Here is a 57,671-nt window from a genome sequence, read left to right as displayed (position 1 = left end):
TTTGCGCCGGCCAGAAGAAGGCAATCAAGGTTTGCCCTTCGTGCAGCCGTTTGGCTTCTTCTTCGGAAGGCTCGCGGACTTTAATCACTACCTCAGCGTCGCGCCAGAGCGCGTCGGCTCCGTCCACCACGGTAACGCCCGCATCGCGATAAGTGTCGTCATTAAAGCCCGCCGCCAGGCCAGCGCCGGTTTCTACTAAGCACTCGTGGCCCAGCTTTTGAATCTGCTTGGCGCTCTCAGGGGTTAGCGCAACACGCGCTTCCCCCCGGGCACTCTCTTTGGGTGCGCCTATTTTCACTCGTATTCTCCTTTTGTTGATTATTTTGCCGCGCCGCGCAGATAAACAGAACGCGCGGCTAAACGTGTCCAATACTTGTTATCATTACTGACCGCAGGCCTTCTTTCAATAGATTAGGGAAACCTAGAGCTGTTGACGTTTCCGCGACACGGCGCGCATCGAAGGTTACTCTGCACGATATAGCACCATCCCCGCGTGATAAAGCACGTCATCAACGAATTCACCGTCAGCGGTAAAACCGGTGTCGTCCCAGTAGTCGATGTGGTTACCAGCCACCTGATAGCGCCCTTGGTAAGCGCTTTCACGATCACCGCGGGCTTCATCGTAGCGGTTATTGGCTAGAAGCTCATGACGGATATAGCCGTCTTTAGTTACCCACATGCCAACATACGGGTGGTCTGCCATGGCGTCATTTCCTTCGTTTAGAATGATTTGAGCAGAGGTGGTCGCTGGAAAAATAGTGATAATGCCAGCGACCACCAGCGCCCGTGTCCAGTAAATAGGCAGCTTGGTTTCTTGCATGAATATCGCTCGCGCTAATGATGACGTTCGGCCAAAAGCTCGGACAGCACCTGACACGAAGCTAGTGACTCGCCGTAGGCCGTACGACGATATCGCTGGTGTCCACGTCATCGGGCTGGTTGATGGCATGCGCGATGGCGGAGGCAATGGCGTCGGGCTTGAGGGCAATCTGACGGAAGAGGTCGATCGCCTTGGCGGTTTCAGTGTCGGTGATGGTATTGGCCAGCTCTGATTCCACGACCCCTGGGTAGACACAGGTAACGCGGATCTTGTCGGTTTCCTGACGTAGCCCATCGGAGATAGCGCGCACCGCATATTTTGTGGCGCAGTAAACCGCGGCGGTGGGCATAACAGTGAGTCCGCCAATAGAGGAAATGTTGATCACCTGGCCGCTTTCCTGAGCCTGCATGGTGGGTAACACGGCTGCGATACCATTGAGCACACCGCGAATGTTGACATCAATCATGTGGTTCCACTCATCTACCTTAAGCGCTGCTAAAGGTGATAGCGGCATAACGCCTGCGTTGTTGATGATCACATCTATGCGGCCGTGGGTGTTGATCGCGAAATCCGCAAACGCCTGCATGTCTTTAAGGTCGGTGACATCCAGCGCCTGGAAATCCACGCTGCCGCCCTCTTCGCGAAGGGAGCGAGTCAATGCTTCCAACCGGTCAGTTCGGCGTGCGCCAATAATCAAACGGAGCCCTTGACCTGCAAGCCAGCGAGCAGTGGCTTCACCGATGCCGCTGCTGGCACCGGTCAATAAAACGACTTTGGAAAAAGGGGTTGATGAAGCAGTCATGGGGTAATCCTCTCGATGGTGGGTACCTGGAGAAGATTAAGATGTTAAGACGGGTGTCTATAGAGGCGATCCTATTGCATGTTTGCCTAATCCTATTGGCCGAGTTGGATAGGGGACGTTATTGGCGGCAAAAGATGTATATTACTCTTTTGTTGTCAGCAGTCCCTCTTACTCGCTCCCGTTGCCAGCCCCATGGTGGAGGTGTTTTACATGACAAGTGACTCACTGGTTCAAAGCAAGATCGTCGAGCGCTTGTATCAACTCGCCCCCCTCGAAGGCTATACCCAGTCGCTATTGGACGGCGTGCGCTTTATGCGCTCCAACCGCCCGCTGAACAATACCCCGGTTCTTTACGAGCCGAGTATCGTCATCATCTGCCAGGGTCGCAAGCTTGGCTATTTGGGTGACGAGGTATATATCTACGATGCACATCATTATTTGGTTCTGTCCGTGCCCCTGCCGTTCACCTCGGAAACGCAAGCCAGCGAGGCAGAGCCAATGCTGGGCATTGCGCTGCGCCTGGATGCAGCGGTTATTGCGGAGTTGGTGACCATGTTAGAAGCTTCAGGCGGACACACACGCGAGGCGCCGCGCGGTATGCTGTCTACCCCAATGGGAAAGCCGCTGGCAGAGGCAACACTACGTTTACTGGATGCGCTTAGCACGCCAAGGGATGCGTGCATTCTTGCCCCTTCTATTGCCCGGGAAATATGTTACCGGGTATTAACGGGTGAGCAGGGTGGCAGTGTTCGAACTGCCCTCTCCCACTATGGGCAATTTGGTAAAGTCGCTAAAGCGCTCAGCCGTATTCATACGCACTATGCCGATCCGCTGGAGGTAGCAAAATTAGCTAGTGAAGCTGGCATGAGTGCGCCCGCCTTTCACGTCCACTTCAAAGCCGTCACCCAGACCTCACCGATCCAGTACATTAAATCGACCCGCCTTCACCATGCGCGGCTGTTAATGATACGCGATGGACTGACGGCCGCAGCAGCGGCTAGTCGAGTCGGCTACGAGAGCCCATCCCAATTTAGTCGTGAATTTAAGCGCTTCTTTGGTCGCCCGCCGGCGGCAGAAGTACGCACCATGCGGGCAAGCCTTGCTTTGTTGCCGCCCACGCACTTGTTAGATATCGCTGTGCCACACTAGGGCCTGCGTCGCGACCACGATGAAGCATCAACAGGCCCCTCCCCTGCTCCGTTGAGCGGCTAAGCAACTGCGAACCTCAACAACAGCCGTCCTTGCGTCTGGCTGTCCAGTCTTCTGCGGGCTGACGCAGGCCGTGGCGCCCGCGGTAGTCTGGCGAGGTAGGCGGCGCCCAGCCCGTAAGCAGGTCGTCGTCGAGGGCGTAGATTTCAATGCCAATTGGGTGGCAGGTGGCAAGTAGGTCGTCATCGGTGGTATCACCACCCCATAGATCCACCGACAGGTCACCGCCTGGGCAGCAGGAAAGCGCACAGAGCAAATCAATCTCGGCAAACAGCTCCAGGTAATCCCCTGGCTGCGCCGGGCACGCCTTCATAAAGTACTGGCCCTGATCATTGAGGCCGGTGCATTGAAAAACATTGAGCACGTCGTGGATGTCGAACTCGGTGAGACCCCATGGCAATACGGCGCGGGTCAAATTGGAATGGCAGTGAAAGTCAAAATCCTCACCGGTAAGTAGCCGGTTGACGTAGGGGTCGCAGCGCGTGCCCAGCAGGTCGTGGACGCGACCGCCATCCTCGTCGACGCCATAGTCCGCTAATGTATCTGCAGTGATCGTTGCCATCGGCCGCAGATACGGCAACGTCGACCACAAGCGGTCGTGAGTGCTGACGTGGGAGCGCTGTAACTGGCGAGTGCGTGAGGCCCAAAAGCGCTCGCGGGGGTTGTGCCGTGACCACAGATTAAAGTCACCCACCTGCGCCCCCTGGCGGGTGCAGATACGCATCACGTGCCCAGCGGGCACCTCCCAGGCAAGGGCGTCGCGAATCGGCACTTCCAGGGAGGCCACCCGTCTGCGGCCGGAAGCCACAGCAAGGCGGTCATAAAAAGCATGATCAATATCCAACGGTGAGCCGGGGCTGGCCCGGTAGGCGGCTGCGCGATTAGCCATGGTCAGTTACTCCTGGAAAACGCCGGATGTCAGGTAGTACACCGGCCATTCTGGCGCCATAAATATTGTACAAAACTTTTACTATGGAAAAATGCACCAAAAGATAGTTATATGGTTTAATGATCTCTACAAAAGCATGAGCCTAAAGTCTTATTTACGCTCGTATTCAGCTCTTTAGCAGGCAAACGCAATGGATGACACTCATTCAGATTTTAGCCGTCATAATGACGAAGGAGCTCGGCTTTCCGAACTGCACTCCCTCGACATCCTGGATTCTCCCCGGGAAGAGTATTTTGACCGCTATACCCGCTTGGTATCCAAGGTTTTCAATACCCCGATCGCACTGATCTCGCTCGTTGACGAATATCGTCAGTGGAATAAATCGTCGGCAGGTACCGAAACGCGTGAGATCCCACTCGAATTTTCCATTTGTGTTCACGCCTTAAAACACGGCTACCTCGAAGTGTCTGATACGTTGGAAGATAGCTTCTTCCGTCACCATAAAGCCGTTACTTCATCCCCCCACATTCGTTTTTACGCTGGCGTTGTATTGCGCGGCCCGGGTGGGCAGCCCATTGGCACACTGTGTATCAGTGACACCCAACCGCGCGCGCTAAATGAAGTTGAACGCTCATGGCTAGTTGCTTTTGGCAATATCGTCGAAGAACAGATTCATCTCAAGGCACAACTGCTTGATGTACGTCACCAGGCGAGCCGCATCAATCAACGTGACGCAAGAACGGGCCTCCCCGACGAAACCTTGTTTGGGGAAACTCTCGACAACTTAATTCATCTAGCCAAATCAGAGTCGTACCACTTGGTTGTTTTGCACCTGCGGATGAACAATCTTGATGAAATCAGCCGACTCTACGGGCGTGAAAATCGCAACATCATTCTTAAATGCCTGGCAGATCGTCTCACCGCTCCTGACATCGGCATACTGGCAGCGGGTAATATGGACCTTGATCGCTTTTGCGCCGTCATCTCCATTTATTCGTTGCGCGAGCTCTTCAGCGTAATTAAACCGATTATTAATAAGCTTAATAATGCCATTGACCTAAATGGCCATACCATTCGGCCTAACATTGATGTGGGCATTAGCGTCTCCCCCCGATGACGGCATGAGTCCCAATGATTTGCTTGAAAGATCACGCGTGGCGCTTAAAGGGCCTAAAACCTACGAAAATATCCATATTTTTACGCGTCACACCGAAGAAAGTGCGTTACGTAGGCATTCCATTGAACAACGCCTTGAGTCAGCGTTATTAGGCAATAAACTGCATCAGCATTATCAACCGCTGGTTATGGCTGACGGCAGCGGTGTGACGGGGTTTGAAGCACTGGCTCGTTGGCAAGATAAAACCTTGGGCCGCGTGAGTCCCGGTGAATTTGTGCCCATTGCCGAAAAAAATGCCCGCCTGTCCCGATTACTCACCGATTGGTCGCTTAAGTGTCTTTGCGAAAAAGCTCATCACTGGCCGATTAAGCCGGGTGATACGCCACTAAAACTTGGGCTTAATATCCCCGCCAACCAGTTTTATCAGCGCAACTTTGTCCAGCATATTCTGCAAACCCTTGAGGAGCATGACTTAGCGCCCCAACGCCTGACGCTTGAGCTTACTGAGGAGAGCCTACTGACGGATATCGACCGAGCCATCTTGACCATGCGCGAGCTGCAAGACCACGGTATATCGCTCGCGCTGGATGACTTCGGTACCGGCTACTCGTCACTGAACTATCTCAAACGACTCCCGATCGACGTGCTCAAGATCGACAAAAGCTTTATCGATGACCTGCCCCTCGATGACAAAGCAGTCAACCTCGTCAACGGCATCATCCGCATTGCCCATGGTTTGGGCTTGAAGGTCATCGCCGAAGGCGTCGAGTACGATGCACAGCGAAAGATATTGCACGAGCTAGGCTGCGATGTGCTGCAGGGCTACCTGTTCAGTCGGCCGGTCAATGCCGAAGATGCGCTGGCTTTCCTACACACCTGGCCCCACCATTTACATTCGGCAGGCGGGTAAATAACGACAATGCCCCCATCCCATCACACCTTGGTCAACAGCATTATATCGAGGCCTGGGGGCACCTAGTTTTCTCACTTCATCGTAAAGCCTTTCTCAATCAGAAAATCGCGCATATGCGGGCGCAGTTTCTGATTGAACAGCGGCGTCAGATTCTGCGACCAGTTGGCATCCTTGTTACCCCCTTTGCGGGACTGGTAATAAGCGTGCATGGTGCTATCAAACGCGGCCACCTGGGTTTCATCATCGCGGTAGCTATCCACCTTCAATACCGCGTCAACCGGTAAACGGGGCTTGATATCAGGCTCGTGGGCGGGGTAGCCAATGCACATACCGAACACCGGATAGACATGCTTGGGCAGTTCTAAAAGCTCACTAACGGCCTGGGGATTATTGCGTATCCCGCCGATGTAGCAGATGCCGAGCCCTTCTGACTCCGCCGCAATCACCACGTTTTGCGCCATTAGCGAGACATCCACCGTCGCCACCAACAGCTGCTCGGTCATGCCGCTGACCACGTCTTCGCCCGTGCGTGCGGCGGCCTCCAGTGGCCGCTTCATGTCCGCGCAAAACACCAGGAACTCGCTGCAGCTCGCCACATATGGCTGACCGCCGGTTAGCTCCACCAGTTTTTCGAGCGATGAAGGATTCTTCACACGGATAACGCTGTAGGCTTGAATATGACTCGACGTGGCAGCGGCTTGCCCCGCCTTAATCAGCGTCTCGAGCAGACCTTCCGGTAGTTCGCGCGCTTCAAATTTACGTACTGAACGGTGAGACGTTAACAGTTTGATGACGTCGTTCATCGGGCACTCCGTCTAAAAAGATCTACCCACTATAAACAATTACCGACTTCACATGTATGAGCGAGCTATAAAAAATAGCAGGCTAACATTCACACCCTTAAGGCAAAACCCCTCGCCACGTTGCTAGCCAAAAGCATCGGTCAACGCAACGGGGCCTTCCGTCACTGATATTGGCGGCATGCTAAACTGGGCTTTATTAACTAATGCATGCGCCATTGCGCTAACGCGTCGACGTACTTAGGTTAAGTGCCTAGATGACGAGTCCTGCGTATTGCCCACCCATCAAGGAGCCCTATGCTGCGTATTTCCAACGCCGTGGAACTGGCCGACTGGGAGATTGAGCTGCACCCTATCCGCGCTCAAGGAGCTGGCGGCCAAAACGTCAACAAGGTCGCCTCCGCCATCCACCTGCGTTTCGATATTCGCCATTCGACGTTGCCGCCGTTCTATAAAGAACGCCTGCTGGCACTGACGGATCAGCGCATCACCCAAGAAGGTGTGATCATCATCAAAGCGCAGCGCTTTCGCACCCAAGAACATAACCGCGAGGATGCACTGGCGCGGCTGCGTGAGCTGATTCGCGAAGCGGTCAAGCAGCAAAAAACGCGCAAACCCACAAAATCCACCCGCTCTGCCAAGCGCAAGCGGGTGGATGCGAAAACTCGCAAAGGCAAAACCAAACACCTGCGTGGCAAAGTCACGCTGTGAGCCTGGCTCGCTAGTCGGCAACAAGGTACTCACCCTCCTGGCCAACCGATTTATCACAACGTTGCGCGGAGCCGACCGAGCGCTATACCAAGCCAAACACGATGGCCGCAACCGCTCGGTACTAGCCGAGGATTAACGGCGTTCTCCTCTCATGGTTGCGAGAAAACTTATACAACCGTTGACCATAAACCCCATAGCTTAATTGCCATTTGTACTGGAATCGACTAGCTTGAGTGTAGTATTGGGTGCGCTTAAAACTACCCTAGTGCTGGCTTACTCAAATGCCTCTAAAAAACACTGTCTGAGGCTCAGTTCACCTGGTGCGCTCCAATGTCAGCGCAGTCAGTCTGGGTTAACCAGCAAGGAGAACATCTAATGTCGATAACATCAGAAAAGCAATTACCCGAAGCCGTAGCCGCCTGGCGTGACCCTGAAATGGATTCGGTGAAAGGAACCGAGACCCCCAAGGATCCAAACAAGGGTTATATCGCCCTGCTTGGCTGGAGCGTTAATGCTATCAAGGCGGCGCAAAAGTTTGACCGCCGTTATGTCGTCGTTGCTCCGGAATGGGCTGCTGATTTCTGTACCGCCAACAACATACCTTTTATCCCATGGGACTTTATTCGTCTAAATGATCGATCCATGGAAATCGCCGAAAGGTTGAAAGCAGAAGGCGTTGATGTCGCTATCCCGCTGTTTGAAGAAACCGTCGAGTGGTCAGGTGCTATTAACTCTGTCCTTCTCGATAGTCCTCGCATGTACGGTCAGTCCATTCTGTTCCGTGATAAGGCTTTGATGAAGCGCCGTGCTCAGCTTGGCGGTATCCGCGTCGGGATCTTTGAGGAAGCACACGAGAAAGACGACATCGTTCGCTTCATGAAGCGCGTTAACCAGACGCTGCTTAAACTCGACGGTGACCCGGATGACCCGATTCACGTCAAAGCATTCGACAAGGCTGGTTGCCTTGGCCACCGGATGATCCGTACGTTAGAAGAAATCGAACACATTCCGGACGAAGAATATCCCCTGCTGATGGAAAGTCATCTGGATGGCTGGGAGTTTGCTGTTGAAGCCTGGATCCACGATGGCAAAATCCAGTTTCTCAACATTTCAGAATACGTAACCCTAGGCTACTCAGTGTTCGTGCCCGCTACAAAAGAACTCGAAAGCTGGCGCAATGCGATCACCAAACAAATCGAGCTGTTAATCAAAACCTTTGATATCAAGTTCGGCTTGATTCACCCCGAGTACTTCGTCACGGCTGATGGCGAAATGTACTTTGGTGAAGTGGCTTATCGTCCGCCCGGATTCAAGGCTTTTGAGCTGATCGAGCAAGCCTATGGCTTCAACGCCTACCAAGCGTCAATGCTGGTATTCGATCCGAAAAGCACGAAAGAAGAAGTAGCGGCATTCTTCCCCAAAGAAGTGGTCGATGCCAAAGGTTATGCGGGCTGCTTCGGCGTATACCCACGCCGTCGTGTTGTCAGCAAACTGGAAATGCCCAAAGAGTGCGTTGATCACCCCTATTTCGTGTCACACGAACTGGTCGCGCCAGCAGAAGAGACGGTTCCTGACCGGTCGGCCTTTGGTACGCATTGGGGTCTCATCTTCTTCTTTGGTGACGATCCCATCAAGATGCGCGATCTGCTAAAAGCCCAGGAGGATCTGGACTTCTACGTCTAGGTTTCGTCAACGCGTTACGTTTCTCTGTTGGAACGTGTATCAGCACCTGGAATACGCAAACGCCGGGTGCTGTTAATTGATACCTACATGTATCTCGTGCAAAAAGGGGCCGTTTTCTTTTGGAAACGGCCCCTTTAGCTACAATTTACAGTAAGAATAGCAGCCTTACTTGTTGGACGTACTGGTAGACTTATCGCTTTTATCAGCTTGCCGCTGATTTTTCTGCTGAGTATCTTCGAGATTTTCCTTACTCTGCTGCATGCTCTCTTCGACCTGCTCCTTGCCTTTCTGCATGTTTTCTTCGAGCTGCTTACGACCTACCTGCATACTCTCCATCGCTAGCTGCTGGCTTTCTTGCAGGAATTCCTGGCTCAAGGCGCTTATTTTTTGGGTGTCGTCCTTCAAACGATCACTCATTTCACGAACAGTTTGCTGCTGCTCTGCGGCTACCTTCTGAAAACTTTCGGCGTCCTTAACGTCAAGCCAGGAACGGGATTGGGCCAAACTCTTTTCAGCAAAAGCGCGAACAGCTTCGAACTGAGTTGAGAACAGCTTTTCATAATAATCTGTCGTGAGCGATCCATAGGCACGTACCGGCTCGACGGTCGATTTTTCAATCTGTTCCTTGGCGCGTTTCGTTGCTTGCTCCGCATTCTGATCACTGTCTTTCTTAGTCTTTTCAGCGCTCATCTGACACCTCCATGCCATGTAACAGAATAAATCGAAAATGCACTGACTCATGAACATTGCCCAGCAAACAGCTTGGCATCGTCTTCATCAGCGATGATCGGAAGTAAGTTGCGTTACATTGACACTCCAAGCACTTCTCTTTCGTAACGCCACTTTCAAACGATCCATTAAAGCCTAGTCCGTAACAGCCAATCGCTCTGTGCGGCTGCACACCCAAACGGGCTGATTGCAGAATCCCAGTTACATCTGCCACAGACGCTACTCTCTGCTGGCATTTTGAAGGGTGCTTCAGCAAAGCATCATGAAGAAATATCATGCGTATCAAGCTGCATAAAAACGCGGCGCTATTCATTAAGGAGGCTTCTATGCTGTGTTTTACCTATGGGTCGAATATGTCGACGCATCGTCTGGCGGCGCGGATTCCGGCGCGTTTAGTCACTACTGCCAAGCTGTCCGATTATCGTTTGGCCTTTCATCAGCACAGTAGCGACGGCTCGGGAAAGTGCGACATTGTGCCAGTGACCGACCAAGGGGCCGTTTACGGCGTGATTTGGGAGGTCGCGTCTCACCACAAGCCAACGCTGGATGGCTTTGAAAGCCTGGGGCACGCCTACGATGAAACCTGGTTAACCGTAACCGACCTCAACAATCATCAGCCGCTGGATGTTCAAGCATACGTAGGAAAGGTGACGGCGCCAGGGATACTGCCGTATAGCTGGTACAAGCAGCATGTGCTAGCTGGCGCACGCGAGCATCAGTTGCCGCCCGCCTACATCCGCGCGCTCGAAGGAATTAAAGCTTGGGATGACCCCGATGCCGAACGCCATGCCCGTGAAATGGCGATTCATACGCCCGAGCTTTCGTTAAATCGCCGAGGAGGTTGAGCGCTTGTTAACGGATACGCACTCGGGATGTGTTAAGCATAGCTAAGCCTTTGTCGACCTCGACACCCTTGGCAAGCTGGGGGCGGCGGGGTTAATTTATCTGGTCGGAGTGTGTATTCACGGTAGTATTCTGTTAAAAAAGTAATCGGTGATGGGCAATGAAAAGTTTGGTTTCCTCGCTTAGCAGGCCATATTACAAAAACGTTCATTACCTGACAGCCCCGCCGATGGCACCCGCTGCCTTCCTCACACTTCATAGGAGTCCACATGCCGGTCTATACCAATATCGAAGATCTCCGCCGTCATTATGTTCGACGTACCCCCAAGATGTTCTATGACTATGCTGAGTCAGGCAGCTGGACAGAGCAGACCTTTCGCGAAAACACCAGCGACTTCCAGCACATCCACCTCAAGCAGCGGGTGGCTGTTGATATGTCGGGGCGCACGACGCGCAGCCAGATGATTGGGGAAGACGTGTCCATGCCAGTGGCTCTGGCACCGGTGGGACTGACCGGCATGCAATCGGCCGATGGGGAAATCAAAGCGGCTCGGGCGGCGGAGAAATTCGGTGTTCCGTACACGCTTTCTACCATGTCGATCTGTTCGCTTGAAGATGTAGCCGAGCACACCACCAAGCCCTTCTGGTTCCAGGTCTACACGCTTAAGGATGACGACTTTATGCGTCGGCTGTTCGAGCGTGCCAAGGCGGTCAATTGCTCCGCAATTGTGGTCACGGTGGATCTACAGGTGCTTGGACAACGCCACAAAGATATTAAGAACGGACTGTCAGCGCCCCCCAAACTAACCCCTCGCTCAATCGCCAACATGGCCACCAAGATCCCCTGGGGGCTCGAAATGTTGCGCACCAAGCGGCGCTCATTCGGCAATATCGTCGGCCATGCTAAAGGGGTGACGGATCCTTCGTCGTTATCCACTTGGACGTCGGAAGCATTTGATGTCTCGCTGGACTGGAAGCGTATTGCCCAGTTCAAGGAGTGGTGGGGTGGCAAGCTGATCGTCAAGGGCATCATGGCGCCCGAGGACGCACGGCGTGCCGTTGAGATCGGCGCGGACGCAATCATCGTCTCCAACCACGGCGGACGCCAGCTGGACGGTGCGGTCAGCTCCATCCGCATGCTGCCGGCCATCATGGATGCTGTCGGCGATGACGTGGAAGTGCATCTCGATTCAGGGATTCGTTCGGGGCAGGATGTGCTCAAGGCGCTGGCGCTGGGCGCCAAGGGCACCTATATCGGCCGGGCCTATACCTATGGGCTGGGCGCTGCGGGTGAAGCTGGCGTCACGCGAGCGCTCGAGATTATCCATAAGGAACTGGATACCACCATGGCACTCTGTGGAGAAACGGATACCCGCAACCTGGGCGAGCACAATCTGTATGTGCCTCAGGGCTTTGGCGACCCCACCGTCAAGCTTTGAAGCCAAGCGGGCAGCCCCAAAGCTGCTCGCTCACCTGCCCTGTTTTCTGCTGATTACCAACTCTGGTACGTGAGAAGCGCCTAACTAAAGGCTAGGCGCGCCAGCTCAGCATTTCACAGCAGGGGAATCGTGACGCCACCGATCAACCAGACTAGCGCTATAACCACCAGAACCCGCAGCACCTTATCGGTCCTTGAGGCACCACCATGATCATGGTCGTGATGAGCATGATGATGGGCGTGCTGCTTCTTACTCTGACGCCAAAACCAGACCAGTACCGCTGTCATGGCCAGGAAAACAATATTCAGTACGCTTTGGTAGTTCCATTTAAAAAACTCCCGCTCGCTCATCGCCATCTGACCGCTGAAGTCCGGCAACAGGCCAAGTAGGGCCAAGCTGTAGTGCATGATCAAGGCGGCACAGACAATGCCGACCAACATCAACGCGAGGATATACAGCGCCATTTTCCAGCCATAGTAGGAAGCGTTGATTCTCAGAACCGGCAGCACGACCAGGTCGGAAAAGATAAAGGCCATAACGCCGGCGAAACTCACGCCCTGAGCAAACAGAACGGCGGCAAGCGGGATGTTGCCCATAGAACCAATGAAAGTGAAGAAAGCCGCTAGCGGCCCCACCAGCGTTTGTGCCAGTACCGCAAGAAAGCCTGGGTTAGCGGCATTTTCCCCGCCCGACCCGATAAAAAGGGCTTCAAAGAAGCTCTGGGGCACCATGGCGGAAATAATCCCAGCGATAGTGAAACCGATCAGCACATCCTTCCAGACCATCTGCCATTCCATCATGTAGGTCTGGCCGATCTGCTGCCATCCTGCCTTGCTGGTTAGTTTCTCTTTCCAGTTTTTGCCGGCGCCGTCGCCATCCGAATCGCCATCAACCATTTTCCTGCGGGCCTGAGCTTCCAGTCGGCGTGGACGGGTAATACGGACCAGCAACCAGGTCAACAGGATCAGCAGAATGCCGCCAACGTACTCCCCGACGACGAACTGCCACCCTAGAAAAACGGCGATCACCATGCCCAGCTCAATGACCAGGTTGGTGGAAGCCAGCATAAACGCCAGCGACGGGGCGAGGCCGGCCCCTTTGTTGAAAATCGCCCGGGTGGAGGCAAGCGCCGAGAAACTACAGGAGCTGGAAATAAAGCCAAAAAAGGTGCCTAGCGCAATGCTACGCGGCCCATCCGTACCCATGGCCTGCTGCATTTTCTTGCGAGTAACCAGCACCTGGATCAGGCTGCTGATGATATAGCCCAGAACAAACGCCCACAGGGCCATCCAAAAAAAACCAAGACTAGTGGTTGCGGCCTCATGCCAGAGAGTTACAAAATTGTTCAAATCATTGCTCCTATCCGCTTGGTGCTCCCATAACGACCTTGGTGGCAGAAACTACGTCCATTTCTTACTCACCGCAGACGCCGATCAATCTTTTAACCATAGCCTATCGCACACCCTACAAATCAACGGTAGCGACGCGAACATTAGTGTGTCCTGTACAATAGCAAGACGCCTCACTACGTATCAGCGTCTGCTCTGGGCCCGCCTCTGCATTATCATGGCGGGCCCAGATGTTTGATAAGGAGTTATCGAATATTGAACACAACAATTGCGCAACCGCTGATCGCACTGTGTCGGTTTCTACCCACACTGGCGTTGGGGCTGATCGGTGGCGGCATTGCCTACTGGCTGAGAATGCCGCTGCCCTGGCTGCTCGGCGCCATGATAACCACCACCGCCGCGAGCCTGATGGGCTTGCGGTTGCGTTCGCCGGGGCGGGGCCGCAAAGGGGTGTTGGTAGTGATTGGGGTGATGCTGGGCTCGGCGTTTACCGCGGATATGTCCGGCGATCTGCTGGCGTGGCTGACCAGTCTCGCCATCATGCTGCTAGCCACGGCGGTGATGATGCTGTTTTCGGTATGGTTTTCCCGACGGGTCGCGCACCATTCCATGGATACTGCCCTCTATGCGGGCGTGCCCGGTGGCGTTTCGGCGGTTACCGGCATGGCCTTGGACTCTAACGCCGACCTGCGCGTGGTGGGCATGACCCATGCGGTGCGCATTTTGATCCTGTTGGCGGCCATTCCACCGCTGTTAAGCGGGATTGGTCATGTCAGCCTGCAACCCACCGGCATGAGTCTGGATCAATGGTTATGGCTGCCCAGCCCCAAGGATGCGGCGTGGCTTGCGGGTGCCGGTCTGCTTGGCGCCTGGCTAGGGCAGCGGCTACACCTGCCCAACGCGCTATTGTTCGGGCCTGCCCTGATCTCAACGGGCCTTCATCTTTCGGGGCTGACCCACGCCTCGCTTCCCCCCAGCCTTATCGCCATGGCCCAGGTGGTGATAGGTGTCTCGGTAGGTGTGCGTTTCGCCGGTACCTCACTGGCCGAGGTACGACACACGTTGATCATGGCCACCCTGCAAGCCGTCATACTGCTACTCATCGCCATTGTGGCAGCGTGGGGCATACACGCCTTGACCGGCGTCTCGTTAGCGGCGGCGCTGCTCGCTTATATGCCTGGCGGCGCCCCCGAACTGAGCCTCGTGGCCCTTTCATTGGGTATAGACCCGGCCTTCGTCACTTCGCACCACCTTCTGCGCATCACGGTACTGATCCTGGTATTGCCGCTGTTGTTGCATTATCTAAAGCGGGTGCATGTATAACCAAGACTCACCATGCCGGATTTAATTAAAAACTACTGTTTTTTATACGCATTAATGGCAACAACTCATTTTTCTAAGCATGCCAATTAACGGGTATCGGCGTCTTCGGCAACAGGTTCGACGGGTTCACCATTTTCGTCCAGTAGTTGCTGGTCATAAGCTGCCTGAAGGCCGGTGTCTTCCACATGCTCCGCCTCGGGCTGCGGCTCTTCATCATCGGTCAGATAGTCGATATGGCCGGGGTATAGCGGCGAGATTACCGCCGTCAGGATGCCGATCACCGTAAAGATCGCGAACGCATCCGCGTATCCAACGCTTTCGACCAGCCCGCCGATCACCGGCGAGCCCACCGCCTGCCCAAGCGCGCAGGCCATGAACGGCAGCACCGGCCCCATCGATATGCGCCCCGGCAGCAGCCGGATGCCGGTCATCAGATAAAGTCCCGTCAAACTCATGTAGGCCAGGCCGAACACCATCGCGGAAAACATCGCCAGCGGTAACTGGCTTGGGCTTGCGGCCAGCAATGCCAGGCTTGAGGATAGCATCATCAACATCAAGGCCTGGGTAATAGGCGGGTTGTTACGGTCGGCCAGATCACTGATGACGGCACCACCCAGCCCGGCGATACCCACCGCAAACCACAGCCAGCCGGTATTCTGGGCAGGCAGCGCGCCGAGGTTCACCAGCAGGTCGGGCGCAAAAAGCCAGTAAGGCGCGGATACAAAGCCCATGGCAAAGGCAAACAACGTCAGCCGGATAAGCCGCGACCACTGCACACGGGCGATGGGCGGTGGCGGCGCCGCGTTGGCGGGGATGACACGGGATACCGAAGGAATGAAAAACCATGCCGCCACGACCCCGAGCCCGGCCAGCACGGCGAATATCGTGTAGGTAAGCCGCCAAGCATCTGCCAGAAAGACTACCGTCGGCACGGCCACGATGATGCCGATGCTGGTACCGGCATTCATGATCGAGCTGACGCGCCCATGCATCGAACGGCTTACCAGCGCCTGCATCGCCGCCGTCAGTGCCGGCATCATCAAACCGGTACAGATGCCACAGATAAACACACCCACACCCAGCGAGAGTGACGTTGACGACTGACTGATCAGGGCAAGACCGCCAAGCCCGAAACCACCGGAAAGCGCCGCCAGATTACGGGCGCCGAGGCGGTCAGCGGCGAGAGGTGCCACCAGCGTGGCCAGCACAAAACTGATGAACGGCAGCGCGCCGATGATACCGACGACATACGACGACAGTGACAACTCATCGCTGATGGAGGGTACGAACAGACCAAACGCAAAGCGCGCAAGACCATAACTGATGGCGACCAGCGCCGCACCGAATAGGGCAAACCCCATGTTCGACAACGTCTTCATACTAGGCACTCCACCGCCGCTGGTTACATGTATACAAGTCCGCTTTGGTTATTGTGGTAGTAACCTTGGTTATGAGCAATGCAGAAGCCCTACCAATGGGAAAAACCACCCATCAATCGGCCCGCGCGCGTGGCGAAGCCGCTAAGTGCGTTAGCCAGGAGACGCTGGTATAAAGGGGAGAGCCTAAAATGTCGACGGATCATCAACGCCGAATCCGTCATCGCCGTTACCGCAAGGAGAGAGTGCACCATGAATCAACGCGACGAATTTGTTGAGGAAATGAAAGCCCGGCTCGACGAGTGGAATAAAGAGATCGACGAGCTGATCGCCAAGGCCCGCCAGGCCAGTGACGAGGCCAGGGTCAAGTACCACGAGGACATCGAGCGGCTCAAGCAGCGCCGGGCGGAGACACAACAACGCCTCGACGAGCTTCAGCATTCAAGCGAAGCCGCCTGGGAGACGGTCCGCCAGGGGATGGAAGACTCCTGGGAGTTGATGCGCAAGGCCTTCCAGGACGCTTCTTCGCGCTTCAAGTAGCCGCGTAGGCCATTCCGCCACGTCAGTGAGTAGCGGCGCCGTCCGGGGGTTGCGACGCGTTACCCTCACGGAGACGCTCGATGGAGGCGCCCCCCTGCTTGGCAAGGCTCGCCAGGCGGTCGATCTGTTCATCCAGGCGGGGCAGGGCCTCCTGACGGTAGCTCGAGAGATCGTCGATCGCACCCATGACATCGCCGAAGGCCTCCTCAAGCACCTCCATGTCGAGCATCGCCCCGGAGGCCCGCTTCTGGATATCCACCCCCTGCTGGCGCAGCGCCTTGGCGGTGCCGCCAATCATCTGCGAGGTGGTGTCATTGAGGGCTTCGACGCGATCCAGCACCAGGCGCTGATTGGCCATGGCCATGGCCACGGTCACCGCCACGGTGAGCGCCGAGACGGTAACGTTAATCGCCCTATCCACGCCGCGCATCAACTCACGGTTGTTGCGGATGATGACCTCCAGCGCCAGCACGCCCTGCTGACTCACCGCCAGCTGCTGCTGAAGGTCGACAATGCGCTGGCGTAGTGGGAAGAGCAGTTCCTCCTCAAGGAACTGACGCCGTGGATCATTGGCATCGCGGGCGGCAATTTCGTCTTTCAGACGGCGATCGATCAAGCGACCCAGGGCAATTTGACGGTTCAACTCGCCCAGGATGTTATTGAGGGCTTGCTGGTCATCGCTGAGGGTGAGGTTGTCGCGATGCAACATGTCGCGACCGCTCTCCAGTTCCTCGATGATGGCATCCAGCGCCTGCTGGGCATTCTCGAACTTGCGGAAGTAGCGCTGTAGGCGGCTGTCGATGCCGGGAATGATCGCCATGACGCGGTCCAGCGCGCTTGGCGCCAGGCGATGGCGGGCAGGATCGAGCCCCTCCATGCGCCCACGCAGATTGGTCAGCGCCTTGGCAACCGGCCCGCCTTCGTCGCCCTGGTGAGCCAGCTGGCGCAGCGGCGTTTGCAGCATGGCGCTGCGATGGGCCGCCTGCTGCTGCAGTTCCAGGCCCATCTCGTCCACGGCACGGCGCTGGCGAACCACCGACGCCTCGTCATCCCCGGCGAGAACCTCCTCGACGAAGTGGTCGGCCATCGCCTCAAGCTCAGGGTCGATGTCACGGTCATCAGCGTCGACCGAGTCGGCATCGGCCTGGCGGACGCCCACCTGGTCGGCGATCTCGTCTACCGGTGGCAGGGAGAGGCGACGTTGGTCATCGGATGGCTGAGTCATGGACATCTCCTGGGCTATTAATAAAACCGTTGCCAAAATCGCAGGGTAGCGCCAAGCGGCGCATTACTCCTTGCGCGCATAACGGTCTGCGCCTTCGACGAAGCGGCGCAGGTCTTCAAGCGCCGTCTCGGTGGTGACCGACGCCTGCGGGCGCGCCGTCTCGATGCGCGCCATGGAAACAGCGGTATCATCGAGCACGGTCAGCGCCGATTCGATGCGCGCAGAGAGCTCGTACAGGCGGTGCTCGGTCTCCACCAGCAGATCCAGGCGGCGCACCAAGGCGGCACGCTCTTCTTCGCTCAGTTGACTGCCCTCGCGGTTCAGGCGACCCCGCACGTAGTCGCCGTCCACGCTCACCACCCCGCGCGCCTGGGAGGCCATGGTCGTCAGCGTATCCACCGCGCCGAAGCACACCTGGGTGACCAAGCCCTGGGAGCGTTTGAAGGCCAATTCGCCATGCTGAAAACGCTCGCCGAGCACGTCCATCACATGGCGGTAGCGGCTGTAGAGGCGGTCGGCCAGAATCGCCAGGTCGGGGCGATTAACGTCCAGCAGGCTTTGCTTGACCCGGCACATGGCCAACACAAGCTCGTCGGCACCTTCGGGGGGCCTTGCCGGGTCAAGCACCGACACCCCCGCCTCATGGGCCCTGCGTTCCTCCTGGGCACGGCGTTGCTGTGTCTCGGCCACGCGCTGAGCAGCCTGACGACGCTCACGGCGGCGGGCCAGCCAGCCGCGCAACGTGCGCTCGACGGGCAGCGCCACCGGAATGGCCACGATGCCCGACAGCCAGCCAAATAGGCTGGGACTGAAACCACCCCACAGGGACGTCAGCCACAGCAGCATGCTAATGAAGGGAACCAATAGGCAGTAGCGGAAGATGACCTGCAGCCGACCGGGCGCCGGCCACGGAAGTGCCAGGCCAGGGTTATAGAGGCCTACCAGCAGCCAAGGCAGGCAGGTCATAAACAGGCCATAGGAAAGTCCCTGCAGGAATCCCAACATTGATACGACTATCCTTAATTTATGGAACGCAAACGCCGAGTGTAGAGTAACCGAGATGGGGCCGCTAAGCACCCATTAGGCACACGACGGGCTAACGGTGCGCCACGCACTGCATCGACCGAACCGAGACCTGCTTGACAGGCTTGTGGGCACTTACTAACTTGAAGGTGTCCCTCCGCAAGCCTCAGCCTTTCATTCAATCTTTTAAACGTAAAGCATGTATTTCTAGTGCGTTCAGTAGACCTGATGCCTGGCGACAGTTGGCTGTGGCCTGGAGACACGGAGTCCCTAGTGACAAGGAGTCACCATGAAAGCATTAACCTGGCACGGCACCCACGATGTTCGCGTCGATAACGTCGACGACCCCAAGATCCAGGAGCCCCGCGACGCGGTTATCAAGGTTACCGCGACCGCGATCTGCGGTTCCGACCTGCACCTTTACAATGGCCTGATGGGCGGCATGCAGGAAGGCGACATCATCGGTCACGAGTTCATGGGCGAAGTCGTCGAAACCGGCTCGGCGGTGAACAACCTTAAAAAAGGTGATCGCGTGGTGGTGCCTTTCACCATCGCCTGCGGCAGCTGTTTCTTCTGCAACAAACATCTCTACTCGCTATGCGACGAGTCCAACCCCAACGCCGACATGGCCGCCAGTGCCATGGGCCACTCGCCATCCGCACTGTTCGGTTACTCGCACATGTTGGGCGGGATTCCCGGCGGCCAGGCCGAATATGTGCGCGTACCCTATGCAGACGTCGGCCCGATCAAGGTCGAATCCGACCTGCCCGACGATAAGCTTTTATTTCTGTCGGACATCTACCCGACCGGCTACATGGCCGTGCACAACTGCGACATGGAAGCCGGCGATACGGTCGCCATCTGGGGTTGCGGCCCAGTTGGCCAGTTCGCTATACGTAGCGCCTGGATGCGCGGCGCTGGACGGGTGATCGCTATCGACCGGGTACCCGAGCGGCTCAAGCTGGCCAACGAGAAAGGCGGCGCCGAGGTGATCAACTTCGAGGAGACCGACGTCTACAGCAAACTGCTGGAGATGACCGCCGGACGTGGGCCGGACTGCGCAATCGACTGCGTCGGCGCCGAGGCCCACGGCCAGGGCGACCCCGAAGCCGAGCGTCGCAGCGCGGATTCCAGCGAGGAGAACCATCCCACAGCGATCAACGAAATGATCATGTCAGTGCGCAAGGGCGGCCGACTGTCGCTTCCCGGTGTATATACCGACAAAGTCGATGGTTTCGCGCTCAACGCGCTGATGAACAAGTCGTTATCCGTCAAGAGCGGGCAAACCCACATGCAGCAATATCTCAAGCCGTTGCTCAATACGGTGGAGCAGGGGCTAATCGACCCTTCGTTCATCATCACGCACCGTTACCCGCTAACTGATGCGCCCGAGGCCTATGCCCAATTCAACGCCAAGCAGGACGGGTGTATCAAGGTGGTAATGACGCCGTAATGCGCTTTAGATAAACCACACGCAACTGACCAAAAAGCCTCGCCGTTACGGCGAGGCTTTTTGTGATTATTGAGCGGATTACGACGCTCGTTACTCTAAAATCACCAGATGATTGGGCAGCTCGTTGCGCTCGTGGGTAGCCGGCACGTGCTCCTTCAGCAGCTTGCCGCAGGCGGCAATGCAGTCAAGAAAACCCTGCCGGGTCTCGCCCTGGTGCACCTTGGCGGTGAAATCCGCCACGATGTCTTCCCACACCTTGTTGTCCAGAACGTCGGCGATGCCCTGATCCACCAGGATCTCCACATAGCGTTCCGCTTCCGAGACAAAGATCAACATGCCGGTACCACCGTCGGTATGGTGCAGACGCTGCTCCAGGAACTGCCGCCGCGCCAGGTTGGAGGCGCGCCAGTAACGCACCTGCTGGGGAATCAGGCGGGTGTTGATGTTGGGCATCCGGAACAACAGGCTGAGCAGGATGAACGTGCCCCACTGCACCAGCAACAGCACGTCGGCACCGAACCAGTTGCCGACGTAATTGACAATACCCGGCACCAGCAACGCCAGGATGCCGGCCCAAAGTAGGGGTATATAGCTGTAGTTATCGGACTGAGCCGTCAGCACGGTGACCAGTTCGGCGTCGGTTTCCCGCTCTACCTCGTTGATAGCAGCGGTAACGGCTTCCTGATCGCTTTTGCTTAGTAATGTCATGATTGTGTGATTCTCATTGTCAGGTGTGAGGATTCAGCGCGTACGGATAGCCCTGCGGCGTTACCAGCCACCGGAGGCACCGCCACCGCCGAAGCCGCCACCACCGCCGCCAAAACCGCCGCCACTGCCACCGCCGCCGCCACGGCCACCCATGGCAGCGCCGAGCAAGGCCGCACCGACGAGGGCAGCACCCCCGCGTCCTCCACGGCCACCGCGACTGCCGATAAAGAACACCACCGCCAGCATGACGATGAAGAGCAGCCCCACCACTCCAGCGTTAGGCTTTTCCTGGGCTGAACGGGTCTGCTGACCCTCGGGAACCGCCATGGGCTCGCCGCCGAGAACCTGGATCATGGCAGCGGTTCCGTTGACGATACCGGCCTCAAAATCGCCTTGGCGGAAAGCCGGGCTGATCGCCTGATTAATGATGACAGAGGATTGGGCGTCGGTGAGTCGGCCTTCAAGGCCATAACCCACTTCGATGCGGATGGCCCGCTCTTCCTCGGCCACGATCAGCAGGGCGCCGTTATCCTCGTCCTCCTGGCCAATCCCCCAGTGCCGGCCCAGTTGATAGCCGAAATCCTCAATCGGATACCCCTGCAGATCCGGCAGCGTGACCACCACCACCTGTTCGGTGCTGGCATCTTCGTGGGCCTCAAGCATCTGGGTCAGGCGTGTTTCCACTTCCGGGGAGAGCATCTCTGCCCGGTCGACCACCCGGCCAGTCAGTTCGGGAAACTCAGGCGTTGACTGAGCCCAGACGGTGACCGGAAGCCATAGTAGGAACGTCAGCAGCAGACTTTTGCGAATCAGGGTAGCCATCAGAAGTCCACCGCTGGTGCTTCATCGGCATTTTCCGTGGTGGCCTCGAAGTTGGCGCGAGGCTCCAGGTCGCTATATAGCATGCTGTGCCAGATTTTGCCCGGGAAGGTGCGCAGCTCGGTGTTGTAGCGCTCCACCGCTTGAATGAAATCCCGACGCGCAACGGCAATCCGGTTCTCGGTGCCTTCAAGCTGTGACTGCAAGGCAAGGAAGTTCTGGTTCGACTTCAGATCCGGGTAACGTTCGGACACTGCCATCAGGCGGCTCAGGGCACTGCTCAGCTCACCTTGGGCCTGCTGGAACTGCTGCAACTTCTCGGGGTTGTCAAGAATGCTCTCGTCCACCTGAATTGAGGTGGCCTTGGAGCGCGCTTCAATCACCGCGGTCAGGGTTTCCTGCTCCTGGGCCGCAAAACCTTTGACGGTTTCCACCAGGTTGGGAATCAGGTCGGCGCGGCGCTGGTACTGGTTTTCCACCTGGGACCAGGCAGAGGTGACTTGCTCATCATAAGTGGGGATGTTGTTGATCCCACAGCCGCTGAGTAACAACACCAGCGCCATCACGGACGTCAGCTGCCAGACAGCCCGCTGTTGAAACGATTTGTAAAGAATTCCCATAGTGCTCTGCCCCGGAGGTGGATGCATGAAAAAGGGGAGATGCCCGGCCCGCAGACGGAGGCATTGAACTACCCTTAGTATGAGGGCAGAGCAACTGAATTCAAGGTGGTGAGCGTTCTGTGCGACTCGCGTCATAGACACATTTGCCCGCCACGAACGTCTGCTGCGGCTGGAGCTCGCTGTCGAGTAGCGTCACATCGGCATCAAAGCCGATAGCCAAGCGTCCTTTGCTTGCGTGTAAACCGAGCACTCGGGCCACGTTTCCCGAAATCAGGCCCAGCGCCTGCTCCAGGGGCAACACCTCCTCGCGTACCAGTCGCTGCCAGTCAGCGATAAGGGTGGTATTGCCCGCCACCCGCATGCCGATATAGGCGCCCCTATCGTCGAATTCGGGCAGGCTGCCGTTGCAATCAGAACTCATGGTGATGCGCTCGACGGGGACACCGCGGCGGAGTAACCGCGACACTGCTCCGAAGCCACTCAAATCGTCTTCGTCGGCGTCGTCGAAAGCGGTTACATCCACGTTGGCGTCGAAGGTCAGCGCGTAGTCGGCGGCCTCCTCGAGCAGGTCGCGATGGCGGTTCACGTGAGTGGGAATCACTTGCTCGGCGGGAATCTCGGTCTCGGAGAGCAATCGCCGCAGTGGCTCAAGTCCCCGCTTGCCATCGCCCAGGTGGAAGTGGCATATGCCTAGCTTGCCGGCCAGCATGGCGCCCACCCGGGTATCGCTAACGATCCGTTCGACTTCATCCTGGCGCGGCTGGCTCGAGCGATGGTCCGAGATGGCGAGTTCGCCCAGGCCGATGACCTCAGGAATCCAGGCCAGATCGCGCTGAAGGTCGCCGGTCAGCGTGGGCGGCGGGACACGGTAGGCACCGGTATACATGAACGCCGAAATACCCTCGGCCCTGAGCCCGCGCACCTTGGCCAGCAGGTCGGCCGGAGAACGGCTGATGCTGTCAGTGCCCAGCACCCCCACCACCGTGCCGATACCCATCGAGGCGATCTCGTAGGCGGTGATTTCCGGACAGCGGGTACCGCATCCGCCCTCGCCCCCACCGCCGGTCACGTGGACGTGCTGATCGATAAAGGCGGGCACGGCGGTAAGATGTCGCGCCTCCACGACCCGCACCGGCCAGCCCGCCGGGATCTCGAGATCACGCCCCAGGGCGGCGATGCGGCCGTCGGCGAACAGGATATCGTTCGCCTCTAGAGGCTCCGGCGCATAGATGCGGCCGACCCGCAACAGGGTCAGCAGCCGGTTCTCCTGGGGTTCGGCGGGCCTCATGGCAACTCACCGTCTGGCGTCGTGGCGGCTGCTGACCGGAAACGGCGCCCTCTGATACGCTCAATGGCGCCCTCGACGTCGTCGATCAGCAACACCAGCAGATCGCCTTCGCTTGCCTCATCGAAGGCCCGATCCACGGCCTGCTGCTCTTCCATGATGACTTCGACCCGGCAGGCATCCGATACCGACTCAGCCCCTTCGCGCAATAGGCGGGCTGCTTCACCGGGGGTGCGTCCGCGGGCATCGGTTTCGTAGATGAAAACCACGTCGTGCATCTTGGCAAGCAGGGTGCCCAGCGTGAACAGATCCTCGTCGCGGCGGTTGCCTGGGGCACTGGCGACGCTAATCCGTCGGCGGGCCGGAATGCAGCCGACCAGTTCGCTTAAGGCCTCAAGCGCCGGCACATTGTGTCCGTAGTCGATCAGCACCTTCATGCCGTCGGCGTCGATGAGGTTGGTGCGGCCCGGATTCTGGCCTGGCGTGGGGTGGAAGGTCTGTAAGCCCATCTGGATGTCGGCGATAGACAGCCCCAGCGCATAGGCGGCGGCACTCGCCGCCAGGGCGTTGGCAACATTAAAGCGCGCATGGCCTTCGAAGGTAATCGGCACGTCCACCACCGGGATCACTTCGGCCTCAACATGGCCCTGGCGCATCACGATGCGCTCGTTGTTGACGGTAAAGGCAACGCCTTGGTCGCGGACATGCTGACGGACGGGGCGGGAGTTGGGATCCAGGGTGAAGAAGATGATCTCACCCCGAGCCCACTCCTGGCCTTCCAGCACTCTGGGATCGTCGGCATTGAGCACGGCGGTGCCGCTCTTGCTTACGGCATCAATGACTACCGTCTTGCAGCGCGCCAATTCATCCAGCGTATGGATGTCGTGCTCGCCCAGATGGTCGCTGGCGATATTGAGCAGCACGCCCACGTCGCACTCATCGAAGCCTAGTCCACGGCGCATAATGCCACCGCGAGCGACTTCCAGTACGGCGCACTCAACCGTGGGCTCGCGCAACACGATCGCGGCCGCCTGGGGGCCGCTGTAGTCACCGCGCATAATCACGTGGTTGTCGACCTCAATGGCCCCGGTGCAAGCCATGCCGACGTTGCGTCCCGCCTGGCGCAGCACGTGCGAGAGCAGGCGCACCGTGGTGGTCTTGCCGTTGGTGCCGGTGACCGCCGCGATGGGAATGCGCCCGGTGGTCTCGCTGTCGGGGTACAGCATGTCGATCACCGGGCGACCCACATCGCGGCCCTCCCCGTGAGTGGGCGAGATGTGCATACGAAAACCAGGGCCGGCATTGACCTCGACCACCGCGGCGGACTGCTCTTCCAGGGGCCGAGTCAGGGTCTCGGCGAGCAGGTCGATGCCAATGATATCGAGCCCCACCAGCCGCGCGATGCGCTCCGCTGCGTAGCGCACCTCCGGATGGACATCGTCGGTGACGTCCGTGGCCGTGCCCCCGGTGCTGAGGTTCGCCGTCGGCTTGAGGAAAACCATCTCGCCGGCCGGAATCACGCTCTGCAGGGTCAGGTTCTGCTGACCGATCAGCCGTAGCGATTGTTCGTCCAACTGGATCTGGGTCAGCAGGTTCTCGTGGCCGATGCCGCGACGCGGGTCGCGGTTTTCCACGTCGACCAGCGCCTGCAACGTGGCTTGCCCATCGCCGACCACATGCGCCGGACGGCGTCTCGCGGCGGCCACGAGCTTGCCATCGATGACCAACAGACGGTGGTCTTCGCCGCGAATATACTGCTCGACGATCACCGACGGATTGCGATGAGAGGCAATATCGAAGGCATCATTCAGCGCCTGATCGTCCTCGATGTTGGTGCTCACTCCGCGGCCATGGTTGCCGATGACTGGTTTGACCGCGACGGGATAGCCGATATCGCGGGCGGCCTCCAGCGCCTCGTCGAACGAACTGCACGACCACCCTCGGGGTACCGGAATCCCGGCATCGCCGAGTACCTGCTTGGTCCACTCCTTGTCGTCAGCGATGCCGAAGCCGATCAGGTCGGTATGGCCGGTCACCGTCGCTTGAATACGCTGCTGCCGGTGGCCGTGACCGAACTGGATATAGCTGTTTTCCTCGCTCAAGCGAGTATGGGGAATGCCACGTCGGGTGGCGGCATCGACAATGGCCGCCGTAGAGGGGCCGAGCATATGGGCATCACGCACCTCCTTGAGGCGGGTGATGATGGATGAGATATCAATTTCGTCGCCATTAAAGAGCCGGACGACGAGGTCGACTGACTCGACGCCAGCCGCCAAACCACAGGCTTCGTCCCGGTAACGGTAGACAACGTTATAGATGCCGGTTTCGTAGGAGTCGACCGTCTTGCCGTAGCCCACCGAAAAGCCGATCAGGTTCTGTAGTTCGATCGCGACGTGTTCTACCACGTGGCCTGCCCAGGTGCCACGCTCGAGCCGTTCCAGAAACCCACCGGGGCGGCCCACCGAGCAGCGGTGCTCCTGCAGAGTTGGTAGCAGTGTCGTCAGCCGCTCGACGATACCGGGGACGGTATCGCTCGGCCGCTCCTCAAGCTCACCAATGTCCAGCCGCATGAAAATGGCCGGATAACGGCTGTAGTAATTCGGACCCCGTAAGGCCCGATGATCGAGGATATTCATTGTGCGTGCCTCCCTGGCAGAATGGCGCTGAGTTCGTCGGCAACGAGATAGCGCCGTGCATCGATATCGTACCCATGGCCGCTGACCAGCGCATGGAGGATCATGTGCTCGACGGCCACAGGCTCACCCATGGCGAGGTCGGCAATGTTCGAACTTGCCAGATCCCGGCTATCAATGAGGATGACATGCCCCGGACCGATGGCTTCTAAAATGCCGTGGGGATGGATGATCACACCGGCATCCTCACCCAAGCCCACGCCTAGGTGTTCCGGATTGCTGGCGCCAACCTCCATCAGCCGCGTAAAGCGCCCGCGCTCAAGAAAGTGGCTATCGATGATCAGGTTATCGACGAAACCCAGGCCAAAGGTCATGTTAACGGCGCCCTTACGCAGAGCGTCGGCTGCCGAACCATTATAGATCATCGTGCCGGGCATGGCCGCGGCACCTGCACTGGTTCCCGCCACGACAGCGCCGTCTTCAAGGCGCTTGCGGATGGCCGTCAGAACCGGCGAGCCACCCAGCACATTGGTCAAGCGCAGTTGGTCACCACCGGTAAAAAAGATGGTGCCGCTTTGTTCGATCAGACGTACCGTCTCGGCATCGGTTGCCTGTTGACGGTCGCGGATATCCAGGCAATGAACCTGGCTCGCGCCCAAGCGAAAGAAGGCCGCTTCGTATTCAGGCAGAACCTGGTCGGGGATGCCGCTGGCCGTGGCAATGACCGCGACCTCTTGGTTGCCCTCAGGGGCTAGGACGAAAACCTTCTTGAGGATCTCGAGATCAGAGGTTCTGTCCTCGGCACCGCCGATAGCAACGAGGTGGCCGGATGCCGAGAAAATGGGTGGGGTCATATTCCTTTCGTCGCCCAGCGACGCTTTAGAGGGACACTAAAGGATTACCGAGACCGGCAATTTTGTATCGCGCGATGATAATGTTGAACCCGACCCTTCACTTATAACAGTTGGTTACCACCCAAGCCAGCTTAATAATGCCTCTTAAGGGGGCTAGATTAAATTTGCTCTCGCGCACATTTAATCTACTACTCAACAACGATAAGCCGCTATGCTTCGATCAGTGGCCTTCCCTAAGTCCTGACCGAACGCAGGACAGGTTAAGTGCTACACCCTGCCGGCTACCCGCTGCCCCTCAGCGGTGAGGACTGCTGCCAGACAAGTTTGCGCCAGGAGGCGATCATGAGCATTAGGAATATTTTTGTAGTCGGGCTGGATGAACCTAATCGTCAACGACTTGAGCATATACGTGGGGCTGAGAATTATCGATTTCATGGCGTGATCGAGCCCGCTGAAGTCAATGAGACGGAGATCTTTCCTATCGAAGACATGCTGTCCCGAGCCGAAACCCAACTGAAAGGATTTGGCGAGCCTATCGATGCCGTCGTCGGCTACATGGATTTTCCCGTCTCGACCATGCTGCCGCTGCTCTGTAAGCGACTGGGTACGCGCACGACCAGTCTCGAAAGTTTGCTCAAATGCGAACACAAGTATTGGAGCCGGCGCGTTCAGCACGAGGTGATTGCCGATTATATCCCCCGCTTTACCGCCTTTGATCCCTTCGATGCCCAGGCACTTCAGCATATTGGGGAAGCAGGGCTGTATTTCCCATTTTTCGTCAAACCCATCAAATCGTCCGGCTCTCGCCTGGGCTTCCGCATCGAAAGCCCAGAAGACTTCGCCCATGCCGTCGCGCGGTTGTGTGAAGACATCGGGACGATTTCAGAGCCTTTCAATTACGTACTTGAGCACGCCAATTTGCCTGACGACGTACGCCTGGTCGATGGCGGACACTGCATGGCGGAAGAGATAATCGGTGGGTGGCAATGTACGGTGGAAGGCTATGTATTCGAAGGTGATGTTGTGCCTTACGGCATTGTCGATTCGATTCGCTATCCGCAAGTGCTGAGCTTTTTATCTTATCGCTATCCGTCGCTACTGCCCGCTCATATTCAGGAAAAAATGCGAGAGTTGACGCGTACCATCATGGCCCACATTGGCTACGACAATGCGGCTTTCAACATCGAATACTACTGGGACGAAGTGCAGGATCGCATCTGGCTGCTTGAGATCAACACCCGCGTAGCGCAATCGCATTGCGACATGTTCGAAAAAGTCGATGGGGTCAGCCATCAGCAAATAACGGTGGATCTGGCACTGGGCAAGTTGCCCGACATGCCTTACCGCCAAGGCGCCTTCAAGGTCGCCGCGAAATACTTCTATCGCGTCTTCTTCACTGATGCTACCGTCAGCCAGGTTCCCAGCGCCGAGGAGATCGAGACACTCCAGCAAGCCTTCCCCGGCACCACGATCACGCTTCAGGTCGAGGTTGGTACGCGCTTGTCATCCCTGCCCGAGCAAGACAGCTACAGTTTTGCCCTGGCTTACGTATGGATGGGCGCAGACGACGACGTCGCGCTGGAAGAAAACTACGCACGACTTGCCGAGCAGCTACATTTCGCGTTTGAGGATATCGTCGGTTGACGCGTTCTCTTGGCGGGCATTAATCATAAGAAATACAGCCACGAAAAAGGGAACAACGTCATGCATATCGTCAGCGATTTGCCCCGCCAGGTGCAGGAAGAGGAAGATTGGATCACCCTAGCCGATGGCTGCAGGCTTGCCATCCGTATCTGGCGCCCAGTAGATGCCGAAAGCGACCCGGTGCCAGCCATCCTCGAGTACCTGCCGTATCGCAAGCGCGACCTGACGGCGATGCGCGACGTACAAACGCACACCTACTGGGCGGGCCATGGCTATGCCGGGGTGCGGGTAGATATCCGCGGCAGCGGCGAATCGGACGGGGTGCTGACCGACGAATACTTGCAACAGGAACTCGACGATGGCGTCGAAATCCTGCAATGGCTGGGTCAGCAAGCCTGGTGTACCGGTGATGTCGGCATGGTCGGCATTTCCTGGGGCGGGTTCAATGGTCTGCAAATTGCAGCACTGCAACCGCCCGAGCTAAAGGCCGTGATCACGCTGTGCTCGACCGATGATCGCTATGCCGATGATGTCCACCACATGGGAGGCTGCCTACTCGGCGACAATCTTTCATGGGCCTCGACCATGTTCGATGGCAATACCTGCCCCCCCGACCCGCAGCTGGTTGGTGAGCGCTGGCGGGAAATGTGGCAAGAGCGCCTTGAGGGCAGCGGGCTGTGGCTGTCCACCTGGCTTAAGCATCAACGCCGCGACGACTACTGGAAACATGGCTCGGTCTGCGAGGACTTCTCGCGCATCCGTTGCCCCGTCTATGCGGTTAGCGGCTGGGCCGATGGCTACTGCAATGCCGTGTTCCGACTGCTGGAGGGGCTCGACGTGCCACGCAAAGGCTTGGTTGGCCCCTGGTCGCACAAGTATCCCCATCTTGGCGTTCCGGGCCCGGCCATCGGCTTTTTACAGGAATCGTTGCGCTGGTGGGACTATTGGTTGAAGGGTAAGGAGACGGGCATCATGGACGAGCCGATGCTGCGTGTATGGATGCAGGATTCGGTGCCCCCATCTGCCCGCTACGAGGAACGACCCGGGCGCTGGGTTTCTGAACCCAACTGGCCATCTCCGCGGATCGAGCCGACCCACTTTCGCCTCACCAGCGGTCATGACCTTTTGCCTACCTCGCAGGGCTCAGATAGTGCTGTAACGGATGGCGATGTTCCTCTCTCCATACGCTCGCCACTGTCGGTCGGGCTCTATGCCGGTAAGTGGTGTTCCTATAATGCGCCACCTGATCTGCCCCATGATCAACGCGAAGATGATGGCGGCTCGCTGATCTTCCAGACAGCGCGACTCGAACAGGACATTGAGATTTGCGGGCAGCCCGTTGTCGAACTCGACATCGAAGCCGACCAGCCCGTCGCGATGGTGGCGATTAGGCTCAGCGACATCGCACAAGATGACAAGGCGACCAGGATCTCCTATGGGCTGCTTAACCTGACTCACCGCGACAGTGATGAGTTTCCCGAGCCTTTGGAGCCTGGCAAGCGTTATCGTGTGCGTGTATTGCTTAAACACATCGCGCAAAACTTTCCGGTGGGTAACGCCATTCGGCTCTCGCTCTCGACCAGTTACTGGCCGCTTGCCTGGCCGTCGCCAGAGCCCGTCAAGCTCACAGTGCATCCAGCCGGCTGTCGCCTGATCCTGCCAAGCCGCGAGCCCCAACCCGAGGAAGAGGCCGCGCTGCCCGCGTTCGCCCCGCCGGAAGCCGCCCCACCGCTTGCGGTCACCCTGATCCAGCCAAGCCAGGAAGCCTGGCGGGTCATCCGTGATCTGGCCAAGGATCAGACCACCCTCGAAGTGATCAATGACGAAGGCACTTTCCGGATTGATGACATTGACCTTGAGCTGTCGTCTCGGGTGACCGAGCGCTACACCTATTCGTACGGCAACTATGACAGTCTGAGCGGCTGGACCGAATGGGAACGCAGCTTTCGCCGCGGCGACTGGATGGTACGCAGCGTGACCCGCACCTTGATGACCTCGGATGCGCACAACTTTCGCTTACGCGCCACGCTAGACGCCTTTGAGGGCGATAGCCGGGTCTTTGCCAAGAGCTGGGACGAGGAAATCCCCCGCGATCTTGTTTGAGGGTCGGTTTTCAGCCAACCTTCCGCGTAGTGCATCCAGTAACGGTAATTGGTTCACTACGCCACATCGTCAGTGTTGGGTCGACCCAACACTGACATTGGCGACAAATAGGGTAAGTGTGAGCATCTATACGTCCATGGCATAACCGGAGGTTATCCATGCCCATAGAGAGTGGCCTCTTCATGTATGTGGTCAATGTGCTCAAACTCCAAGGTAGAGTGGGCTATGTCGAAGTGCTCGCGAAGTCGCATCTTGATATCGGCCTTAATCGTCTCGAGATGCTGCCAGCCTGCTTCGGTCACCACTACGTGGCAGTCAAGAGCTGGGGCGTTTTCTTGCATTTGCCATAAATGAACGTGATGAACATCCATAACGCCATCGACACCACGCACGGCGTCAATTACCGCCTGGCCGTCTATATCGGGTGGTGAACCTAGCATCAGTGTACGAATCGGGCCGCCAATCTCGGAAAAGGCGAGATAGAGGATGTACAGCGCAATACCGATCGTAATCGCCGGGTCTACCCAGCGCATATCGTACAGCAGGATAAGTGAACCACCGATGATCACCGCGACAGAGGCAAACGCATCGGACAGGTTATGCAGAAACAGCGCGCGAATATTGACGCTGTTTTTTTGCATTGACCACGTGAGGAACGCCGTAAGTGTATCAACGACGAGCGCCACACCGCCTATCAGCACGATCACCCAACCTTGAATCTCCGGCGGGTCGATCATGCGCATGGCACCTTCGTAAATCAGATAAACGCCAACAAGAATTAATGTGGTGTAGTTAACCAGCGCTGCCACAATTTCAATTCGGCCATAGCCAAACGTCATCTCTGCATCTGCCGGTCGCCTAGCTATCTTGCGAGCAGCAAACGCAATCACCAGTGCGGCCATGTCGGAAAAATTATGCAGCGCATCCGCAATGAGCGAGAGGCTTCCCGCTAGAATACCGCCGATAATCTGAGCGATGGTCAATAGCCCGTTGGCCCAGATAGAAATGGTCACCCGTCGATCGCCAGAGGTTGGGTCAATGGGGTGATGACCATGATGATGTTCCATGCGTATCCTCACTTTTATCAGATATTCGGCATGCTGCTTAATCCGGCCAAAACTATCGGCCTGCTAATCAACTCAATTTCTACTCTGACTCAGCTTACTAAGCTGGGGTGGTACCGACACTAAAGAGTTAGTTTCTTAAGCATTTTTTAGCTTTTATCTTTATTTTGGTACGAATTTAATTTTAAAGAAAATAATAACTTGAGCAGCGATTAAACGGTTTGACAGCTGTAACTTCTGTTGACCATATTGATAAAGCTGGAATAAAAAATTCATTAAGCACGAGGGTTAATGATGAAAAAATTAAAAGCATCGCTCTTACCTGCCACGTTGCTGAGCACCATGGTTATCGGCAGCGGATTCGCAACGACGACCTACGCACAAGATCCTTATACCGTCGGTGTAGAGGCCTCCTTTCCACCTTGGGCCTACGTGGAAGGTGGGGAATTTAAGGGGATTGCCATCGATGCGATGGAAGCCATCGCCGAAGAGGCTGGCATGCAGATTGAGTTTCGGGACATGCCGTTTCCGTCGCTCATCCCGGCGCTAGCTGCTGAGAAGATCGATATCCTCGCCACGGGACTCACGGTTACCGAAGAGCGCAGCGAGAATATCGACTTCACCATTCCTTGGTGGGAAACCAACGATGTGGTGCTGGTACCGGAGGATTCAGACCACAACGTGTTCACCGCCGTCTGTTGTGGCGCGCGTATTGGTGTACAGGGTGGGTCTTCCCAGCAGGCCTGGATGGAAGAAAACGTGGTGAATTCCAGCGATATCGACGTCGAGCTGGCCAAATACGACAATTATGTTACTGCCGTTGATGATATGGCGATCGGTCGTATCTCTTCGGTCATCGTCGACGACACCTCGGCTCAGGAATATATAAACTCTGGTAAACCAGTGAAGATGGCCGGAAAAATCTATATCCGTGCTCCCTTGGCGCTGGCAGTGTCCAAGGATGATCCCCAGGAAATATTGGGTGACCTTAACCAGGGCATTATGGCCATCTACGACTCTGGTGAATGGGGTGAAATTGTGAATGAGTACATCCCAGGTGTCACCGTACCCGCCATCCCGGGGCATATGCCTGATTTCGTGGATACTTACCAGAAGCCGGTAGCTGGTCTTCCCGAGCTTGGTAACGAATAAATCGTTGTGTTGCTGGGCATCTCACCATTAGGTGAGGTGCCCGCCTTGCTAGGGAAGTCGCCATGGATATATACGACGTATTGTTACGAGATTTTCCCTTCCTGTTGAAAGGGTTGGGGGTTGCCATCGTGCTTTTGGCGGCTCTCCTATCGATCGGCTTTGTGTTGGGCATGGCAATCTGTCTGACGCAGCTATATGGCCCCAAGTCTCGGTTCGTACAGTGGCCGCTGGTGATATACGAGCGCATCTTCAGGGGCGTGCCGATTATCATCATGCTGTTTATCTTCTTTTACGGCATCTCGGGTGTTGTGGATATTTCAGCTTTTGGCGCTGCGATTCTGGCGATGGGGCTTCGCTCGGGTGCCTACCAGTCACAGATCTTTCGTAGTGCCTTCCAGTCGGTGCCAGCCGGGCAGATGATGGCGGCTCGCGCTATGGGCATGTCTAAGATGAGCGCTATCCGCAATATCATTTTTCCTCAAGCAGCTAGGCATGCCATTGGGCCTTGGACGAATGAATTCTCTTCAGAGATCAAAGAAACGTCTTTGGCCTATGTCATTGGTGTCGTAGAACTGACCCGCCAAGCGCACTACATCATTACCAGTACCCAAGGCAATATCCTGACCGTCTTCGCCGTAGTAGCGCTGTTGTATTTCATCCTTAACCGGACAGGCAATAGCCTGCTGTATGCCTTCGAGCGCAAGCTGGCCGTGCCGGGGTTCGAAAAATAACGCTAGAGGGACGCCAAATAATGGCCAACGATCTGATTTTGGACGTGCAGGACGTTAGAAAGGCCTACGACGGCCTGGAGGTACTTAAGGGCATTAGCTTCAGTTTATGCAAGGGTGAAACCAAGGTGTTGATCGGCCCTTCAGGTTCAGGCAAAAGCACCCTGCTTCGATGCATCAACTACCTCACGGTGCCGGATGCTGGGCGAATTTACCTCAACGGTGAGGAGGTTTTAGACACCAATATTGATGCCATACGCGCGCGCATAGGCTTCGTTTTTCAAGACTTTAATCTCTTTTCCCACCTGACGGTGCTCGACAACGTGCGCATCTGCCAGATCAAAGTGAATGGCAAGCGTAAAGACGCTGCCACTGAGCGAGCGCATCAGGAGCTTGAGAGAGTCGGCTTAGCTGACAAGGCGGGGGCATATCCGGCAGAGCTTTCGGGTGGCCAGCAGCAGCGGGTTTCCATCGCCCGCGCCTTGGCCATGGATCCAGAGGTACTGTTGTTCGATGAGCCCACCTCAGCGCTTGACCCGGAATTGACCGGTGAGGTGGTTAGGGTGATGCAGCAATTGGCCACAGAAGGCATGACGATGGTTGTCGTGACCCATGAAATGAGCTTTGCCCGCCAAGCCGCCGATGAAATCATCTTCATGGAGAATGGATACATCGTCGAGCAGGGTTCGCCGGAAATCATGTTCACCGATTCCAGGCAAGAGCGGACCCGAGCTTTCCTCAACGTCATCGCAGAGCACGGGTGAGCCATGCTGGAATTTATCGAATTCGGTATCGAGTGGTTGCCTGAGCTGCTCAAGGGCGTGCCAATTACGCTGTCGCTGTGGGTGATTGCCATTACGTTGGGGTTTTTCCTCGGGCTAGTGCTGTGCTGGGCAAGAGTCTATGGCAATCGTCTGTTTTATTGGATCAGCACTGTCTACGTGGAGCTTTTCCGCGGTACTCCGATGCTGGTGCAGATGTTTTTTATCTACCTAGGGTTGCCTCACGTGGGTATCGTCTTCGATGCCTTCACCGCCGCCGTGATTGCCATCACTCTCAACAGTGCCGCTTATCAGGCCGAGTATTTTCGTGGTTCGGTGCTTTCAGTACCAAAGGGACAACTGGTCGCGGCAAGGGCTTGCGGCATGACGCAATGGCAGTCGATCCGGCACATTATGCTTCCCCAGGCGCTGCGCCGAGTGATTCCTCAGTGGTCCAACGAGGCGATCATCGAACTCAAGTTCACATCGATCGCCTACACCATTGGTGTGGTAGAAATCACGTCCATTGCCTCGGACATTGGTTCGCGAACCCTGGATTTCTTCCTGGTCTTTCTCTGGGCAGGCATCATCTACCTGGTGCTCACCTCAACGGTCGCTAGCTTGCTGGGGCTTCTTGAGCGGCGTACCTACGTACCCGGCGTCACAAATGTGTGAGTTAGCGGTGTAGACACACTAACCTGCCGCCCAATTCGGTCGAGGTGCACTCACTCTTGTCCAGCGGGCTGGTAAGTCTCCAGTGCCTGGGCAAGGATATCGCGCGCTTCGCTGGCATCACCAAAGCCGTTGAGCTGGATGTCGCCCCCGTCGGGCAGATCCTTATAGACGCGGAAAAAAGCGTTCAGGCGCTCAACTTCCATATCTGGCAGGTCATTCATTTCATCGATATCGGCATAAGTGGGATCGACGTCGTCGGCGGGCACCGCAATGATCTTGTCGTCGGTTTCACCGTCATCGACCATACGCAATACGCCGATGGCTTTTACCTTGATGACTGCACCAGGGTAGATAGCATCACGGGTGATCACCAGGGCATCCAGCGGATCACCATCGCCACCTGCAGTGCTGGTGATCGAGCCATAGTTGGCCGGATAACGCACCGGCATCGACACATAGCGGTCGACGATCAGTTGGCCCTGTTCGGCATTAATCTCGTACTTGGTAAAGCCGCCAGCGGGAATTTCGTTGACGACATGAAAGGTCGCCGGGGCATCATCGGTCTGGGGATAATCAAACACGTTCTGAGCCTGGGCAGCGGTAGTCGTCAGCAGGCTGGCCGCAAGCAGCGGCAGAGCAATACGCTTCATCATGTGTCTTCCTTCTAAATCAGAAATGACTCGGGTGCACAACCCGAGCCTAGACACATTCGATGACTCATTAATGACAGTACCGCGACATCATTTTGGAGGGTAATCATCCGTTTATAGTCAGAGTGATAAGCAGGTTCAAGAAGACACCAGACGGTATCCCTTGTCAGTCAATCGCTTGACCAGAGCAGCAATGTGGGCGGGCCCTACTTCGCAGCAGCCGCCGACGACCGTTGCCCCCTGCTCGACCCATCTCAGCGCATGCCCGGCGTAGGCGGTGGGATCTAAATCCGTGCGCGACGCTAGCTTATCCACCGCGCCGCCAGGTTGAAGTGGGGCTACGGATGTAAAACCGTTGGCGTATCCGCCGAATGGCACATTGAGCTTGGCGAGTTCACGCATGGCAGTGGTAACCGCTTCAGGTACTGAACAATTGACGATTATTCGTTCAGCGCCGAGGGCCGCGACATCCTGGGCCGCCGCAACCAGGGGCTCACCGGAGCGCAAGCGCGTACCATCGCTGTCGTCCACCGTAAACGCCACCCATACCGGAAGCTGACTCTCCACCGCCGCCATGGTCGCGGCACGTGCCTCACGGGCAAGCGACATGGTTTCACACAGAAATAGATCGACCCCTCTTGCCTGTCGCTCCACGATCCGCCGATAGTCACGCTGGCAGGTGGCGTTGTCCGGTACGCTGTCAGGGTGATAACTCGCGACCAAAGGCGGCAGGCAGCCAGCGATGCGTACATTCCGACCGCTTTCATCGCGAGCCTGATGGGCGGCACTTAGCGCCGCCGCATGCAGCGGCTCGAACATAGCCGCATCGCCGTCGCGCGCCAGGCGTAGCGGTGTTGCGCTATAGGTGTTGAGCTTAATCACCTGAGCGCCCGCTTCGATGAAATCACGGTGCGCGTCGGTGACCAGCTGAGGCTCATCAAGCATGACCTGGGCAGACCACAACGGTGACACAGGTCGGCTGCTACGTTTCCTGAGCTCCTGGCCCATGCCACCGTCAAGCAGCACTACGTTTCCTCTTTCAGAGCTCATCAGGTCACTATCCTTCTCTAGGGTTGCCATTATGACGTTGTCAGTTATCGGATTCTGCCTGTGGTTGTCTGACACCCACATTCGGAGCGGACAATGCCATCGATCGCAAAGTATTCAAGTCGTCGATGCTTGTCTGAGCAGATCAGCGATAAGGTTTATTCAAACTACTCCCACCATAGCATGCTGATGGGAGCGGCAAAGCAGACGGGGTATTAAGATACAGACGGTGCAGAGAAACAACGCTAAATCGTTTACGGATCGGTTCACACGAGCTGGCCAGCGTATACCAAATAGCCACCTGGATGATTTAATAAACAGCTAATTAATAAAAAGGGACCCGACAAACTGTAGGGTCCCTAATGATCACATAAGTGATAGCAGCTCCGGGGAGCTATCCTATTTTAGGTGGTAGCTTCTCGGGCTGGTTGCAGTGGATCGCCCGTCACTTCGATATCAGTTTTATGTTGGTGCTTCGCGTTCAGGATTGCTCGGGCTTTCGCCATGGCAGCGCTTTTTCCTTCATTCTCGATTTCCCTGGAAATATCCATTACCGATACATGCGCTTGAGAATCCTGATCCGCTACCTGGCTGGAAGTGGACAGGGGCTCGTTCAACTGCATGGTGAGCTCAGAGGCCTGTCCGGCCTGTGCAGCCATCGGGATAGCGGCGATGATAAGGGCTGAAAGAGTCGGTCTAAGATTCATGATTTGCTTCCTTTGCTTTGACACAGAGAAACGCTCTCTGATTGGTTGTTAGCATGCTAATAGATTGGCCTGTCAGAACAAAAGCGGCTTATATCGCATTTTTGATTCGAAAAAATCGAATTAAAAATCAAAGGTTGGGTCGCTACACATCTAGCGCCCGGCGCAGCAGCTCGGCAGTCTGCGAGCACAAGAACCGCCTTTCGTATCTACGACTGCACCAGCTGGCGTGATGCCACAAAAGCGTTGGCATTGAGGCCAGCGTTGTTTATACGCAGGAGACCTTGATATGACACACCTGTCGTTGAACAAATGGCTGTACAATCACCGATCACCACGATAAAAGAGTGGCAAACTAAACGGCCCAAGCTATTCACTAAAAAGGTAATTAGTCACACGGGGCCTGACACCTAACAAATAACGAGGAAAGGTTACTCTGCATGGTAAAAGTGGCGATATTTGTTGATATTCAAAATGTATATTACACAGTGAGAGAAGCTTATGGCCGAAACTTTGATTATAATAAGTTTTGGGCACAAGCAACTGCCAACAGAGAGGTCGTTAACGCTTTTTGCTATGCCATAGATAGGGGTGACCAAAAGCAACGGGAGTTTCAAAACATACTCAAAGCTATTGGTTTTGATGTGAAGCTGAAGCCTTTTATTCAGCGATCAGACGGTTCCGCAAAAGGTGACTGGGATGTTGGCATCGCTCTTGATGCAATAGAATACGCTGAAAAGGCAGATGTTATTGTGTTGGTATCAGGCGATGGTGACTTTGATCTTCTCGTTAATAAAATTCGTATTAAGCACGGAAAAAAAGTTGAAGTGTATGGTGTCCCCCAGCTTACGGCAGCAACACTAATGAATGAGGCCAGTGAGTTTATAGCGATAGATAAAGCGCTTTTGTTGGGTTAAATTTAGTAGTGGCATTGAGCAGCCATCCGGCAGCGGCGGAAACATTTTGCAGTAGAGCCATGGCCGATAACGACCCTCGCGAACCTTTCGATCCGCATTGAACCAGGACTTCTCAGCCACCCTATACCAGATCTCCGCCATGCCGTGGATCCAGCATAGCGAAGTCAACTTTCCCAGGATCCTGAGTTGGTCAGGCCAGTGCCGGGAAATCGTCGTGCATGGTCAAGGGGGCGGTGTTTTTTCGGGCCCCCAGGAAGTCGGGACGTTCAGACTTCGCAGCATAGGGCTCTTCCAGCAGGTTCTTGACACTGTTGTAGACAAAGAACAGATTGGATCTGGGCCAAGGGGACATGTTTAGGTTCGATGCGTGCAGCGTGTTGCTCTCAAAAAGCATCAGCGAACCTGCCGGCCCTTTGGGCGCCTGAATACCACCACGATTGGCCATCATGGCTAGTGCTTTCTGATCCGGAACCCCTAGCCGCTGAGACTTGAGGGATTCTTGCCAGTTGAGATCCGGCGTTTCACCCACGCAGGGGATGAAGTAATGGTGTGAGCCGGGAATCAGCATCAGCGGCCCATTGAACTCGTTGTTGTCGGTGAGCATCAGTGAGGCGCTAACCGACCGCATGCGGGGCATTCCATCTTCACTGTGCCAGGTCTCGAAGTCTGAGTGCCAGTAAAACCCACTGCCCTCAAACCCGAGTTTGTCGTTAATTCGCGATTGATGAATGTAGACCTCACTGCCGAGCAGTTGCCTTACCATGCCGAGGATGCGGGGGTCTCGGGTCAGGCGGCTGAAGTGATCGGAAAGCTCATGCATGGCGAACACTGAGCGGATGTCGCCGGTGTTGGGATCCTGAATAACCTGATCTGACGCCAGCATTTCCTCGTCCTGACCCATCTCACGAAGTTCGTCAAAAAACGGCGCCATTCGTTCCTGATTAAAAAACCCTTCAAACCACAGAAAGCCATCCCGCTCATACTGGGATAGTGCGACCTCATCCAGCGGTCCATGCCATCGGTATTCATTGCCGGAATGAATCACGGGGTCGGTCCGGATAAAGGGGGCGATCCGATCTTCGGACTCTTTTAAACGTGAAGGATAGGCATCGTTGGATTGTCTCATGGCAAAATTCCTTTATCTTGAAATGAATGGGCCAAGCGTTCTGGGACAATACTTATCAGCCCCGGCTATCCCGAACCATCATGGGAAATGAAAGGCGGCTACAGGTTTCAGTCAGAGGCACATCCCCCTCAGAAACGGCTTGAGCAGGAAGCTCTCGAAGAACCATATTTAGCGCAACATCCTTGTTTAGGCCTTTTTTACCCTGCTCAACCAGAGGATAAACATGACGGAACGCACTCACTGTGCGCTTCCGCACGGTGATTGCGCTCCATAAGGGCCATCCTAAGAATGGGCGAGGCAAAGGAGATGCCTAAACAGGGACGTTGCGCTGTGCGCTGCAGGGGATGCAGCGCCCTTTTCTCATGGTAGACCGATTGCTCGATTGTCTCTCATTCGCCGTCCCGCGCTTTGTCCTTGGCATTGGGGGATCGTCACCTGTCGCTGTCCCCGACGAGTACTCTCTGCCCTCGGCCTGGTAGATGCCGACTTCATGGCCATCAACTTTCATTACTAATGGCGAGAGAACTGGGGTGAGTGGCTTCGCCAACTCCTCCTCCATGACATGAAGACTCAGCATTAAATCGATCGACTGTAAGGAAAATGCAATGAAAACCATCTTTGCCCTAATGCTTGGAACGATAGCTTTGCTATTGGCTATCACCACTCAAGATTTTCTTGCCGCGCGAATCCTCCTTGCTGCCGTGGGCCTGGCATTATGTGCGGTGGCGCTGAGCCCTGGATCTACTCGTGGTGAACTGAAGTCTCCATGGCACCATTAGCCAAGCAGGCCACCGTTGGGCAAATACAGTGATTGATCCTCCGTGAACTTGCCGGAGGGTGCTTTCAGTCAACTGATACTAATTCGTACCCCGAGCAGCACACACATGGGTTCCCTTCTTATCTATCGCTCATCGGTGCAGCCCTCACAATGCCGCCGAACCCTGCCGCTGCCCCAGCGAGTGCAACCCCACAGACAACTGTGCATCACTTTCCAGTTGCAAGCGGATAGTAAGGAAAGCGCTTAAATTCCAGCAAGCACTATTCTAAATGATGCTGCCCACAGCGGACTTTCTCTGCAGGCAGCATCATGCGCCATATAAAACTGACAAAGGAGATCCTATGTCGACATTTTCAAATAGCCACGATCGTTTGACCGACATGAAACAGTTCGGAACTGACCCTGGTTCGTTGCATGCGGACACCTATATCCCCAAGAACTTTCCGAAGAACGGGCCGCTCGTCGTCGTGCTACACGGCAGTACACAGTCGGCAGAAAGCTATGATCGCGGATCAGGCTGGTCTGCTCTCGCTGATGAATGCGGGATAGCGCTCCTGTATCCGGAGCAAAGAAAAACCAATAACCCCATTAACAGCTTCAACTGGTTCAAGTCTGGCGACAGCCGCCGCGGCGACGGCGAACCCCTCTCTATTCGTCATATGATCGAGCAGGTCGTTGATGATCACGCCATCGACCCTTCGCGTGTCTTCATCACGGGGATGTCCTCGGGTGGCGCTATGACATCAGTGATGCTGGCGACCTATCCAGAGGTGTTCGCGGGAGGTGCAATCATCGCCGGGCTACCTTATCGCAGCGCGGACAACCTGATGGAGGCGATGGTTCGCATGAAGGGATATGGCGGCCCGTCGGACAGCAAACTCGATTCGCTTGTGCGCGACGCCTCGACATTCGACGGCCCTTGGCCCACGATCTCGGTTTGGCATGGCGGCAGTGATTCGACCGTCGACAATGCCAACGCCGACTCCATCGTCCGGCAGTGGCAGAAGATCCACAAGGTTGAGGGACCACCGACACGGCTGGAAGAGGTCGACGGTTTTCCCCGTCAGGTCTGGTGCAACGCCGACGGGCGAGAGGTCATCGAAGAATACATCATCGGGAAAATGGGCCACGGTACGCCGATCATGGCCGAGGGGGAAGACGGCCTCGGGGAAGAAGGCAAGTATATGCTGGAAGTCGGCATTTCTTCGACCCGCCATATAGCGCATTTCTGGGGTCTAGCAGAGTAGGGAAACGTGGGCCGGGCGTGTTCAACCGCCACCCAGTAGCTCTAAGCCATTAGAATAATTAGACAAAAAGGGGCCTGCGATTTCTCGCAGGCCCCTTTTTTGGCAATTTGGCGCGCCGGATGGATTCGAACCTGCGACCCTCGGCTTCTGAGGCCGTTTAGATCCTGAATTCAAACATTAAGCGCAGCACCCGCGGTTTTCAGCGCCCCTGAATACTCTCCCAGGAACACTTGTGCCGGTGTCCGATACCAAGCGTTTTCTGGGGCGGTTGTTCAACTTGGCAACGACTATCCTCAGTGCTGAGTCGCTCACCTTTCGGAAGTCCGTCCCTTTCGGGAAATATTGCCGAATCAGGCCGTTGGTATTTTCATTGGTGCCACGCTGGCATGAGCGGTACGGGTCGCAAAAATAAGTCTTTGGCCGAGACAGCCTTGGCAACCTGTCGGTGCTCGGCGAATTCCGAACCGTTATTGATGGTGATGGTCTGCACTGCGCCTCGGCGTGGTTCTAATAACCGGGTCATCTCCTTGGCCGTTCCAATGGCCGTGATCGTCGGCAGGCGCGCCGCTAAGAGATAATCGCTGCGCCTCTCGACCAGGGTCACCAGGCCAGATTCTTTGTGGCCTTTGAGTACCGTATCGCCTTCCCAATGGCCGATATGGCGCCGTTCTTCCACTTCAGCGGGGCGCTGTTCAATGCCTACTTGCCCAATTCCGCATGCTTGGCCAATCGGCGCTGATAGCGCCACTGGCGTGGTAGCCGGAGTCGCTTCCATAATTCGCCGCCGTGTTTCTTGTCGTCCCAGATCAACGCATAGATCCACTGAAGGCTTACGCAAACCCCGTTGGCATTCGCCATGAAGCCACTAATTTGCTGAGGGCTCCATTCGTCCATCAGTTGATCAGTGACCCATCGAATCAGGCTGGGCAGGCGCTTCGCCACTTTCCAAGCGCTGCGTCGGCGCCGATCACTTCTCGATTGCGCCTGCTCAGGCGCATACCCAGTCTTATACCCATTGCGATTTATCTCTCGGCTAATGGTACTGCTGTGAACTCCAATAACCTTGGCTATTTGCCGCTGGCTAATGCCAGTCTCAAGATAGGCAAAAATTTGGTATCGTTGGGCCTGGGTCAGTTGTCGGTATCCCATGCTCTGCTTCACTTTGGTCGTATATGGAGTCTGACCCGGTTGCAAGCACAAGGCACGATGGTTAATAGGAACGACTGCACACGTATATCCGGTCTTTAAGAAGATGCCAGTGGCATCGGATCCTAATGGGCTATTCGCACGACAGTTCCCAAATGGTAAGGCGAGCTGCTAGCTCTTCGTCCAAAACGGGGTTTACCGACGTCGGTTCGACCTGTTTGCCATCTTGCAGAATGCTCAGCAATCGTGGTGGTGGGTGACCTCAGTGCAATAAAAGCATTAGATTCACGGGGTTGGATTTACGCAGCTCTAGCTGCTCTATCCGGATCGTAGGCATTGTCATGACAGGTGATCGACCAGGCGATACGCGCCGTCTTGTTGGCCAAGGCAATCACCGCCACATTGACATGTTTGCGCTCAGCCAGTTGCCGAACCCAGTGACTCAGGTTGTCCTCTTTGCCTTCCGTGTATCGCAAGACCACCCGGGCACCATGTACCAGCAATGTGCGCAGGTAACGATCGCCACGCTTGCTAATCCCCAGCAGGCGGTCTCGTCCGCCGGTACTGTGCTGACGCGGTGTCAGGCCCAGTGAGGCAGCAAAGTCACGTCCACGCTTGAACGCCTTAGCATCCCCCAGGGCGCCGGCCAGCGCACTGGCCGTAATGCTGCCGAAACCACGGAGTTTCATTAGGCATTTCGCCATTGGGTCAGTTTTGGCGTGGAGCGCAATGCGCTCAGTGACAGTAGCAATTCGATCATCCAGGTACCGAAGATCTTCGGCGAGCCCAGCAAGCAGGAAACGGAAGTCATCGGTCAACCCGTTCTCAGCGTCTTCCAGCCAGCGTGGCAGAGCCGTGCGCAACTGACCGATACCGACGGGAACCACTAGCCCGTATTCGCCGACCAATCCGCGAATCTGATTTGCCTTGGCAGTGTGTTGCTGAACCAGCTCTTCCCGGATGCGATGAGTGGTCTGAATATCTTGTTGAGCTGCCGTTTTTACTACCACAAAACGCATTGTTGGTCGCCCCATGGCTTCACAGATGGCCTCGGCATCGACTCGGTCATTCTTATTGCTCTTGACGTAGGGCTTCACGAATTAGACCGCGATCAGCTTGACGTGATAACCACGTGTCTGAACGCCCAATAATGAGAAGAGGCGCAGGCTTCCATGGCGATCTCGGCACCGATAGGGACACGCTTGACGATTGCGTCCAGCCACTTGTCACGGGCGTACTTCCCTCGCCACTGCACCTGATCATGACGGTCGACACTGTGGACACGGAAGACAGACTTGGCAATATCAACACCGACTCGGGAAATGGTCATGGGATGTGCTCCTCAGCCTGGGCATGACAGTAGCCCTCTCACTCTCCATTGTGGCGCAGCAGCGCCTGTGTAGGGTGGGTCGGACTCCATCCCATTGGTAAAGTCGAGAGGGTACCGGCGCTGGCCCTCCTTCCTCTAATGTGTGATCCAAAGTGCTGCGGTTATTCTTTGAATCCAGAATATCAGGCCGCCATGGCCAATTTCTGTTGAGGGGTAACCCCTCCATGCCCCATATTGTATTGCTCGATACTGGCATTTTGCTGAGGCTTACCCGGATGGATAAAAACCAGTTTGATGCCCTGGTTCTCGGCCCATGTCGCCAGCTTGCCACTGATGTACTCTGAACCCTGTCACAGCGGATCGAGCGCGGTTTTCCTCGCCACTCAATGATCCGCTCAAGCGAGCGGATGGCACGCTCCGCCGGCAACGAGAAGTCGACCTCAATACCGAGACCTTCTCGGCTGCAGTCATCAATGATATTCAACAACCGATAACTGCGACCGTCGCAGAGTTGGTCATGCATAAAATCCATCGACCAACTGTCGTTAATGGCTTCCGGAACGGCTAATGGCTCGGGTTTCTCAAGAACAAGGCGCTTCCTGAGCTTAATGTGCAGATTCAGCTCTAGTTCCCGGTAAATCCTATAGACCGCTTATGGTTCCAGGCGAAGCCTTTCACATTGCGCAGATGCAGAAAGCTCAGACCGAAGTCCCAGTTCCGCTGGTTGCGGTTTAACCGGATCAGCCGGTCCGCGATCTCGGCATTCTCGCTGCTGAGCTTGGCCAGGAAGTGGTAGCAAGTCTCGCTGATGCTGAAAATCCAACACGCCAGACAAATACTGACACCCTTCTCATTGACGGCTTTCTGCGCCATCTCACGGCGACGAGACGGCTTTACCACTTTTTCGATGGCTTCCTTGAGAATATCTCCTGGAGCCGACGGTTCTAATCCTCCAGCTCTTTCAAGCTGGCCACCATAGATGCGTCCATGCCAACGAACTTGGCGCGCCACTTGTAAAACGTCGCACTGCTCATGCCGTGCTCACGACACAGATCCGAGATCGGCACGCCATTCTCGGCTTGTTTGAGAATCGACAGGATCTGGCTGTCGGAAAACCGTGATTTTTTCATACGGAATCTTCCTGCGTGTAGCTTACGGAAAATTCTACTTTTGAGCACCCTAGTTTTTCGGAGGGAATACCGCATAATGTCTAGCTGCTTATAATAAGCCCTGGCGAGACAAAATTTTAATGGTTCAGCTTCTTTTCCATCTCGATCCCGATCTTCCAGAGAGCCTACAGAAACAACTGCGCGAGCAGATCGCCCGCGCCATACTCGACGGTCATCTGTCCCGGGACGAACCTCTCCCCTCGAGCCGCAAGCTGGCCAAGGAGCTGCATGTTGCCCGCAACACGGTGATGCTAGCTTACGAACAACTGCTTGACGATGGCTACCTGATCGCCAGAGAGCGCAGCGGCTACTTTGTTAATCCCGAGATCCTTGAGGGCCGGGCCGAGAAGCCAGTGCGCCTGAACGATATCGACGCCGAGCGCCTGCCCTGGGAGGAGTTGCTGACCATGCATCCTTCCCGGCAGCAGACCATCAACAAGCCCAGCGACTGGCATCGCTACGATTATCCATTCCTCTACGGCCAGATCGACCCAGAGCTCTTCCCGACTCAGCATTGGCGGGAGTGTAGCCGTGACTCGATGAGCGTACCGGCGATCCGCAGCTGGTCTGTGGATCACCTCAACGACGACGATCCGCTGCTGATCGAACAGATTCACAAGCGACTGCTGCCGCGCCGCGGCGTGTGGGCCAAGCCCGAGGAGATCCTGGTCACGATCGGGGCCCAGCAGGCGCTATGGATCACCTGCATGCTGTTGCTCAAGGCCGACCGTCGTTTCGGGATGGAGAATCCCGGCTACGTCGACGTATACAACATCGCCCGCACTTTTACCGACGATGTCCATCTGCTGCCGATCGACGAGCAGGGCATGCGCCTTGATCAGACGATCGCCGACTGCCAACTGCTCTATGTGACCCCCAGCCACCAGGCGCCAACCACAGTCACCATGCCGCTGGAGCGGCGCCGCAAGCTGCTCGACATGGCGGAGGTCGACAATTTCCTGATCGTGGAGGACGACTACGAGAGCGAGACTAACTACCTGGACAACCCCACGCCGGCACTGAAGAGCCTGGATCGCCACAACCGGGTGATCTACGTGGGCAGCCTCTCCAAAACTCTCGCACCGGGCCTCCGCCTGGGCTACATGGTCGGCCCGCCGGCGCTGATCCGCGAAGCCCGCGCGCTGCGTCGGCTGATGCTGCGCCACCCGCCGACCAACAACCAGCGCGCCGTATCGCTGTTCCTGGATCGCGGCTATCACGATGCCTTGCTGCGCCAGATCCACCAGGTGTTCCACAGCCGCTGGCAGCGCATGAACGAGGCTCTGGCTCGGCACATGCCAAACGCCTTCGTTCCCTCGACCTACGGGGGCTCCTGCTTCTGGGTCAAGGGCCCCGATGGGCTCGACTGTCATGAGCTGCGCCGCCTCGCGGCCGAGCAGAGCATCCTGATCGAGTGCGGCGACATCCACTTCTTCGACGGCCCCCACCTTGAGTATTTCCGGCTGGGCTTCTCGGCCATTCCCGAAGCGCGCATCGAGGCCGGTATCGAACGCTTGGCGGCACTGATTCCCCAGGCGGTGTCACCTTGAGTGCCACCTCGCCCAGGGCGGCGCCGGCATCACAGCGTCTCCCCGGCTAGGCAGCGCCGGTCGCTTCTCCCTGTCCCAGTCGCGAAAGGGCCGAGATCAGCTCCTCGAAGCGCTCCCCTGCTCGACCGATGCAGACTAACTGGCAACGCCCTGCACGCAGAGGGGCTGGCTGAGAGCTAAGCCGCCCCCCGCTAAACTGCAGCAGCAGACGCGACTGGCGGTCTCGGCAACAGACAAAGCCCTTGGCGCGCAGCAGCACGTCACCGTAGTCGGTAAGAAGCTCATGCAGGCGCTCGAGCTTCACAGCCGCAGGCATCGCGAGGCTGGCCGACTGCCAGCCACGTGACGACGTGGCATCGTGAGAGAGTGCTCTGGCCCTGACCACAGCAGGCGCCTCGGTCGAACGCTCATCAGTTGCAGAACACGCCAACCTTCCTATGTCGTGTATGGCGGCCGTCACATTCAGCCGTCTCAGCTCGCTCAACAACGTATCGGCGTCATTGGCCGCGGAGAGCCGGTTGACCAGGATCCGCGTCGCCGACTGAACCTGGGCGCGCCAAGTGTCACCGGTCAGCGGATCGCGACGATGCGTATCGATCTGCCCGCCATCCACCAGACACACCACCTCCTTCAGCATCAGGCGATGCGACAGCCGCGCGATATCGGCAATGCGTGCGGGGTCGGCGACCCCGCTGGTCTCAATGAGAACCGCTTCTGGCGATGCCTTAAGGCGCATGGCCTTCGCCAGTTGCTCAGCCAGGGTGCCGCCCAAGGTGCAGCAGATACAGCCGTTGGTCAGCTGGATCATCCGATCGTCCCGGTAGTCGATCAGCTCGGCGTCGATGTTGATATCACCGAAGTCGTTGATCACGATCAGAGAGTTTTCGGGGATCCCCTCACGAATCAGAGCATTGAGGTAGGTTGTCTTGCCAGCCCCGAGAAAGCCGCCGATCACTGTCAACGGTGCCTTCGCTGCATCACTCCGCGTCATGCACTCGCCCTCCCAGGATCGTGGCCGTCACACGAATCTCCTTGAGGGCCTCCGGGGGAGACACCAGCGGATCGCAGTCGAGCGCAACCATGTCGGCGAACTTGCCGACCTCGAGGCTGCCCACCAGATGATCAAGGCGCAGGGTGTACGCCGCCCCAAGTGTGATCATCTCCAGGGCCTCAGCCACCGAGAGCCGCTCATGTTCGCCAAGGGTCTTCCCCGTAGCCGTCTGGCGCATCACCGCGCACCAAGCGGTGAACAGCGGACCCAGCGGCGTGACCGGCGCATCGCTGTGGATGGCAGTAGGGATTCCCAGCCGCCGGGCGCTGGCCAGCGGCTCCAGCCGCTGGCAGCGCTCATGTCCTAGGGTGCGCTGGCGATGGATGTCGCCCCAGTAGTAGAGATGGTTGGCGAACATGTTCAGGCATAGCCCCTGCACCGAGGCGCGGCGCAGCTGGGCATGGTCGATCACCTGACAGTGCTGCAGGGTGTGACGATGATCCCGCTTCGGCCAGAACGTCAACGCGCCTTCCAGGGCCTCCAGCATCAGTTCCACGGCCTCGTCGCCGTTGGTATGGATATGCAGCTGGAGGCCCGCCTGGTGATAGGCCTCGACCATCTCCCAGAGGGTCTCCGGGGGCGCATTCCAGATGCCGTTGGCATGCCCATCATGGTAGTGGGGCCACTTGAGGCGGGCGGTATAGCCCTGGATGGAGCCGTCGGTCATCAGTTTGACCGGGCCGAAGTACAGTTTGTCGTTGCCCTGCTCGAGGCAGCCCTGCAGACGCTTGATGCCCTCCTCCACCGACCAAGCCAGCGCCGCCATAGCCGGCACCAGACGCACGGGGAAGTCCTCGTCGGCAGTGACGTCCTTGAGCGCGGCGATGCCCTCGTCGGTCAGGGGGTTGTAGAGGTCGGTGATGGTGGTCACCCCGGCATTGCGGGCGACCCGACCGTACCGCCACAGCGTCGTCGGTGACCCGACCGTTTCGAAGAGGTTCATGCCCAAGGTCTCGAAGATAGCGTGCATGGCGGCCATCTCCTGGAGCTCCCCATTGGGTCTGCCATCGTCGCCGACCATGATGCCTTCGATCTCGGCGTGCCGGTGAAGCCCAGCCAGCTCCAGCATCGCGGAGTTGACGGTCATGACATGCAAGCTGGCATGCAGAACCACCAGCGGCAGATGGTCGACCGCCTCGTCCAGCAGGAGACGATCGAGTCTCGCGCCCTCGAAGTAGACCGGATCGAAGCCCCAGGCAATCAGCGGCCGGCCCGGCGGCAGCCGTTCAGCCTGCTCGCGGAGCAGCGCCTGGGCCGCTTCGAGGCTCTGGGCGCCCGCCCAGTGCACGCCTGCCGGGTCGCGCCGCGGGAAATATCCTAGATAGGGGTACTCCCACATAGTGCCTTCCAGGGCGTGACTGTGTCCCTCGACGAAGCCCGGCATCAGGCAGCAGTCGGCGAAGCGACCATCGACCCGGATCTCGCCGAACTCCCGCATCGCCGCCAGGTCTCCCACCGCCAGGATGCGTCCTTCCTTGACCGCGATATGCGTGGCCTGCGGCTGGGAGGGGTTCATCGTGATGATCTTGCGAGCCTCATAGACCTGGATCATGACAGCTGCTCCTTTGTAGTGGCGGGCATGACTGAGGCGACGCCCCCATCGCGCGTCGAGGCGGAGGGCAGGTTTTCCCAGAAGACGGCGGCGACATTCTCCTCGCGAGAGTGGGTCGTGAGCAGGCTGCCGCCCACCGTGACCAGCAACGAGACGAAAAATCCGGCAAACACCTGATCGAAGCCAGTATTGAACAGTGGCCAGATCAGGGTGGTGGCGCAGGCTAGGAGCATGCCTACCAGCACCGCCCCACCGGTGGCGCGACGCCAGAACATAATGGCCAGGAAGGGGATCACCAAGGTCGTCGCCGATAGTCGCAGCGCCCACTGATAGAGCGAGATGATGTCAGTCATTAGATAGGCCACGCCCAGGGCAGCCAGTGAGATTAGCACGACGCTCAGCCGGGCGACCCGCATCTTCTGGTCGTTGTCGGCGGCAGGGTTGATCATCCGTGCATAGATGTCCTGGGAGAGGTTGGAGGCCCCCTGGAGGATGAAGGAGTCGGCGCCGGTCATCAGCGCGGAGAGAAGGCCGACGACCACTATGCCCCCTACCGCCGGATGCAGCAGCTCGACGGTCACGTAGGAGAAGATCAGGTTGGGATCCATGTCGAGCGGGACGAACTGCCGGGCCACCACTCCGATCCCGAAGGGCAGCAGGGTCAGCACCAACAGCGAGGCATAGGCCGTTACCCCGGCCCGCACCGCGACCCGCTCATCCTTCGAGGCGAAGATGCGCTGCCAGGTCGACTGCCAGACCAGGTAGAACGGCGCCACAGTCAGCGCGAAGGTCAGCACCTCGGCGAGCCCGCCGGCGCCCGTTGGGCTGATATAGGTCGCCGGTGTGCTGGCAATGATCGAGGCAACGCCGCCGCCGAAATTCACCACCACCAGCGCCAGGATCACGATGCCCAGCACCACGATCACGCTCTGCAGGGCATCGGTGACGATGGTCGCCACCAGTCCGCCGAGAATCGTGAAGCCGAGGATCAGCGCGAAGGAGAGCGCGATGCCAACCTTGACATCCATGCCGAAGACGATATGCAAGATGGTGCTCATGCCCACGATCTGCAGGGCCGTGGTCGGCACCGAATAGACTAAGGCGGAGAACACAGACGGCATCAGTCCTACCCGGGCGCCGAATCGCTCGCTGAACAGGTCCGCCAAGGTATAGAGGCGCTGGCGCCTCAGGGGCGCGCTGAACAGGATGATCAGCAGCATGCTGGTCAAAAGGGCCGGGGCGGCGAACTTGAAGTAACCCGACATGCCGACGGTGAAGCCCATTCCGATCCAGCCGATGAATACCGCAGCGCCGCAGTTGGTGCTGATGTGGGTCCCGACAATCTTCCAGAATCCCATGTTCCAGCCTGCGATCAGGTAGTCATCCGAGTTCTTGACCTTCAGAAAGTAGTAGAATCCGATGGCGAACATGCTCGCGAAGTAGGTCACGATATAGCCGTAATACCATTGCATCGTTCATTCCTCTCAACTTTTGGTTATTGCTTGTGCTGTCGGAAATTTGTGGTGTCAGGAAGCGCCCCCGGCTCGGCAAGCCGCAGCAGTGCATCAGCCCCGGCGGCCAGATCCTAAAGCTCGGCGCTCTCCGCCTCGTTGTGGCTCAGCCCTTGGCGCAAGGCACGAAAAGCATCGCGGTGCGCGCCACCCGGGCGATATGGCAGGCATCGTGGCCAGCGCCGGAGACCACGCCGATGGTCTGGCGATGCCGCTCAAGGATCGGCCCCTGTTAGATATGGGCCTCCAGGAAGACTCCCAGCCGATGGCTACCGCTGGCCGTGTCGCCGGCATAGCCGATCCCGGTCACCGTCATGATGCGCTGCCAGAGCCGGCGCGCATTGGTGCATAGACTCATCAAGTATTACCTTCCTTGTTGATTGTTATCAGGTAAATCGAGGGAGGGGCGGCGCCGTGGCTCCCTCTCCTTCAGAAGGTAGCGAGACTAGGTGGTATCGTATAATATCAATATGCGAACAACTGATACTTTAAAGGCATCAAATGAACCGCTTTCTGGCGCTCCAGATCCGCTACTTCATGGTGGTCGCCGAGGAGCTGCACTTTCGCCGTGCCTCCGAGCGGCTGCACGTGGCACAGCCGGCGGTCAGTCGCGCAATACGTCAACTAGAGGCGCAGCTCGGCGTGAAGCTGCTGGAACGCGACAATCGCAACGTTGCACTCACGGCGGGGGGAGAGGCGTACTATCAGGAGTGCCGCAAGGCGGCAGACATCATGGTAGAGGCCGGCGCACGCGCCATCCGGGCGGCCGACGGGCTGGCAGGCCACCTGACCATCGGCTACATCGACTTTGCCATCAACGGGCCGCTACCTCGGCACCTGTCACGCTTCTACGAGGCCTTTCCCGAGGTCAGCATAGAGCTGGTACGGCGCAACTCCCACGAGCAGCTGGAGGATTTGGCAAGCGGTCGGCTCGATCTGGGCCTACTGATCGGCCCTGTAACGTCGGAAAGAATCGCCCATCGCACTTTCCATCAGTCGCCCTATGTGGCGGTACTGCCGCGCGATCATCCGCTGGCGGCGTGCCGGACGATCCCCCTGGAGGCCCTGGCCAACGAGCTCTTCGTGATCGGCCACCCCGACACCTGGCGCCACTTCACCCCTCAGTTGCAGGCCTACTGCCTCGAGGCCGGGTTCATTCCGCGGGTCGCCCAGGAGGCACCGAATAGCGACAGCATCTTCGGGCTGGTGGCGGCCCGGATGGGTGTGACCCTCTACCCAGACTGCGAGCTGAGCCACGAACGCAGCGACATCGCCATTCGTCCGCTGGAAAACAGCAATGCCAGGCTGAGCATCGCCCTCGCCTGGCATATCGATAACGCGAATCCGGCCCTGGCTTCCTTCATCGAGCAAGCCAGCTGACCGTGTAGCACGATGCCGGCATGGCGGGCTCAAACCCGCCACGCTGGCGATCGACACTCAGATCACCTCATCCTTCAGGTAGTACCAGCGATAGAGGAAACGCTGGCCGAAGCGCCGGAAGGGGGCGAAGGCCTGGGACTCGACCTTCTCGCGCAGGTTGGGGAACGGCATCTTCGAGGTGAAAATCGGCAGGTCAAGCTCATGGCCGTGCCCGGCGATCCACTGCGCCAGGCGTCGCCCGGCCTGGGCCGAATACATCACGCCGTTGCCGCCGTAGCCCAGGGCATAGTAGACCGTCTCCTTGGCATCGGGCTGATGGATGCGCGGCATCATGTCGTGGCTGACGTCCACCCAACCCCACCATGAGTAATCGATATCGATACCCTTTAGCGCTGGAAACTTGCGGTGCATGTCGCCAATAAGCATCGTCTCGTACTTCTTCTGGGGCGCATCCCGACCGGTGATGGCACTGCGGCTGCCTATCTGCAGGCGGTTATCGGGCAGTAGGCGATAGTAGTGGCGCAAAATCCGGGTATCGGTGATCACCTGGCGCGTGCGCAGACTGCAGGCTTCGACCTCGTCGTTGGTCAGCTGACGCGTGACGATGGAGTTCGAGAGGATAGGCAGCAGCCTGTTCTTGAGCTCACGATGCAGGCTCTGGGAAGTGTAGCCGCCGGTGGCAATGCCCACGGCCCTCGCCTTGACCACGCCACCCGGGGTCTGCAAGTAGTGCACATCTCCGTGGGTCTCGAACCCCTGCACTGGGCTCGCCGGGTGGATCTTCACCCCCAACGCTCGAGCCTTGCGGTGATAGCCGAAGGCCAGCTTGCCGGCGTGGATGCCGATACCTTCAGGCTCGTGCATCGCGCCGGCCGCCTCCAGATCACCGATCCACTCGCGCTTCACTGTGTCGGCATCAATGATCTGGACATCGTAGTCGAAGGTCTCGCGCAGCAACTTCGCCTCTTTCTCAAGGGTTGGCATCACCTTGTCGCGGTGGGCCACGTAGAGATGTCCGCCAGGCTGAGGCTCGCAGTCGATGTCCTTGATCAGCGCCTTGAACGTCGCCATGCCGTCAAGACATTCGCGATGCAGCTTCAGGGCAGTATCCAGGCCATATCGCTGGATCCACTGCGAGCGTTTGAGGCGACCCGATGCGCACTGAGCCTGGCCGCCGTTACGGGTCGAGCAGCCCCAACTGGTGCGGTTGGCCTCGAGCACCGTCGCCTTGATGCCATACTCCTCGGCAAGAAAGATCGCCGCCGTAAGTCCTGTGAAGCCGGAGCCGATGATGACGACATCGGCATCCGTATCCTGGATGATGGGCCCGTCATCGGCTGGTGGCTCGCCAGCGGTGCCGATCCAGTAGGTCGGCGCGTAGTCACGACCTTCCCCCGGAGTGGCGCTCTTCAGAGGGTCATAGGTCGGATCATATGGCTGGGAGGGCGAGGTCTTGGTCGCCTCGGTGTCCACCCCGTTGCGTGGCATTGCTGTCTCCATGATCGGACTCCTAGCAGTCTGAATGCGGTGCTCGAACCTGAGGCAATCAGGCGTTGACGGGGGGGCGGTTCTTGCGGAAGGCGTTCTTCACGGCGATTTTGCCTTCGCGGAAGGTAAAGGCATCAATCATGCGCGCCTCGGAGCGAACGCCATCAACGGTGGTGCCCTGATAAGTGGATTCGGTGAAGCCCTTGTCGCCGATCACATGGTGCTCGGCGTCGGTCCAGCTGGCGTCTGGCGCGGTCTTCCAGGCGTTCTCGAGAGCCTGGCGCACCTCAGCTTGGCCGACGAAGCTCTTACCCTGCAGTTCCGGACCAGCGATGGCATAGAAGACGCAGTCGTCAGTCATCATGTCCATGACGGCATCGATGTCGTGACTATTCAGGGCATCGCTAAAGGCCTGGAGGAATGCGGTATCGGGTTGGCTCATCTCGGTCTCCTGAGCATTGTTGCTGTGAGGTAAAAAGAAATGAAAAGGCATTCATCTCCTATCGGTTATGAGCCTACTACTCCCGCCAACCCAGCATTAGCGCCAATTGTCAGTGAAATATTGGACCAGCAATTATCCGGTCACGACCTGTGTCTCGCTGGAGACTAGCCGCACAGTCGGACGGAAGGGCGTCGGATCAATGATGGGTGTGCGCCCCAGTAGCTCGTCAACTAGTAGGCGGGTCGCAGCCGGCGCCAATACCAGACCATTACGATAATGGCCGGCATTGACGAAAAGGTCGGCTACGCCAGGAAACTCGCCGATAAAAGGCAGGCCTTCGGGTGCGCCCGGCCGCAGGCCCGACCAGTGATGTTCAATCTCACATTCGGCCAGTGCCGGAAGAATGGAAATCGCACTGGCATATAGAGAGTTTCGTGCTTTCCAGGTGGGCGTCTTGTCGAAGCCCGCCTCCTCCAGAGTCGAACCCACCAAGACGCGTCCATCACTGCGGGGAATCAGATAGCGACCATCGCGTAGCACGACCCGTTCGAGCCACTGTCGACTCCCGGAGACGGTTGGAGTTTTGAATATCATCATCTGCCCCTTGACTGGGCGTATCGGCAGGCTGATGCCCAAGGGGTCCAGGAGCTGACTCGTCCAGGCTCCGCCGCACAGAATCACCGAACCGGCCGTGAAGCGTCCGGCGGTCGTGTCGACGCCGTTGGCATGACCGCGATTCACCACCAGACGCTCGACACGACAATGTTCGTGCAAAGCTACATTAGGCAATGCCTCCAGCTTGGCACGCAGCGCCCTGCCTAGCCGGGGATTACGCAGACTACCCAGGGTCGGCATCCACAACCCTCCCTCAATTCCGGCGACGAGCCAGGGCTCACGGGCATAAACGGCATAGGAATCAATCCGACTCAGTGGCTTATCAACGTGTCTGGCCCATTCGACGGCACGGATTTCATCCTCGACATCGAGGTAGATCAATCCCTTTCGGCGAAATTCTGGATCTATGCCGGTTTCCTCGGCCAAGTGTGCCGTCAACTCCGCATAACGCCCCTCCGACCAGCTCGCTAGCTGCGAGATAGGGGTAGGATACCGCCATGGGTAGAGCGGCGAGACGATGCCACCCCCGGCCCAGGAAGCCTCACCCGAGCAAGTCCCTTGCTCTACAAGATTTACTTCATGACCAGCATCGGCCAATTGCCAGGCGGTCATCATGCCGATGACACCACCGCCAATTATCAGAAAGTCCTTCATCAATTGTCTCCTCGAACCTTCGTTTGAGACGGCCAGCTCTCGACCCAAACCAGCTAAACGATTCTGTGAGCGTATGCGGCGGGGTTTTCGAGCATGCCGACATCCCTTTGGGGCTGCTAGTTTGGGAGGTCATGCCACGATCATAAAAAAGCCCCGACCTAGCAGTTTTCGTACCACTAGGACCGGGACTTGGATCAAAACATCAGGTCAACAGAAACTTGATTACCTGATCAGACGTAGTCCTGGTACTTCTCAAGCAGACGCACCGGCTTCTTCAGCGCGTCGCGACGGAAGGGGTCGCCCAGCTCGCGGGTGCACATGATCTCGATGATGCACGTCTTGCCCTCGTTCATCTGCATGTCCACCGCCTTCTTCAGCGCTGGGCCTACGTCCTCGAGGCGACCTACGGTGATACCTTCCGCTCCCATGGCTCTACCGATCTCAGCAAAGCTCTGGTTGTCCAGCTCGCCGGCCACGAAGCGACGGTTGTAGAATTCCACCTGATTCTTCTTCTCGGCACCCCACTGGCGGTTGTGGAAGACCACCGCGGTTACCGGGATGCCTTCCCGCACCGCCGTCATGGTCTCCATCAAACTCATGCCCCAGGCACCGTCACCGGCATAGGCAATCGCCGGCCGGTGCGGGGCCGCTGCCTTGGCGCCGATAATGGTCGGTAGCGCATAGCCGCAGTTACCAAAGCTCATCGGCGCGAAAAAACTACGGGGCTTCTCGAAGCGCAAATAGCTGTGCGCCACGGCATTGATATTGCCGATGTCGGTGGAGACCATCACGTCCTCGGGCATCGCCTTCTCCAGCTCCCGTAACACCTGACGCGGGTGCAAATACTCACCGCCAGAGAACGGCGTCTCGCCCTGTGCCTCCTCAATGGCGTCGAGGCTGTAAGGATCACGCTCGTGGGTCCACTCGTCGAGTTCGCGCTCCCAAGCAGCCTTCTCACTGGCTATTTTCTCGGCGCGCCGCTCCTTGCTGGCATCACAGACAAGCTCGCGACCCGCCAGGCGTTGGGTGATCGCCTCGGCGGCCTCCTTGGCATCGCCGCAGATACCCACCGCGATTTTCTTCACTAACCCCAGCATCTTGTGGTCGGCATCAATCTGGATGATCTTGGCGTCCTTAGGCCAATAGTCCAGGCCGTGCTGCGGCAGGGTGCCGAACGGCCCCAGCCGAGTGCCCAACGCCACCACTACGTCGGCCTGGGCGATCAGCTTCATGCCTGCCTTGGAGCCCTGGTAGCCCAGCGGGCCGCACCATAACGGGTGACTGGCCGGGAAGGAGTCGTTGTGCTGGTAGCTGTTAACCACTGGTGCACCCAGCCGCTCGGCCAGCGCCTGGCAAGCGTCGACGCCATCGGCCATGACCACACCGCCGCCTGAGACGATCACCGGGAACTCGGCGTTGGCCAGCAGTTCGGCCGCCTCGTTGAGGGTACGGGTACCGCCTGGGCCGCGGTCGAGACGCGCCGGCTCGGGGATCTCGCACTCGATCTCGCCGTAAAAATAGTCACGCGGAATGTTCAGTTGGGTCGGCCCCATCTCCGACATCGCCCGATCGAAGCAACGCCCGGTGTATTCGGCCATGCGTGCCGGATGGGTAACGTGGCCCTGATACTTGGTGAACTCTTGGAACATCGGCAGCTGCTTACACTCCTGGAAGCCGCCCAGACCGATCCCAGTGGTGCCCGCCTCAGGGGTGACGATGACCACCGGGCTATGCGCCCAGTAGGCGGCAGCGATACCGGTGACGCAGTTGGAAATGCCTGGGCCGTTCTGGCCAATGACTGTACCGTGGCGTCCCGAAACCCGCGCATAGCCGTCGGCCATGTGCGCCGCCCCCTGCTCGTGGACCACCGGGATCAGCCGGATGCCGGCCGGTGCAAAGATGTCCATAGCGTCCATGAAGGCTGAGCCCATGATGCCGAACATCTCGGTCACCCCGTTGGCGACCATGGTTTCGACGAAGGCTTCTGAAGGCGTCATCGTCTGCTTGCCCTGAACCACCGGGCG

At 57.4% G+C, this 57,671-nt stretch carries 50 protein-coding genes and 3 pseudogenes (1 of these 53 running past the window's edge); 22 read left to right on the top strand and 31 right to left on the bottom strand.

All coding sequences use genetic code 11. The annotated features are described in order from the left end of the window. From BLR97_RS13005 to BLR97_RS12995, 3 genes are all read right to left on the bottom strand, one after another. Positions 1–298 carry the start of a Re/Si-specific NAD(P)(+) transhydrogenase subunit alpha gene (locus BLR97_RS13005; protein ID WP_089706963.1) on the bottom strand. Its footprint begins 1,274 nt before the window's first position, so only the first 298 of its 1,572 coding nucleotides appear in the window; it begins with the start codon at positions 296–298; the stop codon falls past the left edge of the window. 165 nt (positions 299–463) lie between these two features. Further along, entirely contained in the window at positions 464–820 is a 357-nt protein-coding gene (locus BLR97_RS13000) for an Atu4866 domain-containing protein (RefSeq protein WP_089706962.1), read from the bottom strand. Positions 821–881: 61 nt separating this feature from the next. Further along, on the bottom strand, positions 882–1,622 hold the full coding sequence (locus tag BLR97_RS12995; protein WP_089706961.1) for an SDR family oxidoreductase: 741 nt from the start codon (positions 1,620–1,622) through the stop codon (positions 882–884). A 210-nt stretch (positions 1,623–1,832) separates the two neighbouring features. On the opposite strand from BLR97_RS12995, the gene BLR97_RS12990 reads away from it, so the two are divergent. Next, positions 1,833–2,771, top strand: a complete 939-nt coding sequence (locus BLR97_RS12990; protein WP_089706960.1) for an AraC family transcriptional regulator — start codon at positions 1,833–1,835, stop codon at positions 2,769–2,771. A gap of 76 nt (positions 2,772–2,847) precedes the next feature. Here the strand turns inward: BLR97_RS12990 and BLR97_RS12985 are convergent, their stop codons facing one another. Then, positions 2,848–3,720 (bottom strand): urea carboxylase-associated family protein, encoded by an 873-nt coding sequence (locus BLR97_RS12985; RefSeq protein ID WP_089706959.1) that lies wholly within the window; start codon positions 3,718–3,720, stop codon positions 2,848–2,850. A gap of 190 nt (positions 3,721–3,910) precedes the next feature. On the opposite strand from BLR97_RS12985, the gene BLR97_RS19820 reads away from it, so the two are divergent. Next, a complete protein-coding gene (locus BLR97_RS19820) occupies positions 3,911–4,837 on the top strand; it encodes a GAF domain-containing protein (protein ID WP_211605140.1) in 927 nt (308 codons plus the stop codon). Between the two features lie 4 nt (positions 4,838–4,841). Next, positions 4,842–5,747, top strand: a complete 906-nt coding sequence (locus tag BLR97_RS19815; protein ID WP_211605137.1) for a putative bifunctional diguanylate cyclase/phosphodiesterase — start codon at positions 4,842–4,844, stop codon at positions 5,745–5,747. A 74-nt stretch (positions 5,748–5,821) separates the two neighbouring features. On the opposite strand, the gene nfsA is transcribed toward BLR97_RS19815, so the two are convergent. Next, positions 5,822–6,553, bottom strand: coding sequence for an oxygen-insensitive NADPH nitroreductase (gene nfsA, locus BLR97_RS12975; protein WP_089706958.1), 732 nt, complete (start codon positions 6,551–6,553; stop codon positions 5,822–5,824). A 294-nt stretch (positions 6,554–6,847) separates the two neighbouring features. On the opposite strand from nfsA, the gene arfB reads away from it, so the two are divergent. Together arfB and BLR97_RS12965 are read left to right on the top strand one after the other, a co-directional pair. Further along, a complete protein-coding gene (gene arfB, locus BLR97_RS12970; RefSeq protein ID WP_089706957.1) occupies positions 6,848–7,261 on the top strand; it encodes an alternative ribosome rescue aminoacyl-tRNA hydrolase ArfB in 414 nt (137 codons plus the stop codon). A gap of 375 nt (positions 7,262–7,636) precedes the next feature. Next, positions 7,637–8,944 carry a carboxylate--amine ligase gene (locus tag BLR97_RS12965; protein WP_089706956.1) on the top strand — a complete coding sequence of 436 codons (1,308 nt, stop codon included), beginning with the start codon at positions 7,637–7,639 and terminating at the stop codon, positions 8,942–8,944. Between the two features lie 165 nt (positions 8,945–9,109). Here BLR97_RS12965 and BLR97_RS12960 read toward each other — a convergent pair whose 3' ends face one another. Then, entirely contained in the window at positions 9,110–9,634 is a 525-nt protein-coding gene (locus BLR97_RS12960) for a phasin family protein (RefSeq protein ID WP_089706955.1), read from the bottom strand. Between the two features lie 365 nt (positions 9,635–9,999). On the opposite strand from BLR97_RS12960, the gene BLR97_RS12955 reads away from it, so the two are divergent. Together BLR97_RS12955 and BLR97_RS12950 are read left to right on the top strand one after the other, a co-directional pair. Next, positions 10,000–10,518 carry a gamma-glutamylcyclotransferase family protein gene (locus tag BLR97_RS12955; RefSeq protein WP_089707051.1) on the top strand — a complete coding sequence of 173 codons (519 nt, stop codon included), beginning with the start codon at positions 10,000–10,002 and terminating at the stop codon, positions 10,516–10,518. A 267-nt stretch (positions 10,519–10,785) separates the two neighbouring features. After that, on the top strand, positions 10,786–11,955 hold the full coding sequence (locus BLR97_RS12950; protein ID WP_089706954.1) for an alpha-hydroxy acid oxidase: 1,170 nt from the start codon (positions 10,786–10,788) through the stop codon (positions 11,953–11,955). A 113-nt stretch (positions 11,956–12,068) separates the two neighbouring features. Here BLR97_RS12950 and BLR97_RS12945 read toward each other — a convergent pair whose 3' ends face one another. Continuing rightward, positions 12,069–13,304 carry a permease gene (locus BLR97_RS12945; protein WP_089706953.1) on the bottom strand — a complete coding sequence of 412 codons (1,236 nt, stop codon included), beginning with the start codon at positions 13,302–13,304 and terminating at the stop codon, positions 12,069–12,071. Between the two features lie 255 nt (positions 13,305–13,559). Here BLR97_RS12945 and BLR97_RS12940 point away from each other — a divergent pair, with 255 nt between their 5' ends. Beyond that, complete coding sequence (locus BLR97_RS12940) at positions 13,560–14,627, top strand: AbrB family transcriptional regulator (protein WP_244511305.1); 1,068 nt, start codon at positions 13,560–13,562, stop codon at positions 14,625–14,627. A gap of 86 nt (positions 14,628–14,713) precedes the next feature. Here BLR97_RS12940 and BLR97_RS12935 read toward each other — a convergent pair whose 3' ends face one another. Then, the gene (locus tag BLR97_RS12935; protein ID WP_089706952.1) at positions 14,714–16,006 is read right to left on the bottom strand and encodes an MFS transporter; all 1,293 of its coding nucleotides are present in this window, start codon (positions 16,004–16,006) and stop codon (positions 14,714–14,716) included. Positions 16,007–16,255: 249 nt separating this feature from the next. Here BLR97_RS12935 and BLR97_RS12930 point away from each other — a divergent pair, with 249 nt between their 5' ends. Continuing rightward, the gene (locus tag BLR97_RS12930; protein WP_089706951.1) at positions 16,256–16,543 is read left to right on the top strand and encodes a sll1863 family stress response protein; all 288 of its coding nucleotides are present in this window, start codon (positions 16,256–16,258) and stop codon (positions 16,541–16,543) included. A gap of 22 nt (positions 16,544–16,565) precedes the next feature. On the opposite strand, the gene BLR97_RS12925 is transcribed toward BLR97_RS12930, so the two are convergent. Both BLR97_RS12925 and BLR97_RS12920 read right to left on the bottom strand, forming a co-directional pair. After that, the gene (locus tag BLR97_RS12925) at positions 16,566–17,768 is read right to left on the bottom strand and encodes a toxic anion resistance protein (protein WP_089706950.1); all 1,203 of its coding nucleotides are present in this window, start codon (positions 17,766–17,768) and stop codon (positions 16,566–16,568) included. 63 nt (positions 17,769–17,831) lie between these two features. Then, a complete protein-coding gene (locus BLR97_RS12920) occupies positions 17,832–18,773 on the bottom strand; it encodes a cobyrinic acid a,c-diamide synthase (RefSeq protein WP_089706949.1) in 942 nt (313 codons plus the stop codon). A 307-nt stretch (positions 18,774–19,080) separates the two neighbouring features. Here BLR97_RS12920 and BLR97_RS12915 point away from each other — a divergent pair, with 307 nt between their 5' ends. After that, a complete protein-coding gene (locus BLR97_RS12915) occupies positions 19,081–20,244 on the top strand; it encodes a zinc-dependent alcohol dehydrogenase (protein ID WP_089706948.1) in 1,164 nt (387 codons plus the stop codon). Positions 20,245–20,334: 90 nt separating this feature from the next. Here the strand turns inward: BLR97_RS12915 and BLR97_RS12910 are convergent, their stop codons facing one another. The 6 genes from BLR97_RS12910 to BLR97_RS12885 all read right to left on the bottom strand — a co-directional run bounded on the left by BLR97_RS12910 (position 20,335) and on the right by BLR97_RS12885 (position 27,163). Beyond that, the gene (locus BLR97_RS12910; protein ID WP_089706947.1) at positions 20,335–20,952 is read right to left on the bottom strand and encodes a TPM domain-containing protein; all 618 of its coding nucleotides are present in this window, start codon (positions 20,950–20,952) and stop codon (positions 20,335–20,337) included. Between the two features lie 60 nt (positions 20,953–21,012). Continuing rightward, a complete protein-coding gene (locus BLR97_RS12905; protein ID WP_089706946.1) occupies positions 21,013–21,774 on the bottom strand; it encodes a TPM domain-containing protein in 762 nt (253 codons plus the stop codon). After that, positions 21,774–22,334, bottom strand: coding sequence for a LemA family protein (locus BLR97_RS12900; RefSeq protein WP_089707049.1), 561 nt, complete (start codon positions 22,332–22,334; stop codon positions 21,774–21,776). The genes BLR97_RS12905 and BLR97_RS12900 overlap by 1 nt, the downstream gene beginning before the upstream one ends. A 157-nt stretch (positions 22,335–22,491) precedes the next feature. Continuing rightward, positions 22,492–23,679, bottom strand: coding sequence for a beta-aspartyl-peptidase (iadA, locus tag BLR97_RS12895; protein WP_089706945.1), 1,188 nt, complete (start codon positions 23,677–23,679; stop codon positions 22,492–22,494). Then, positions 23,676–26,312: a cyanophycin synthetase gene (gene cphA / locus BLR97_RS12890; protein WP_089706944.1), complete on the bottom strand. Its 2,637-nt coding sequence runs from the start codon at positions 26,310–26,312 to the stop codon at positions 23,676–23,678. Before cphA ends, iadA begins: the two co-directional genes overlap by 4 nt. Continuing rightward, entirely contained in the window at positions 26,309–27,163 is an 855-nt protein-coding gene (locus tag BLR97_RS12885; protein ID WP_089706943.1) for a cyanophycinase, read from the bottom strand. Before BLR97_RS12885 ends, cphA begins: the two co-directional genes overlap by 4 nt. A gap of 342 nt (positions 27,164–27,505) precedes the next feature. Here BLR97_RS12885 and BLR97_RS12880 point away from each other — a divergent pair, with 342 nt between their 5' ends. Both BLR97_RS12880 and BLR97_RS12875 read left to right on the top strand, forming a co-directional pair. Beyond that, on the top strand, positions 27,506–28,807 hold the full coding sequence (locus BLR97_RS12880) for an ATP-grasp domain-containing protein (RefSeq protein ID WP_089706942.1): 1,302 nt from the start codon (positions 27,506–27,508) through the stop codon (positions 28,805–28,807). 60 nt (positions 28,808–28,867) lie between these two features. After that, complete coding sequence (locus tag BLR97_RS12875) at positions 28,868–30,910, top strand: CocE/NonD family hydrolase (RefSeq protein WP_089706941.1); 2,043 nt, start codon at positions 28,868–28,870, stop codon at positions 30,908–30,910. A 152-nt stretch (positions 30,911–31,062) separates the two neighbouring features. Here BLR97_RS12875 and BLR97_RS12870 read toward each other — a convergent pair whose 3' ends face one another. Next, on the bottom strand, positions 31,063–31,977 hold the full coding sequence (locus BLR97_RS12870; protein WP_089706940.1) for a cation diffusion facilitator family transporter: 915 nt from the start codon (positions 31,975–31,977) through the stop codon (positions 31,063–31,065). A 288-nt stretch (positions 31,978–32,265) separates the two neighbouring features. Here BLR97_RS12870 and BLR97_RS12865 point away from each other — a divergent pair, with 288 nt between their 5' ends. The 4 genes from BLR97_RS12865 (at position 32,266) to BLR97_RS12850 (ending at position 35,290) form a co-directional block, all read left to right on the top strand. Further along, entirely contained in the window at positions 32,266–33,126 is an 861-nt protein-coding gene (locus BLR97_RS12865) for an ABC transporter substrate-binding protein (protein WP_089706939.1), read from the top strand. A 62-nt stretch (positions 33,127–33,188) separates the two neighbouring features. Beyond that, the gene (locus BLR97_RS12860; protein ID WP_089706938.1) at positions 33,189–33,857 is read left to right on the top strand and encodes an amino acid ABC transporter permease; all 669 of its coding nucleotides are present in this window, start codon (positions 33,189–33,191) and stop codon (positions 33,855–33,857) included. Positions 33,858–33,877: 20 nt separating this feature from the next. After that, positions 33,878–34,618, top strand: coding sequence for an amino acid ABC transporter ATP-binding protein (locus BLR97_RS12855; protein WP_089706937.1), 741 nt, complete (start codon positions 33,878–33,880; stop codon positions 34,616–34,618). A 3-nt stretch (positions 34,619–34,621) separates the two neighbouring features. Next, positions 34,622–35,290 carry an amino acid ABC transporter permease gene (locus BLR97_RS12850; RefSeq protein WP_089706936.1) on the top strand — a complete coding sequence of 223 codons (669 nt, stop codon included), beginning with the start codon at positions 34,622–34,624 and terminating at the stop codon, positions 35,288–35,290. A gap of 50 nt (positions 35,291–35,340) precedes the next feature. Here BLR97_RS12850 and BLR97_RS12845 read toward each other — a convergent pair whose 3' ends face one another. The 3 genes from BLR97_RS12845 to BLR97_RS12835 form a co-directional block, all read right to left on the bottom strand. Then, complete coding sequence (locus BLR97_RS12845) at positions 35,341–35,943, bottom strand: inorganic diphosphatase (RefSeq protein WP_089706935.1); 603 nt, start codon at positions 35,941–35,943, stop codon at positions 35,341–35,343. A 135-nt stretch (positions 35,944–36,078) separates the two neighbouring features. Next, positions 36,079–36,990 (bottom strand): homocysteine S-methyltransferase family protein, encoded by a 912-nt coding sequence (locus BLR97_RS12840; RefSeq protein ID WP_089706934.1) that lies wholly within the window; start codon positions 36,988–36,990, stop codon positions 36,079–36,081. Positions 36,991–37,391: 401 nt separating this feature from the next. Then, positions 37,392–37,694, bottom strand: a complete 303-nt coding sequence (locus BLR97_RS12835; RefSeq protein WP_089706933.1) for a hypothetical protein — start codon at positions 37,692–37,694, stop codon at positions 37,392–37,394. Positions 37,695–38,131: 437 nt separating this feature from the next. On the opposite strand from BLR97_RS12835, the gene BLR97_RS12830 reads away from it, so the two are divergent. After that, on the top strand, positions 38,132–38,608 hold the full coding sequence (locus tag BLR97_RS12830; RefSeq protein WP_089706932.1) for a LabA-like NYN domain-containing protein: 477 nt from the start codon (positions 38,132–38,134) through the stop codon (positions 38,606–38,608). Positions 38,609–38,798: 190 nt separating this feature from the next. Here the strand turns inward: BLR97_RS12830 and thpD are convergent, their stop codons facing one another. Next, a complete protein-coding gene (thpD, locus tag BLR97_RS12825) occupies positions 38,799–39,734 on the bottom strand; it encodes an ectoine hydroxylase (protein ID WP_089706931.1) in 936 nt (311 codons plus the stop codon). Between the two features lie 605 nt (positions 39,735–40,339). Between thpD and BLR97_RS19745 the strand changes: the two genes are divergently transcribed. Next, entirely contained in the window at positions 40,340–40,513 is a 174-nt protein-coding gene (locus BLR97_RS19745; RefSeq protein WP_170833027.1) for a hypothetical protein, read from the top strand. A gap of 340 nt (positions 40,514–40,853) precedes the next feature. Next, the gene (locus BLR97_RS12820) at positions 40,854–41,759 is read left to right on the top strand and encodes an extracellular catalytic domain type 1 short-chain-length polyhydroxyalkanoate depolymerase (RefSeq protein WP_089706930.1); all 906 of its coding nucleotides are present in this window, start codon (positions 40,854–40,856) and stop codon (positions 41,757–41,759) included. A gap of 170 nt (positions 41,760–41,929) precedes the next feature. On the opposite strand, the pseudogene BLR97_RS20180 reads toward BLR97_RS12820, so the two are convergent. The 3 pseudogenes from BLR97_RS20180 to BLR97_RS12805 all read right to left on the bottom strand — a co-directional run bounded on the left by BLR97_RS20180 (position 41,930) and on the right by BLR97_RS12805 (position 45,365). Next, positions 41,930–42,908 (bottom strand): annotated as a pseudogene (locus BLR97_RS20180) (IS30 family transposase). 296 nt (positions 42,909–43,204) lie between these two features. After that, positions 43,205–44,235, bottom strand: a pseudogene (locus tag BLR97_RS12810) (IS110 family RNA-guided transposase). Between the two features lie 182 nt (positions 44,236–44,417). Then, positions 44,418–45,365: pseudogene (locus BLR97_RS12805) on the bottom strand (DDE-type integrase/transposase/recombinase). Between the two features lie 119 nt (positions 45,366–45,484). Between BLR97_RS12805 and pdxR the strand changes: the two are divergent. Continuing rightward, positions 45,485–46,954 (top strand): MocR-like pyridoxine biosynthesis transcription factor PdxR, encoded by a 1,470-nt coding sequence (gene pdxR / locus BLR97_RS12800; RefSeq protein WP_089706929.1) that lies wholly within the window; start codon positions 45,485–45,487, stop codon positions 46,952–46,954. Between the two features lie 46 nt (positions 46,955–47,000). On the opposite strand, the gene BLR97_RS12795 is transcribed toward pdxR, so the two are convergent. Genes BLR97_RS12795 through BLR97_RS12785 form a run of 3 tightly spaced genes read right to left on the bottom strand, consistent with a single transcriptional unit; the run spans position 47,001 to position 51,029 of the window. Beyond that, a complete protein-coding gene (locus tag BLR97_RS12795) occupies positions 47,001–47,945 on the bottom strand; it encodes a CobW family GTP-binding protein (RefSeq protein ID WP_089706928.1) in 945 nt (314 codons plus the stop codon). Continuing rightward, positions 47,932–49,557 (bottom strand): amidohydrolase, encoded by a 1,626-nt coding sequence (locus tag BLR97_RS12790; protein ID WP_089706927.1) that lies wholly within the window; start codon positions 49,555–49,557, stop codon positions 47,932–47,934. The genes BLR97_RS12795 and BLR97_RS12790 overlap by 14 nt, the downstream gene beginning before the upstream one ends. After that, positions 49,554–51,029 carry a sodium:solute symporter family protein gene (locus BLR97_RS12785; RefSeq protein ID WP_089706926.1) on the bottom strand — a complete coding sequence of 492 codons (1,476 nt, stop codon included), beginning with the start codon at positions 51,027–51,029 and terminating at the stop codon, positions 49,554–49,556. Before BLR97_RS12785 ends, BLR97_RS12790 begins: the two co-directional genes overlap by 4 nt. 211 nt (positions 51,030–51,240) lie before the next feature. Here BLR97_RS12785 and BLR97_RS19740 point away from each other — a divergent pair, with 211 nt between their 5' ends. Further along, a complete protein-coding gene (locus BLR97_RS19740) occupies positions 51,241–51,420 on the top strand; it encodes a hypothetical protein (protein ID WP_170833025.1) in 180 nt (59 codons plus the stop codon). Positions 51,421–51,569: 149 nt separating this feature from the next. Next, complete coding sequence (locus BLR97_RS12780; protein WP_089706925.1) at positions 51,570–52,448, top strand: LysR family transcriptional regulator; 879 nt, start codon at positions 51,570–51,572, stop codon at positions 52,446–52,448. A 57-nt stretch (positions 52,449–52,505) separates the two neighbouring features. Here the strand turns inward: BLR97_RS12780 and BLR97_RS12775 are convergent, their stop codons facing one another. The 4 genes from BLR97_RS12775 to xsc form a co-directional block, all read right to left on the bottom strand. Beyond that, positions 52,506–53,948 (bottom strand): NAD(P)/FAD-dependent oxidoreductase, encoded by a 1,443-nt coding sequence (locus BLR97_RS12775; protein WP_170833024.1) that lies wholly within the window; start codon positions 53,946–53,948, stop codon positions 52,506–52,508. A gap of 46 nt (positions 53,949–53,994) precedes the next feature. Further along, a complete protein-coding gene (locus BLR97_RS12770; protein ID WP_089707048.1) occupies positions 53,995–54,378 on the bottom strand; it encodes a nuclear transport factor 2 family protein in 384 nt (127 codons plus the stop codon). A 132-nt stretch (positions 54,379–54,510) separates the two neighbouring features. Beyond that, the gene (thiO, locus tag BLR97_RS12765) at positions 54,511–55,647 is read right to left on the bottom strand and encodes a glycine oxidase ThiO (protein WP_089706923.1); all 1,137 of its coding nucleotides are present in this window, start codon (positions 55,645–55,647) and stop codon (positions 54,511–54,513) included. Between the two features lie 230 nt (positions 55,648–55,877). Beyond that, positions 55,878–57,665 carry a sulfoacetaldehyde acetyltransferase gene (xsc, locus tag BLR97_RS12760; protein WP_139172952.1) on the bottom strand — a complete coding sequence of 596 codons (1,788 nt, stop codon included), beginning with the start codon at positions 57,663–57,665 and terminating at the stop codon, positions 55,878–55,880. Positions 57,666–57,671 lie beyond the last annotated feature (6 nt).

The sequence above is a fragment of the Vreelandella arcis genome (genome assembly GCF_900103865.1).
In the GTDB taxonomy this organism is placed as follows: Bacteria; Pseudomonadota; Gammaproteobacteria; order Pseudomonadales; family Halomonadaceae; genus Vreelandella; species Vreelandella arcis.
This window is presented reverse-complemented; position numbering and strand designations above follow the sequence as displayed.

Excerpts from the sequence above, each read along its gene's own strand:
- BLR97_RS13000 (WP_089706962.1), bottom strand. The coding sequence starts at position 820 with ATGCAAGAAACCAAGCTGCCTATTTACTGGACACGGGCGCTGGTGGTC.
- BLR97_RS12995 (WP_089706961.1), bottom strand. The coding sequence starts at position 1,622 with ATGACTGCTTCATCAACCCCTTTTTCCAAAGTCGTTTTATTGACCGGT.
- BLR97_RS12990 (WP_089706960.1), top strand. The coding sequence starts at position 1,833 with ATGACAAGTGACTCACTGGTTCAAAGCAAGATCGTCGAGCGCTTGTAT.
- BLR97_RS12985 (WP_089706959.1), bottom strand. The coding sequence starts at position 3,720 with ATGGCTAATCGCGCAGCCGCCTACCGGGCCAGCCCCGGCTCACCGTTG.
- BLR97_RS19820 (WP_211605140.1), top strand. The coding sequence starts at position 3,911 with ATGGATGACACTCATTCAGATTTTAGCCGTCATAATGACGAAGGAGCT.
- BLR97_RS19815 (WP_211605137.1), top strand. The coding sequence starts at position 4,842 with ATGAGTCCCAATGATTTGCTTGAAAGATCACGCGTGGCGCTTAAAGGG.
- nfsA (WP_089706958.1), bottom strand. The coding sequence starts at position 6,553 with ATGAACGACGTCATCAAACTGTTAACGTCTCACCGTTCAGTACGTAAA.
- arfB (WP_089706957.1), top strand. The coding sequence starts at position 6,848 with ATGCTGCGTATTTCCAACGCCGTGGAACTGGCCGACTGGGAGATTGAG.
- BLR97_RS12965 (WP_089706956.1), top strand. The coding sequence starts at position 7,637 with ATGTCGATAACATCAGAAAAGCAATTACCCGAAGCCGTAGCCGCCTGG.
- BLR97_RS12960 (WP_089706955.1), bottom strand. The coding sequence starts at position 9,634 with ATGAGCGCTGAAAAGACTAAGAAAGACAGTGATCAGAATGCGGAGCAA.
- BLR97_RS12955 (WP_089707051.1), top strand. The coding sequence starts at position 10,000 with ATGCTGTGTTTTACCTATGGGTCGAATATGTCGACGCATCGTCTGGCG.
- BLR97_RS12950 (WP_089706954.1), top strand. The coding sequence starts at position 10,786 with ATGCCGGTCTATACCAATATCGAAGATCTCCGCCGTCATTATGTTCGA.
- BLR97_RS12935 (WP_089706952.1), bottom strand. The coding sequence starts at position 16,006 with ATGAAGACGTTGTCGAACATGGGGTTTGCCCTATTCGGTGCGGCGCTG.
- BLR97_RS12930 (WP_089706951.1), top strand. The coding sequence starts at position 16,256 with ATGAATCAACGCGACGAATTTGTTGAGGAAATGAAAGCCCGGCTCGAC.
- BLR97_RS12925 (WP_089706950.1), bottom strand. The coding sequence starts at position 17,768 with ATGACTCAGCCATCCGATGACCAACGTCGCCTCTCCCTGCCACCGGTA.
- BLR97_RS12920 (WP_089706949.1), bottom strand. The coding sequence starts at position 18,773 with ATGTTGGGATTCCTGCAGGGACTTTCCTATGGCCTGTTTATGACCTGC.
- BLR97_RS12915 (WP_089706948.1), top strand. The coding sequence starts at position 19,081 with ATGAAAGCATTAACCTGGCACGGCACCCACGATGTTCGCGTCGATAAC.
- BLR97_RS12910 (WP_089706947.1), bottom strand. The coding sequence starts at position 20,952 with ATGACATTACTAAGCAAAAGCGATCAGGAAGCCGTTACCGCTGCTATC.
- BLR97_RS12905 (WP_089706946.1), bottom strand. The coding sequence starts at position 21,774 with ATGGCTACCCTGATTCGCAAAAGTCTGCTGCTGACGTTCCTACTATGG.
- BLR97_RS12900 (WP_089707049.1), bottom strand. The coding sequence starts at position 22,334 with ATGGCGCTGGTGTTGTTACTCAGCGGCTGTGGGATCAACAACATCCCC.
- iadA (WP_089706945.1), bottom strand. The coding sequence starts at position 23,679 with ATGAGGCCCGCCGAACCCCAGGAGAACCGGCTGCTGACCCTGTTGCGG.
- cphA (WP_089706944.1), bottom strand. The coding sequence starts at position 26,312 with ATGAATATCCTCGATCATCGGGCCTTACGGGGTCCGAATTACTACAGC.
- BLR97_RS12885 (WP_089706943.1), bottom strand. The coding sequence starts at position 27,163 with ATGACCCCACCCATTTTCTCGGCATCCGGCCACCTCGTTGCTATCGGC.
- BLR97_RS12880 (WP_089706942.1), top strand. The coding sequence starts at position 27,506 with ATGAGCATTAGGAATATTTTTGTAGTCGGGCTGGATGAACCTAATCGT.
- BLR97_RS12875 (WP_089706941.1), top strand. The coding sequence starts at position 28,868 with ATGCATATCGTCAGCGATTTGCCCCGCCAGGTGCAGGAAGAGGAAGAT.
- BLR97_RS12870 (WP_089706940.1), bottom strand. The coding sequence starts at position 31,977 with ATGGAACATCATCATGGTCATCACCCCATTGACCCAACCTCTGGCGAT.
- BLR97_RS12865 (WP_089706939.1), top strand. The coding sequence starts at position 32,266 with ATGATGAAAAAATTAAAAGCATCGCTCTTACCTGCCACGTTGCTGAGC.
- BLR97_RS12860 (WP_089706938.1), top strand. The coding sequence starts at position 33,189 with ATGGATATATACGACGTATTGTTACGAGATTTTCCCTTCCTGTTGAAA.
- BLR97_RS12855 (WP_089706937.1), top strand. The coding sequence starts at position 33,878 with ATGGCCAACGATCTGATTTTGGACGTGCAGGACGTTAGAAAGGCCTAC.
- BLR97_RS12850 (WP_089706936.1), top strand. The coding sequence starts at position 34,622 with ATGCTGGAATTTATCGAATTCGGTATCGAGTGGTTGCCTGAGCTGCTC.
- BLR97_RS12845 (WP_089706935.1), bottom strand. The coding sequence starts at position 35,943 with ATGATGAAGCGTATTGCTCTGCCGCTGCTTGCGGCCAGCCTGCTGACG.
- BLR97_RS12840 (WP_089706934.1), bottom strand. The coding sequence starts at position 36,990 with ATGAGCTCTGAAAGAGGAAACGTAGTGCTGCTTGACGGTGGCATGGGC.
- BLR97_RS12835 (WP_089706933.1), bottom strand. The coding sequence starts at position 37,694 with ATGAATCTTAGACCGACTCTTTCAGCCCTTATCATCGCCGCTATCCCG.
- BLR97_RS12830 (WP_089706932.1), top strand. The coding sequence starts at position 38,132 with ATGGTAAAAGTGGCGATATTTGTTGATATTCAAAATGTATATTACACA.
- thpD (WP_089706931.1), bottom strand. The coding sequence starts at position 39,734 with ATGAGACAATCCAACGATGCCTATCCTTCACGTTTAAAAGAGTCCGAA.
- BLR97_RS19745 (WP_170833027.1), top strand. The coding sequence starts at position 40,340 with ATGAAAACCATCTTTGCCCTAATGCTTGGAACGATAGCTTTGCTATTG.
- BLR97_RS12820 (WP_089706930.1), top strand. The coding sequence starts at position 40,854 with ATGTCGACATTTTCAAATAGCCACGATCGTTTGACCGACATGAAACAG.
- pdxR (WP_089706929.1), top strand. The coding sequence starts at position 45,485 with ATGGTTCAGCTTCTTTTCCATCTCGATCCCGATCTTCCAGAGAGCCTA.
- BLR97_RS12795 (WP_089706928.1), bottom strand. The coding sequence starts at position 47,945 with ATGACGCGGAGTGATGCAGCGAAGGCACCGTTGACAGTGATCGGCGGC.
- BLR97_RS12790 (WP_089706927.1), bottom strand. The coding sequence starts at position 49,557 with ATGATCCAGGTCTATGAGGCTCGCAAGATCATCACGATGAACCCCTCC.
- BLR97_RS12785 (WP_089706926.1), bottom strand. The coding sequence starts at position 51,029 with ATGCAATGGTATTACGGCTATATCGTGACCTACTTCGCGAGCATGTTC.
- BLR97_RS12780 (WP_089706925.1), top strand. The coding sequence starts at position 51,570 with ATGAACCGCTTTCTGGCGCTCCAGATCCGCTACTTCATGGTGGTCGCC.
- BLR97_RS12775 (WP_170833024.1), bottom strand. The coding sequence starts at position 53,948 with ATGGAGACAGCAATGCCACGCAACGGGGTGGACACCGAGGCGACCAAG.
- BLR97_RS12770 (WP_089707048.1), bottom strand. The coding sequence starts at position 54,378 with ATGAGCCAACCCGATACCGCATTCCTCCAGGCCTTTAGCGATGCCCTG.
- thiO (WP_089706923.1), bottom strand. The coding sequence starts at position 55,647 with ATGAAGGACTTTCTGATAATTGGCGGTGGTGTCATCGGCATGATGACC.